35 protein-coding genes are annotated in these 46,132 nt (G+C 71.6%); 11 read left to right on the top strand and 24 right to left on the bottom strand.

The genetic code is table 11. From position 1 onward, the window contains the following. Both AOK08_RS18600 and AOK08_RS18595 read right to left on the bottom strand, forming a co-directional pair. The coding region (locus tag AOK08_RS18600) for a TerD family protein (protein WP_198539306.1) at positions 1-754 on the bottom strand (754 nt) is incomplete at its 3' end. A 133-nt stretch (positions 755-887) separates the two neighbouring features. Further along, on the bottom strand, positions 888-1,490 hold the full coding sequence (locus tag AOK08_RS18595; RefSeq protein ID WP_055527076.1) for a M48 metallopeptidase family protein: 603 nt from the start codon (positions 1,488-1,490) through the stop codon (positions 888-890). A 342-nt stretch (positions 1,491-1,832) separates the two neighbouring features. On the opposite strand from AOK08_RS18595, the gene AOK08_RS18590 reads away from it, so the two are divergent. Continuing rightward, entirely contained in the window at positions 1,833-3,044 is a 1,212-nt protein-coding gene (locus AOK08_RS18590) for a TOMM precursor leader peptide-binding protein (protein WP_055527073.1), read from the top strand. Beyond that, on the top strand, positions 3,037-4,401 hold the full coding sequence (locus AOK08_RS18585) for an ABC1 kinase family protein (RefSeq protein WP_055527070.1): 1,365 nt from the start codon (positions 3,037-3,039) through the stop codon (positions 4,399-4,401). Before AOK08_RS18590 ends, AOK08_RS18585 begins: the two co-directional genes overlap by 8 nt. Before the next feature lie 105 nt (positions 4,402-4,506). Here the strand turns inward: AOK08_RS18585 and AOK08_RS18580 are convergent, their stop codons facing one another. The 4 genes from AOK08_RS18580 to AOK08_RS18565 form a co-directional block, all read right to left on the bottom strand. Continuing rightward, a complete protein-coding gene (locus AOK08_RS18580) occupies positions 4,507-4,830 on the bottom strand; it encodes a hypothetical protein (protein ID WP_055527068.1) in 324 nt (107 codons plus the stop codon). Next, positions 4,827-5,195: a WhiB family transcriptional regulator gene (locus tag AOK08_RS18575; protein ID WP_020119791.1), complete on the bottom strand. Its 369-nt coding sequence runs from the start codon at positions 5,193-5,195 to the stop codon at positions 4,827-4,829. Before AOK08_RS18575 ends, AOK08_RS18580 begins: the two co-directional genes overlap by 4 nt. A gap of 173 nt (positions 5,196-5,368) precedes the next feature. Further along, positions 5,369-5,692: a hypothetical protein gene (locus tag AOK08_RS18570; RefSeq protein WP_055527066.1), complete on the bottom strand. Its 324-nt coding sequence runs from the start codon at positions 5,690-5,692 to the stop codon at positions 5,369-5,371. 171 nt (positions 5,693-5,863) lie between these two features. Further along, positions 5,864-8,059: an ATP-dependent DNA helicase UvrD2 gene (locus tag AOK08_RS18565; RefSeq protein ID WP_198539305.1), complete on the bottom strand. Its 2,196-nt coding sequence runs from the start codon at positions 8,057-8,059 to the stop codon at positions 5,864-5,866. A gap of 181 nt (positions 8,060-8,240) precedes the next feature. Here AOK08_RS18565 and AOK08_RS18560 point away from each other — a divergent pair, with 181 nt between their 5' ends. Then, positions 8,241-8,498, top strand: a complete 258-nt coding sequence (locus AOK08_RS18560) for a glutaredoxin domain-containing protein (protein WP_055527060.1) — start codon at positions 8,241-8,243, stop codon at positions 8,496-8,498. 102 nt (positions 8,499-8,600) lie between these two features. On the opposite strand, the gene nudC is transcribed toward AOK08_RS18560, so the two are convergent. The 5 genes from nudC to AOK08_RS18535 form a co-directional block, all read right to left on the bottom strand. Beyond that, positions 8,601-9,560, bottom strand: coding sequence for an NAD(+) diphosphatase (nudC, locus tag AOK08_RS18555; protein ID WP_079054116.1), 960 nt, complete (start codon positions 9,558-9,560; stop codon positions 8,601-8,603). Positions 9,561-9,714: 154 nt separating this feature from the next. After that, positions 9,715-11,118: a dipeptidase gene (locus AOK08_RS18550; protein WP_422125750.1), complete on the bottom strand. Its 1,404-nt coding sequence runs from the start codon at positions 11,116-11,118 to the stop codon at positions 9,715-9,717. A 10-nt stretch (positions 11,119-11,128) separates the two neighbouring features. Continuing rightward, positions 11,129-14,707 (bottom strand): ATP-dependent DNA helicase, encoded by a 3,579-nt coding sequence (locus tag AOK08_RS18545; RefSeq protein ID WP_055527081.1) that lies wholly within the window; start codon positions 14,705-14,707, stop codon positions 11,129-11,131. Positions 14,708-14,842: 135 nt separating this feature from the next. Next, on the bottom strand, positions 14,843-18,208 hold the full coding sequence (locus tag AOK08_RS18540; RefSeq protein WP_079054115.1) for an ATP-dependent helicase: 3,366 nt from the start codon (positions 18,206-18,208) through the stop codon (positions 14,843-14,845). 252 nt (positions 18,209-18,460) lie between these two features. Further along, positions 18,461-18,835: an MGMT family protein gene (locus AOK08_RS18535; protein WP_241826996.1), complete on the bottom strand. Its 375-nt coding sequence runs from the start codon at positions 18,833-18,835 to the stop codon at positions 18,461-18,463. Positions 18,836-19,011: 176 nt separating this feature from the next. On the opposite strand from AOK08_RS18535, the gene AOK08_RS18530 reads away from it, so the two are divergent. From AOK08_RS18530 to AOK08_RS18520, 3 genes are all read left to right on the top strand, one after another. Further along, entirely contained in the window at positions 19,012-21,744 is a 2,733-nt protein-coding gene (locus AOK08_RS18530; protein WP_055527046.1) for a lysylphosphatidylglycerol synthase transmembrane domain-containing protein, read from the top strand. Between the two features lie 96 nt (positions 21,745-21,840). Further along, complete coding sequence (locus AOK08_RS18525) at positions 21,841-23,394, top strand: alpha/beta hydrolase (protein WP_055527044.1); 1,554 nt, start codon at positions 21,841-21,843, stop codon at positions 23,392-23,394. Positions 23,395-23,512: 118 nt separating this feature from the next. Further along, entirely contained in the window at positions 23,513-25,060 is a 1,548-nt protein-coding gene (locus tag AOK08_RS18520; RefSeq protein ID WP_055527042.1) for an alpha/beta hydrolase, read from the top strand. Between the two features lie 80 nt (positions 25,061-25,140). Here the strand turns inward: AOK08_RS18520 and moeZ are convergent, their stop codons facing one another. The 12 genes from moeZ to AOK08_RS18465 form a co-directional block, all read right to left on the bottom strand. Beyond that, positions 25,141-26,319 carry an adenylyltransferase/sulfurtransferase MoeZ gene (gene moeZ / locus AOK08_RS18515; RefSeq protein ID WP_055527040.1) on the bottom strand — a complete coding sequence of 393 codons (1,179 nt, stop codon included), beginning with the start codon at positions 26,317-26,319 and terminating at the stop codon, positions 25,141-25,143. 63 nt (positions 26,320-26,382) lie between these two features. After that, positions 26,383-27,132, bottom strand: a complete 750-nt coding sequence (locus tag AOK08_RS18510) for a spherulation-specific family 4 protein (RefSeq protein ID WP_055527037.1) — start codon at positions 27,130-27,132, stop codon at positions 26,383-26,385. Further along, complete coding sequence (locus AOK08_RS18505) at positions 27,120-28,079, bottom strand: NAD-dependent epimerase/dehydratase family protein (RefSeq protein WP_055527035.1); 960 nt, start codon at positions 28,077-28,079, stop codon at positions 27,120-27,122. The genes AOK08_RS18510 and AOK08_RS18505 overlap by 13 nt, the downstream gene beginning before the upstream one ends. A gap of 142 nt (positions 28,080-28,221) precedes the next feature. After that, entirely contained in the window at positions 28,222-29,493 is a 1,272-nt protein-coding gene (locus AOK08_RS18500; protein ID WP_055527033.1) for a hypothetical protein, read from the bottom strand. Then, positions 29,490-31,214: a DUF3492 domain-containing protein gene (locus tag AOK08_RS18495; protein WP_055527079.1), complete on the bottom strand. Its 1,725-nt coding sequence runs from the start codon at positions 31,212-31,214 to the stop codon at positions 29,490-29,492. Before AOK08_RS18495 ends, AOK08_RS18500 begins: the two co-directional genes overlap by 4 nt. Positions 31,215-31,422: 208 nt before the next feature. Further along, positions 31,423-33,120 carry a dipeptide ABC transporter ATP-binding protein gene (locus AOK08_RS18490; RefSeq protein WP_055527031.1) on the bottom strand — a complete coding sequence of 566 codons (1,698 nt, stop codon included), beginning with the start codon at positions 33,118-33,120 and terminating at the stop codon, positions 31,423-31,425. Then, a complete protein-coding gene (locus tag AOK08_RS18485) occupies positions 33,117-34,121 on the bottom strand; it encodes an ABC transporter permease (protein ID WP_055527028.1) in 1,005 nt (334 codons plus the stop codon). The genes AOK08_RS18490 and AOK08_RS18485 overlap by 4 nt, the downstream gene beginning before the upstream one ends. Then, positions 34,118-35,173 (bottom strand): ABC transporter permease, encoded by a 1,056-nt coding sequence (locus tag AOK08_RS18480; protein ID WP_055527026.1) that lies wholly within the window; start codon positions 35,171-35,173, stop codon positions 34,118-34,120. The genes AOK08_RS18485 and AOK08_RS18480 overlap by 4 nt, the downstream gene beginning before the upstream one ends. Before the next feature lie 7 nt (positions 35,174-35,180). Further along, positions 35,181-36,905 carry an ABC transporter substrate-binding protein gene (locus AOK08_RS18475; protein WP_055527023.1) on the bottom strand — a complete coding sequence of 575 codons (1,725 nt, stop codon included), beginning with the start codon at positions 36,903-36,905 and terminating at the stop codon, positions 35,181-35,183. Between the two features lie 204 nt (positions 36,906-37,109). Continuing rightward, entirely contained in the window at positions 37,110-37,202 is a 93-nt protein-coding gene (locus AOK08_RS48715) for an Ms4533A family Cys-rich leader peptide (RefSeq protein WP_319210749.1), read from the bottom strand. A gap of 56 nt (positions 37,203-37,258) precedes the next feature. Continuing rightward, positions 37,259-38,512: a DUF3152 domain-containing protein gene (locus AOK08_RS18470; RefSeq protein ID WP_422125751.1), complete on the bottom strand. Its 1,254-nt coding sequence runs from the start codon at positions 38,510-38,512 to the stop codon at positions 37,259-37,261. A gap of 71 nt (positions 38,513-38,583) precedes the next feature. Then, positions 38,584-39,612 carry an alpha/beta fold hydrolase gene (locus tag AOK08_RS18465; RefSeq protein ID WP_055527021.1) on the bottom strand — a complete coding sequence of 343 codons (1,029 nt, stop codon included), beginning with the start codon at positions 39,610-39,612 and terminating at the stop codon, positions 38,584-38,586. Positions 39,613-39,764: 152 nt separating this feature from the next. Between AOK08_RS18465 and AOK08_RS18460 the strand changes: the two genes are divergently transcribed. The 4 genes from AOK08_RS18460 (at position 39,765) to AOK08_RS18445 (ending at position 41,686) form a co-directional block, all read left to right on the top strand. After that, positions 39,765-40,016: a hypothetical protein gene (locus AOK08_RS18460; RefSeq protein ID WP_055527020.1), complete on the top strand. Its 252-nt coding sequence runs from the start codon at positions 39,765-39,767 to the stop codon at positions 40,014-40,016. Positions 40,017-40,199: 183 nt separating this feature from the next. Next, a complete protein-coding gene (locus tag AOK08_RS18455) occupies positions 40,200-40,841 on the top strand; it encodes a TetR/AcrR family transcriptional regulator (RefSeq protein ID WP_055527018.1) in 642 nt (213 codons plus the stop codon). Between the two features lie 135 nt (positions 40,842-40,976). After that, positions 40,977-41,204, top strand: a complete 228-nt coding sequence (locus tag AOK08_RS18450) for a DUF3107 domain-containing protein (RefSeq protein WP_055527016.1) — start codon at positions 40,977-40,979, stop codon at positions 41,202-41,204. 212 nt (positions 41,205-41,416) lie between these two features. Next, positions 41,417-41,686: a hypothetical protein gene (locus AOK08_RS18445; RefSeq protein WP_055527013.1), complete on the top strand. Its 270-nt coding sequence runs from the start codon at positions 41,417-41,419 to the stop codon at positions 41,684-41,686. Positions 41,687-41,792: 106 nt separating this feature from the next. Here the strand turns inward: AOK08_RS18445 and AOK08_RS18440 are convergent, their stop codons facing one another. Continuing rightward, positions 41,793-42,572: a ferritin-like fold-containing protein gene (locus tag AOK08_RS18440; RefSeq protein WP_055527012.1), complete on the bottom strand. Its 780-nt coding sequence runs from the start codon at positions 42,570-42,572 to the stop codon at positions 41,793-41,795. A 471-nt stretch (positions 42,573-43,043) separates the two neighbouring features. On the opposite strand from AOK08_RS18440, the gene AOK08_RS18435 reads away from it, so the two are divergent. Further along, positions 43,044-45,872, top strand: coding sequence for a DEAD/DEAH box helicase (locus tag AOK08_RS18435; protein WP_055527009.1), 2,829 nt, complete (start codon positions 43,044-43,046; stop codon positions 45,870-45,872). Positions 45,873-46,132: the final 260 nt, after the last annotated feature.

Raw genomic sequence — 46,132 nt, 5'->3', positions numbered from 1 at the left:
GCACCTGGGCGCCGACGGGCGGTGTCAGGGGCGGGACGAGGTTGGGGGCCGCGTGCATCGACGGCGCGGGGGCCGGCGCCGGGGGTGCGACGGCTCCCGGAGGGGGCGCGAAACCCTGGGCGGCGGGCTGCGGAGCGGCCGGGGCGGGCGCCGGGGCGCCGAACGCGGGCGGCGCGAAGCCGGGCGCGGCAGCGGCCGGCGCCTGCTGCGGAGCGGGCGTCTCCTCCTCGGCGACCTCCCCGCCGAAGTTCTTCAGCAGCGCTTCCAGCCCGCCGTCGAAACCCTGTCCGACCGCGGCGAACCGCCACACGTCCTTCAGGTAGAAGTCGCCCAGCATCACGGCGCGCTCGGTGGTGAACTCCGAGCCGTTGAAGGAGTAGCGGGCCACCTCCTCGCCGCCGGCGACGACACGGATGTATCCGGGGCCGACCTGCGACATCTGCCCGGCGCCGTCGATCGTGGCCGTGAACGAGAGTTTCTGGATCTGCGGCGGGATCCGGTCGAGCGTGACCCGGAAGGACTCCGTGTCGCCCGCCTGGGCGCCCAGGATCTGGATGGACTCCTCGGGCGACTTCGGCTGGTTGAAGAAGACGAAGTACCGGTCGTCCGAGAGCCGCTCGTCGGCGTCGAGGCCGAAGCAACTGATGTCGAAGCTCAGTCCCGGTCCGGAGATCTGCACACCCACGTACAGATCCGTGCCCGCTGTGAGATCACTGATCCTGGCCTTGTGGCCGCGTTGGAATTCCCTGGCCATGCGTACCGCCCGTCCCCCATCCCGAATGCCGAATGCGTCGGGTCAGGCTAACGGCTAAATCCGGACGCGGCCGGAGCCGGTACAAACCCGGTACAGAACACCCGGGCACCACCGCGCGCGTGGGGCACGGAGATCACTCCCCGCGCGCGGAGGGCGGATGCGGCAACCGCTCGGCGGCGACCACTCCTTCGAGATAGCCACGGGCCCGTTCGGTCCGTGGATACGCGTCCAGCAGCCGCCAGAAACGGGGCCCGTGACCGGGCACCAGCAGGTGCGCCAGCTCATGCAGGAGCACGTAGTCGACGACGTACTCGGGCATGCCCTGGAGCCGGTGCGACAGGCGGATACTGCCCTCGGCCGGGGTGCAGGAGCCCCAGCGTGTGTTCTGGTTGGTGACCCAGCGCACCGAGGCCGGACGGGCGCGGCCGTCGAAGTACTGGGCCGACAACTGCTCCGCGCGCTCGGCCAGCTCGCTGTCTCCGGGCACCCGTTTGTTCTTGCTCTCCTGGGCGGCCAGTTTGTCGAGCATGACGGTCACCCAGCGCTGCTCCTCGGCCTCGGACATCCGGGCGGGGATGAGCACGACGGTGCGATCGCCCTCGCGGTACGCGGAGACCGTCCGGCGTCGCCGGGCGCTTCTGCGGACCTCGATCGCGCTCGCCCCCGAGCCGCTCGGCGGCTGGCTCGTCGTACTGCGCTGTGGGTTTCCGGCGCGGTGCAGTGGGTCGGCGGGCACGCCACGACGTTACCCGCTGTGCACGGGGGAAGTCTTGACTCCGGCACGGTTCGGCGGCGATCCCCACCATGCGCTTGATTAGTGCGACGAATACCCACCGCCTGTGGACAACTTTCGACGGCCGATGAGCGGACCGGGCATGCTGGCATTCGTCGGCGGACGAGCGATGACATCCACCGGCAAACAAGGACTTTCCACGGGGAATCACTCTGGCTACGGGGGCCTGCCATGCGATCGACCACCACACCTGCACCTGCACCTGCACCCGCGTCGGATCCGGCTGTCGCAGCGCCGCCGAAGGCAAGCCGTACAGAGCCGAACCGCCCGCGTGTCAGCCACCCGATGATGAAGAGCGCGCTGCGCAGCGGCTGGCGGGACCTGAACACCGTGCAGTTCGGGATGACCCCCGCCCACGCGATGACACTCGGCCCGATGGACACGGCAACAGGCAGCTTTCTGGGCCTGCTCGACGGGACGCGCGGACTGCCACGCCTTCACGAGGAGGCGCACCGCATGGACCTGCCGGCCGCCCATGTCGACGCACTGGTGGAGCGGCTGGGCGAGGCGGGCCTCCTCGACGACGCGACGGGCGGCGGCCCTGCCGTCGAAACGCTGCGCGGCAGGACGAGGGTTCTGGAGCGGCTGGCTCCCGATCTCGCGTCCCTCTCCGTGGTCGCCCGGGCGCCGGGCGAGGCGATGGCACGGCTGGCGGCACGCAGGTCGCTGCGCGTGCAGGTCCGGGGCGCGGGCCGGGTGGGCGCGGTGGTGGCTTCACTGCTGGCGGGTGCGGGGGTGGGTCACGTCGATGTGCGTGACGGAGGCGTGGTCGAGCCTTGGGACGTCGCGCCGGGTGGCCTGCCCGCCGAGTCCGTCGGCGAACGCCGGGACGAGTCCGCACGGCGCGCTGCCCGCCGGGCGGCCCCGGACCGCCCACCACGGCGTACGGCCGCCCAGTCGCCGCCCGGCGAACACTCCCCCGGGCTCTCCCTGGTGATCCTCGCCCCGCGCGACGACCTCGCCGTGCACGCCCCCGACCCGGCGGCAGCGGAACCACTCGTGACCTCTGGCACACCTCATCTGTACGCGGGCGTGGTGGAGGGAACCGGCGTCGTGGGCCCGCTGGTCCTGCCGGGCGAGACGGCCTGCGCCGGCTGTCTGGACCGGTGGCGCGTCGAGCGGGACCCCGCCTGGCCGCGTCTGGTGGCGCAGTGGCGTTGCGCACGTCCGCGCCAGGTCAGGGCCTGTGACCTGGCCCTGGCGACGACGGTCGCGGGCCTGACCGCGAGCCATGCGCTCGCCTTCCTGGACGGCGGGACGCCGTCCAGCGCGGGAGCGCGCTGGGAGGTCTCCGTGCCCGGGCTCGACTGGCACGCCCGCCCGGTCTGGGCTCATCCCGCATGCCCGTGCGGCGCAGAGGAGAAGAGTAAGAACGTGGCACACACCTCGGAGGACGGGGAGTCGCGCGAGACAATGGCGGAGCAACGGCCGTCGACGGGGTTACGCCGTAAGGCACACGCGGCGCGGCTGTCCGGAACTTGGAGGGCTCATGTCTGATCTTCCCCGGAAGGCGGTCACCCGTACCGCCAAGCTCGCCGCGCTCCCGCTCGGCATGGCCGGGCGGGCGACCTGGGGACTCGGCAAACGGATCGTCGGCGAGTCGGCGGACATCGTCGGCCGCGAACTGCAACAGCGCACGGCGGAACAGTTGTTCAAGGTGCTCGGCGAGCTCAAGGGCGGCGCGATGAAGTTCGGGCAGGCCCTGTCCGTCTTCGAGTCGGCCCTGCCCGAGGAGGTCGCGGGCCCCTACCGCGCGGCGCTGACGAAGCTCCAGGAAGCGGCCCCGCCGATGCCGACCCGCACGGTGCACTCGGTACTCGCGGCGCGGCTCGGCGCGGACTGGCAGGACCTGTTCCTGGAGTTCGAGGACCAGCCGTCCGCCGCGGCCTCGATCGGCCAGGTGCACCGGGGACGGTGGCACGACGGACGCGAGGTCGCGGTCAAGGTGCAGTATCCGGGCGCCGGCGAGGCGCTGCTCTCCGACCTGACCCAGCTCAGCCGCTTCGCCCGTCTGTTGGGGCCGCTCATCCCCGGGATGGACATCAAGCCACTCATCACCGAACTGCGGGACCGCGTCTCGGAGGAACTCGACTACGGCTTGGAGGCGCAGGCCCAGCAGGCCCACGCGGAGGAGTTCACGGACGATCCGGATGTCGTGGTTCCGGCCGTCGTCCGCCAGTGCGAGCAGGTCTTGGTGACGGAGTGGATCGACGGCATACCGATGTCGGAGGTGATCACCAGCGGCACGAAGGAGCAGCGCGACCGCGCGGGCCAGTTGCTGGCCCGGTTCCTCTTCTCGGGCCCCGCGCGCACCGGTCTCCTGCACGCCGACCCGCACCCGGGCAACTTCCGCCTGCTGCCCGGCGGTCCGGCCGGCAAGGGCGACTGGCGACTGGGTGTGCTGGACTTCGGCACGGTCGACCGTCTCCCGGGCGGGCTGCCCGCGACGATCGGCGACTCGCTGCGGCTGACCCTGGACGGTCAGGCCGAGGCGGTCTACGAGGCCCTGTGCGCGGAGGGTTTCGTCAAGGACTCGATCGACCTGGACCCCGACGCGGTGCTCGACTACCTCCTGCCGATCATCGAACCGGCCCAGGCGGAGGAGTTCACCTTCACCCGGGGCTGGATGCGCGGTCAGGCGGCCCGCATAGCCGACCCGCGTTCCCCCGCCCATCAGTTGGGCAAGCGCCTCAATCTGCCCCCGTCGTATCTGCTGATACACCGGGTGACCTTGAGCACCATCGGTGTCCTGTGCCAACTGGGGGCGACGGTCCGTATGCGTGCGGAACTGGAGGAGTGGCTGCCGGGGTTCCTGCCGGAGGCCGAGGAGGAGGCCGCGGCTGCCGAGGCGTGAGCCGCATTCTCCACCGGGGCACAACGCCCCTCGGGGGCCGGTCCGTTCGGACGGACCGGCCCCCGAGGGGATGAGGCTGCTGTTGCTGCCGAGTTGTCGGGCTCGTTACTGCATGACCGCCAGGGCGAGCGCACGGCGGGCACGCTGCGAGGCGCGCTCGGCTCGGCGCTGGAGGCGACGGGCGGCCACCACGCGGTACGCGCGGCGGTCCTGCTCGGCCTCCTGGAGGCGGTCGTGCATATGCGCACGAGCCAGGGCTTCTGGGATGAGTTGCATCTCTCGGGTCCTGTTCTGGCGCGAGTCGTTCGCACCGGTGGTGGTGAAGTCCGGGGTCGCGGAGCCGACGGGCTCGCTGGTGGTCGGCGTCATCGGGGCCTGCTTCTTGGGGTCGTGCGTGACGGGGCGGTCGATCGTTCCTGTGATGTTCATGCTGTGACCGGGTTCTTGCGCGGACGGCCACGGGGCCGCTTGCGGGCCACGACGACACCCTGGACGAACAGTTCGCCGCCCCAGACGCCCCACGGCTCGCGCCGCTCCTTGGCGCCGGCGAGGCAGGCTTCCATCAGCGGGCAGGTACGGCAGAGGGACTTGGCGTACTCGACGTCGGCCGGCGACTCGGCGAAGAAGACCTCCGGGTCGTAGGAGCGGCAGGGGACGGGTACGCCGAGGTTCTCGATGGCGTCGTCGAGCGCGGTGAGCGCGGTGAGGGGGATCAAGGTGGAGTCCTCCGTGAGGCCGGGCGGGGGGATCGTTTCGGAAGGCGGTACTGACGGGGCGTGCGCTTCGAGTTGCACGGGTCGTTTTCCTCGTCTGGTCGTTCCGGCCCTGTTGGGCCGGGTGCGGCTGGTACCGGCGGGTTTTCTCTTGTCCCGAGGCCCCTTCGCTCCGTTGTCCCCGTTCGGGGAAAACAGAAGGGCCGCGGATCCCGGATGGGGTTCCGCGGCCCTGAAGGCGCCGGCCTGATCGATCAGGCTGGATCACTCCAGGGTTCTGGCCCACGGAAGGCCCACATCGTGTGGTGCTGCGTCGTCTGCTTCAGGGATCCGGCACCGGCCGCAAAGGCATAGGCCGGGGCCTTCGCCTCTACTGCTCCTGCTTCCAGTGCCTTGCTCGGTCGCTCATTGCGCTCACGGACAGGGAGACCCGCGAGAGGCAGCGAGGACGCCGGCCGGACGGCAGGAATGCCGGACAGACCGGTGCCCAGGTTCGAGACGCCGAGCATGCACAGGGAGACGGTCGAGAGATCGGTCATGTCGACCGTGCGGACTGAGCTGGTGTTGATGCTGATCACTGGACTCGCCTCCTCTCGGCGTCTTGGGGGACTGGGGTGAACCAGTCCAACGGATATACGACTATGAAGTACAGCACAGGGCCAGGTCTTCTGAGAAGACTCTGTTCCCTTGACCAAGAACCTATGGGGATTCCCGGGGCATGCGCAAACTATTTTTCCGACGAGTTTGAATCAGTCGTCGCCGCCCTCCCTCTCCACCTCCTGACCTGCGCAGATGGCCAGAACATCGGATCCGTACCGGTTGAGCTTGCGGACTCCCACGCCGGGGATGCGAGCGAGCTCCCCGGCCTCGTCGGGGACGGTCTCCGCGATCGCCATCAGGGTCCTGTCGGTGAAGACGCAGAAGGCCGGCTGCCCGCTGCGCGACGCCTGGACCGCCCGCCACTCGCGCAACCGCTCGTAGAGGCCCTCGTCCATGTCCGAGGGGCACTCGTCGCAGCGCATCAGTTTCATCTCGCCCGCGTCGGTGAGTGTGCGCCCGCAGACCCGGCAGCGGGCCGGGGTTCTCTGGGTGCGGCGCGGGGCGGCCCCGGGGCCGCCTCCGAAGCCGCGCACGATACCGCCGGAGCCCGCCGCGCCCGTCCGGACGGCCGTGGCGGCGGAGCCGGGGCGCACGCCATCGAGGAAGCGGCTTGGGCGGCGGCTCGGGCGGCCCCCGGGCGCGCGGGAGAGGGACCAGGAGACATGGAGGCGTTCTCGCGCGCGGGTCACTCCGACGTACAGGAGGCGGCGTTCCTCCTCGATCTGTTCGTCGGTCTTCGCGTAGGAGATCGGCATCATGCCCTCGGCGACCCCGACCAGGAAGACGGCATCCCATTCCAGGCCCTTGGCCGAGTGGAGGGAGGCGAGGGTGACGCCCTGCACGGTCGGGGCGTGCTGGGCGTTCGCCCGCTCGTCGAGTTCGGCGACGAGGTCGGCGAGCGTGGCGCCGGCTTTCGCAGTGGTGAAGTCCTGGGCGAGGTTCACCAGTGCGGCCAGCGACTCCCAGCGCTCTCTGGCGGCCCCGGAGCCCGCCGGCGGCTGACTGGTCCAGCCCTCCCCCGACAGCACGGCACGGACCTGGGAAGGCAGGTCGACGACGTCGTCCAGCAGGGAGTCGTTGGCTCCGAAGCGGGCGGCGGCGCGCAGCGCGCTGATGGCCTTGCGCACCTCGGGCCGGTCGAAGAACCGTTCGGCGCCGCGCAGTTGGTAAGGGACTCCGGCGTCGGCGAGTGCCTGTTCGTAGGTCTCGGACTGGGCATTTGTCCTGAACAGGATGGCGATCTCACCGGCCGGAACGCCACCGGCGACGAGGTCCCGGATGCGGCGGGCGGCACCCTCGGCCTCGGCGGGTTCGTCGGCGTATTCGGTGTAGGCAGGTTCGGGTCCGGGGTCGCGCTGCGAGATCAGTTCCAGGCGATGGTCCGCGGCGCGGCCCCGCGCCTGGGCGAGCAGGCCGTTGGCGAGGTGGACGACCTGGGGGGTGGAGCGGTAGTCGCGGACCAGTTTGACGACGGTCGCACCGGGGTGGCGGATCCGGAAGTCGAGCAGATGGTCAGGCGTTGCTCCTGTGAACGAGTAGATCGTCTGGCTGGCGTCGCCGACCACGCACAGGTTGTCCCTCTCCCCGAGCCACAGTTCCAGCAGCCGCTGCTGGAGCGGGCTGACGTCCTGGTACTCGTCGACCACGAAGTGCTGGTACTGGGCGCGGACCTGTTCGGCGATGTCGTGCCGGTCCTGGAGGACGGCGACGGTGAGCAGCAGCACGTCCTCGAAGTCGATGACGGAGCGGTCCCGCTTGAGGTCCTCGTAGGCGGCGTAGACCTGGGCGATCTCGGCCGGGTCGCGGGGGGCGACGCGGCCGGACTTGGCGACGGCGGGCAGGTAGTCGGCGGGGACGGTCTGGGTGACCTTGGACCATTCGATCTCGGCGGTGACGTCCCGCAGTTCGCCCCGGTCGAGGCGGATGCGGCAGGCGGCGGCTGCGTCGGCGACCAGCTGGATCTTGCGGTCGACGAGGCGGGGCATGGAGCCGCCGACGGCTTTCGGCCAGAAGTACTGGAGCTGGCGCAGCGCGGCCGAGTGGAAAGTGCGCGCCTGGACTCCGCCGGCCCCGAGCTGGCGCAGTCGTCCGCGCATCTCGCCGGCGGCGCGGTTGGTGAAGGTGACGGCGAGCACGCTGGAGGGCTGGAGCACGCCGGCGCGTACGCCGTAGGCGATGCGGTGGGTGATCGCCCGGGTCTTTCCGGTGCCGGCCCCGGCCAGCACGCACACCGGACCGTGCAGGGCGGTGGCCACCTCGCGCTGCTCGGGATCGAGTCCGTCGAGCACCGCGTCGGCCGAGTCCGGAACCTGCGGGAAGAGGGTGGAGTGCGTTGCTGCTGTCACACGGCCATGCTGCCAGGTCGCCGGAGACGGGTGAGCCGGTTGTCCACAGGCGCCCCCTCGCAGTCGTACTAATGCGGCAGGCGTTCGGCCTCGGATACCCCGGGCGGGAATGGTGGGCGGGTCCCGTGCGTTCCAACTCAGCGAGCACCCGTCCCCCGAACTGCTGAGGAGCGCGAGAGACATGCCGGGCACTGTGACGATGTACAGCACCACTTGGTGCGGATACTGCCGTCGGCTGAAGAGCCAGATGGACCGCGAGGGCATCGCGTACAACGAGATCAACATCGAGCAGGACCCGGACTCCGCGGCGTTCGTGGAGAAGGCGAACGGCGGCAACCAGACGGTTCCGACGGTGCTGGTCGTTCCCTCCAACGACGGCCCGCAGGTCGTCATGACGAACCCGAGCCTCGCCCAGGTGAAGCAGGCTCTCGGCGCCTGAGCCGCGTGTCACAGACCCCCGACCGGCCCGGCGGCCGTGCGGGGGTCTTCGCGTGCCCGGCGGCATGTCGGCCGGGACCGGCTCAGGGGCCGGCCTCGTGGGTCAGAGCGCGCTGCCCGGCTTCGGCAGCGGCTTGCCGTACCAGAGTTCGATCAGGCGGGCCGCGATCGAGATGCCGTACGGCGGCAGGACCTCGCCGGATTCGAAGCCCGCGCGCAGGTCCTCGCGGGAGAACCAGCGGGCCTCGTGGATCTCGTCGCCGTCGACCTCGATGTCGGTGGACAGGGCGCGCGCCATGAAGCCGAGCATGAGACTGGACGGGAACGGCCAGGGCTGGCTGGCGACGTACTCGACCTGGCCGACGAGGACGCCTGCCTCCTCGAACACCTCGCGGCGCACCGACTGCTCGATGGACTCGCCGGGCTCGACGAAACCGGCGAGCGTCGAGAAGCGGCCCTCGGGCCAGTGGACCTGGCGTCCGAGGAGCAGGCGGTCCTCCTCGTCGGTGACGGCCATGATCACGGCCGGGTCCGTGCGCGGGTAGTGCTCGGCGCCACAGGCCTGGCAGCGGCGGATGTGGCCGGCGGCGGCGATGAGGGTGCGCTCGCCGCAGCGGGAGCAGAAGCGGTGCAGGCGCTGCCAGTTCTCCAGGGCGACGGCGTGCACCATCAGGCCCGCGTCGCGGGGCGAGAGGAGCAGGCCGGCCTCGCGCAGGCCCGCGGGGCGCGCGGACTGGTCGATGCGGCCGGGCAGGGCGTCCTTCTGGAGGGCGAAGTAGCTGGTGCCGTCGTCGTCGTTGCCGAGGAAGTAGCGGTGTGCCTCGGTGAGAGGGGCTTCGAAGGAGGGGGTCATGACGAGTTCGGTACGCCCGTCGGACGTCTCGTCGATGAGGGCCTGGCCGCCGGAGACCACGAAGCAGCGGGTGCTGGGGTGGCTCCACGCCGCGGCGAGCCAGGCCTCGTCGAGCCTGTGGTGCGCGGCCCGGTCGATGCCGCTGGGGGCGGTGAGCGAGATGGGACGGTCGGCGGTGTGGTCGGTCCAGGTGGTCACAGGTGCTTCCAACTCCCCCGGTGGAACGGATATTTCGGCGGGCGGTTCAGCGGGACGCGGGTGGGTGCGCATGGGGGGCAGCGGCTTTCGGGCGGATTCGCGTGGGTGTGGGGCGACGCTCCCAGTGTCTCCTGGAGCGTCGCCCGCTCCGGACCGGGCCGGGGTGTCAGGACTCATGGCGCCAGTTCTGGGCCAGGTCGCCCCACAGGTAGGCGGTGGTCTCGACGCCCTTGAGCAGCAGGTCGATCTCCACCTTCTCGTTGGGGGCGTGCCAGCCGTCGGAGGGGACGGAGATGCCCAGGAAGAGCACGGGGGCACCGAGGACGTCCTGGAGGTCGGCGGCCGGGCCGCTGCCGCCCTCGCGTGTGTAGCGGACCGGTTTGTCGAAGGCGCGGCCCATGGCGCGTACGACGGACCGCAGGGCGGGGTGGTCCAGCGGGGTCAGGCACGGGCGCGTGGCCGCCGCGAACGTGATCTCGTACCGGATCCCGGCGGGAACGCGGGTCGCGGTCCAGGCGCGGACGATCTTCTCGATGTGGTCGGGGTCCTGGCCGGCGACCAGCCGGAAGGAGAGTTTCACCATGGCGGAGGCCGGGACGATCGTCTTGCTGCCGGGGCCCTGGTAGCCGCCGCCGATGCCGTTGACCTCGGCGGTGGGACGCGTCCAGACCCGTTCCAGGGTGGTGTGTCCGGCCTCGCCGTGCGCGGCGTAGGACTTGGCGGTCCGCAGCCACTGCTCCTCGTCGAAGGGGAGTTCGGCGAGGAGTTCGCGCTCTCGGTCGGTGAGGTCGGCGACGCCGTCGTAGAAACCGGGGATCGTCACGCGCGCGTGCTCGTCGTGGAGCGCGGCGACGAGACGGGCGACGGCGGTCGCCGGGTTGGGCACGGCACCGCCGAAGGAGCCGGAGTGGATGTCCTGGTCGGGGCCGTGGAGCTGGATCTCGCACTCGGCGAGGCCGCGCATGCCGGTGCACACCGTGGGGGTGTCCTCGGCCCACATACCGGTGTCGGAGACGATCACGGCGTCTGCGGCGAGCCGGTCGGCGTGCTCCTCGACGAGGGAACGGAAGTGGACGGAGCCCGACTCCTCCTCACCCTCGACAAGCATCTTGAGGTGGACGGCGGGCGCGGTGCGGCCGGTGGTGGCGAGGTGGGCGCGGACGCCGAGTGTGTGGAAGAACACCTGTCCCTTGTCGTCGGCGGCCCCCCGCGCGTGGAGGCGGTTGCCCCGGACGGCCGGTTCGAAGGGGTCGCTGTCCCAGCCGTCCTCTCGGGCGGCGGGCTGCACGTCGTGGTGGCCGTAGACGAGGACCGTGGGGGCGGCGGGGTCGTCGGCGGGCCACTCGGCGAAGACCGCCGGGGCGCCCGGCGTGGCCCAGACCTCGACGGTGGGGAAGCCGGTTTCCCGGAGTTTGGCGGCGAGCCAGTCGGCGCTGCGGCGTACATCGGCGGCGTGATCGGGCTGGGCCGAGACGGACGGGATGCGCAGCCACTCGGCGAGGTCGTCGAGGAAGGTGGTGCGGTGCTGCTCGATGTACGTGCGGACTGCGCTGTCCGGGGCCTGGCTCATGGTCATGAGCTTATCGGCCCGCGCTGACATCGTCGTCAGGTGATGCGAACGCGGACGGCTCGTCCAGGAGCAGCCGCTCCAGCGCGGCCCGGTCCGGGAGGTTCTCCGGCCGGACGGTCTCGCCGCTGCGCACGTAGAGGAAGCCGGCCGTGACGGCCTCCAGGGGCACGCCCTGCTGCTCGGCCCAGGCCAGGCGGTAGACGGCGAGCTGGAGCGGGTCCGCGGTGTGGGCGCGGTGGGTCTTCCAGTCGATGATCTCGTACGTCGATTCCGCGCCGTCGCCTTCCTTGTAGACGGCGTCGATCCGGCCCCGTACGACACGTCCGGCGATGTCGAGCTGGAAGGGGGCCTCGACCCGGTAGGGCGTGCGGTGTGCGTACACCGTGTGCTCGAAGGCGTCCTTGAGGGTCTGCAGGTCGCGTTCGTCGGCGATCTCGGCGTCGCCGCCGGGCAGTTCCTCGGGCTCCAGCATGGGGAGCCGCAGTTCCTCGAAGCGGGCCTCGACCCAGGCGTGGAAGCGGGTGCCCCGGCGGGCGGCGGGCTGCGGTGGGCGTGGCATGGGGCGGGCCAGCTCCTGCGCGAGGGCGTCCGGGTCGGCGGCCAGGAGCATCAGTTGGGTGGTGGTCAGCGTGGGGGGCAGGGGGACGTCGGTGACGCTCTCCCGGGCGCGCAGCAGCTCCCCGGTGAGCGCGTCGAGGTCACGGTCCCAGGAGGCGACGGTGCGGGCCTCCTCGGGTGTGAGATTCGCCTCGGCGAGGTGTCTGCGGGCGTGGGGCACGGTGGGCGGGCGGTCGTGGCCGGTGTGCGTCACGCGCGCGTGGGGTTGGGGTTGCGGTTGGGATGAGGTCTGTGCGGGCGGTTCGGGGCGGTCCGTGCTCCAGGCGTCCCAGTCGGCGTCGTCCTCGGTGAGGGACGCGGCGGCTTCTTCGAGGGGGCCGTCGTCCAGGAGTTCTTCGCCCTCGTGGAGCGGCTCGTCGTGGAGCGGCTCGTCGTCCTCGTACGGAGGCTCGTCGTCCGGCGGCGGGGGCCAGTCCGGGTCGTCGTAGGTGTCGGGGTCGGGGGCCGTGGAGTGGCTGTCCTCGTGGGCGGTGAGGGTCTCCAGGTGAGTGAGGACCGTCTCGGCGGCGGCCCGGCGGCGGCGGAACGCGGTGTCGTCCAGGGGCAGGGGCCAGAGCTGGTCGGCGGTCGTCGCGCGCAGGGCGGGATTGTCCTCGTCCTGCTCCGGTTCGTCCGCCCAGAGCTCGATCTCGCCGTGTCCGGCCGCGCAGTGGTCGTGCAGGGCCCACAGGAAGCCGGAGGGGCCGCGCGGCTTCTTCTGGGAGGGCCCCCACCAGTGGCCGGAGCCGAGCAGGAGGGAGCGGGGGCGGGTGAAGGTGACGTAGCCGAGGCGGAGTTCCTCGGTGTGCTGGTGGTCCTTCATCGCCTCCTGGAAGGCCTTCATGCCCCGGGGGTCCCAGGCCTCGACGTCGGGCAGCGTGTCGGTGTCGCCCCGCAGCTCGTGGGGCAGGACCTTGGCCTGGGAGGTCCATTTCTCGCGGCCCCGGTCGCTGGGGAAGGCGCCGGTGACCAGGCCGGGGACGGCTACGACGTCCCACTCCAGCCCCTTGGACTTGTGGGCGGTGAGCACCTTGACGGTGTTCTCGCCGCCGGGCAGGGCGTTGTCGAGGCCCTTCTCGTACTGCGCGGCCGTGCGCAGGAAGCCGAGGAAGGCCAGCAGGCTCGCCTCTTTCTCCTGGGCGGCGAACGACGCGGCGATGTCCAGGAAGTTGGACAGGGTCTCGCGGCGACGGGCGGCCAGGGCGTGCGGGGACGCCGACAGTTCCACCTCCAGGCCGGTGACGGCCAGGACGCGGTGCAGTACGTCCATCAGCGGGTCGGCGAGAGAGCGGCGCAGGTCGCGCAGTTCGGTGGCGAGCCTGGCGAAGCGCACGCGCGCGTCCGTCGAGAAGGGCAGCCCGTCGTCGTCGCCCTGGCCTCTGAGAGGTGTCTCCAGGAAGGTGTCGAGGGCGTCCGCGAGCGATATCACCTCGGCGGGATCGACCCCCTCGACGGCTTGGGCGAGCCGGCGGTCCGGGTCGTCGGCGTCGCCCACGCGCGCGTGGGACACGAGGCGGCGGGCCCGGCGGCCGAGGAGGGCGAGGTCCCGGGGACCGATGCGCCAGCGCGGACCGGTCAGCAGCCGGACCAGGGAGGCGTTGGCCCCCGGGTCCTGGAGCACCTCGCAGACGGACACCAGGTCGGCGACCTCGGGCAGGTGCAGCAGCCCGGAGAGCCCGACGACCTCGACAGGGACGTCCCGGGCGACCAGCGCTCCCTGGATCTCGGCGAAGTCGGTGGCGGTGCGGCACAGGACGGCGATCTCGCCGGGTGCCGTGCCGGTGCGTACGAGGTGGGCGATGGAGTCGGCAAGCCAGTCGATCTCCTCGGCGTGGGTGGGCAGCAGCGCGCAGCGCACCTGGCCGTCGCGTTCGGCGCCGGGTGCGGGGCGGAGGGCCTCCACGCCCGCGTGCATGGCGCGCAGGGGCTCGGCGAGGCCGTTGGCGAGGTCGAGGAGACGGCCTCCGCTGCGGCGGTTCTCACTGAGCGACTGGCGGGCCGCCGAGCCGCCGTCGGCGTGGGCGAAGTGCTCGGGGAAGTCGTCGAGGTTGGCGACGGAGGCGCCGCGCCAGCCGTAGATCGCCTGACAGGGGTCGCCGACGGCGGTCACGGGATGGCCGGTGCCGGCGCCGAACAGGCCTGCCAGGAGGACCCGCTGGGCCACGGACGTGTCCTGGTACTCGTCGAGGAGCACCACCCGGAACTCCTCGCGCATGACGCGGCCCACTTCGGGGACGTGGGCGAGTTCGGCGGACAGGGCGATCTGGTCGCCGAAGTCGAGGAGGTCGCGCTCGCGTTTGGCGGCCCGGTAGCGGGTCACCAGTCCGGCGAGTTCACGGCGGGCCGTGGCTGTCTCGGGGACCTTGCGGAGGTCCGGGTTGGTGAGTCTGGCCCCCTCCAGGTCGCGCAGCAGTCCGGCGTCGTAGGCGCGCAGTTCCTCGGGGCGGACGAGGTGTTCGGCGAGTTCGGAGTCGAGGGTCAGGAGGTCGCTGACGAGGTCCGGGAAGGAACGCGTGAGCGCCGGGTAGGGGCCGGGCGCTTCGCGCAGTACGCGCGCGGCGAGCTGGTAGCGGGTCGCGTCGGCGAGGAGCCGGGTGGTCGGTTCGAGGCCGATGCGCAGCCCGTGGTCCTTCAGGAGGCGGCCGGCGAAGGCGTGATAGGTCGAGATGACCGGTTCGCCGGGCGGGTTGTCGGGGTCGATGGCGTCCGGGTCGGTGACACCCGCGCGGACGAGGGCCTTGCGGACGCGTTCGGCGAGTTCACCGGCGGCCTTGTTGGTGAAGGTGAGGCCGAGCACCTGTTCGGGGGCGACCTGGCCGGTGCCGACGAGCCACACCACGCGTGCCGCCATCACCGTGGTCTTGCCCGACCCGGCTCCGGCCACGATCACCTGCGGGGCGGGCGGCGCGATGATGCAAGCCGTCTGCTCCGGGGTGAAGGGGATGCCGAGGAGCTCTTTGAGCTGCTCGGGGTCGCTGATCGTGGCCGGCACATCGGAGAGGCTATCGGCGGCCACTGACAGTGGCCGCCAGTCCGGCCCTCCGGCTCGGAGAAAGCGCAGGCCGGCACGGGTGGTGCCGTACATCACTCCTGTACGGGCGGCACCCTCGCGCGGACCCGGACGGTGTCACTCGACGACGTGCCGGCCCTCCGGGCGGGCGCTGCACGACGCCCGGAAGGAGCAGTGCGCGCAGTGCTGGCCGGCGGTCGGGGTGAACCGTTCGTCGAGCACTTTTCCGGCGGCGGTTGCCAGCAGGTCGCCGACCCACTCGCCCTCCGCCCCCGTCCCGCCCGCGAGAGGGGCCTGCGCCTGCACCTTGGGCCGCGTCTCGCCGCCGTCCCGCTTCGCGGCGCCCTGCCGCAACTGGACGAGTTCGGCGCCGCCCGGTTCGGGGCGCACGCCGTCGAAGGCGTCGTCGACGGCGCCTTCACGGACGGCGAGCTGGTAGACGGCGAGCTGGGGGTGGCGGGCCACCTCGGCGGCGGTGGGCGCCTGTTTGCCGGTCTTGAAGTCGACGACGTAGGCCCGGCCCTCGCCGTCGGCCTCGACGCGGTCCATGGAACCGCGGATGCGCACTTCGTACTCGCCGGCTCCGAGGGTCACGTCGAAGTCGTGCTCGCTGGCCACGGGGGTGCGGCCGGTGCGACTGGAATCGACGTGCCAGGTCAGGAAGCGTTCGAGCGCCACGCGCGCGTGCTCCTTCTCCTGCGCCGACTTCCAGGGCGCGTCGAAGGCGAGCGCGTTCCACACGGAGTCGAGGCGCTCCATGAGGACGGCGAGATCGGCGGGCGTGTGACCGGAGGCGACCTCGTCGGCGAGGACGTGCACCACGTTCCCGAAGCCCTGGGCGGCCGTGGCGGGGGCGTCGGCCTTCACCTCCCGGCCCAGGAACCACTGCAGGGCGCAGGTGTTGGCGAGTTGGTCGAGGGCGCTGCCGGAGAGCACGACGGGCTGGTCGCGGTCGCGCAGCGGGACCTTGCTCTCGGTCGGCTCGTACATGCCCCACCAGCGGTAGGGGTGGGCGGACGGCACGAGCGGGCGGTCCTCCTCGTCGGTGAGCGCGGCGAGCCGGGCCAGGCGGCGGGCTGCGGCCTCTCTGAGGGGGGCGGACACGCGCGGGTCGACCGTTGTGGCGCGCAGTTCGGCGACGAGGGCGGCGACGGAGAGGGGGCGGCGGGGGCGGCCCGTCACGTCCTTGGGTTCGACGCCGAGTTCGGTGACGAAGCGGGAGGGCTGGTCGCCGTCGTCGGCGGGAGCCTTCACCGCGGTGACGACGAGACGTTCACGCGCGCGCGTGGCGGCCACGTAGAACAGCCGCCGCTCCTCGGCGAGCAGCGCTCCGGGGGTGAGGGGTTCGGCGAGGCCGTCCCGCCCGATGCGGTCGGCCTCCAGGAGGGAGCCGCGGCGGCGCAGATCGGGCCACAGGCCCTCCTGGACACCGGCGACGACCACGAGGCGCCACTGGAGGCCCTTGGAGCGGTGCGCGGTCATCAGGCGTACGGCGTCGGGGCGCACGGCGCGGCGGCTGAGGGTGTCGGCGGCGATGTCCTCGGCGTCGATCTCCTCCAGGAAGTTGAGGGCGCCCCGGCCGCCGGTGCGTTCCTCGGCGCGCGCGGCGGTCGCGAACAGCGCGCACACGGCGTCGAGGTCACGGTCGGCGTTGCGTCCGGCAGCGCCGCCGCGCCGGGCGGCCCGCTCCAGCCGTCCCGGCCAGGGTGTGCCGTTCCACAGGTCCCAGAGGGCCTCCTCGGCGGTGCCGCCGCCCGCGAGGCGCTCACGTGCCTTGCCGAGCAGCCCGCCGAGGCGCTGGGCACCGCGCGCGTACGCCGGGTCGTGGGCGACCAGGCGCTCGGGTTCGGCCAGGGCGCGGGCCAGGAGTTCGTCCGAGGGCGGCGGTACGGGGTTGCCCGCGGCCCGCTCCTCCTCGCGCAGGGCGCGGCCGAGGCGGCGCAGATCCGCGGCGTCCATACCGGCGAGGGGGGAGGTGAGGAGGGTCAGGGCGGTCTCGGTGCCGAGCCAGGCGGTGGCTTCCGGCAGGGCGTCGCCGGGGTCCCCCGCCCCTTGGAGGCCCGTCTCCGTGTCCTCGACAGCGCCGGACGTCGCCGCGGTCGCCACCGCCCTCAGGGCCGTCAGGAGCGGTGCCACCGCCGGTTCGTGGCGCAGGGGCAGGTCGTCGCCGTCGATGTCCAGGGGGACCCCGGCGGACGTGAGGGCGCGCCGGACCGTGGGGATCGTACGGCCGCCGGCGCGCACCAGGACGGCCATCTCGCCCCAGGGGACACCGTCCTCCAGGTGTGCGCGACGGAGGATGTCGGCGATGTTCTCCAGTTCCGTGCCGGACGTCGGGTAGGTGCGGACGTCGACCCGGCCGCCGTCGCGGACCGGGGCGAGTCCGCGGTGGGCGCGGACCTTCTCGGCCGGGAGACGGGTCAGGGGCATGCGCTGGGTGAGGAGGCGGGTGGCGGTCAGCGGGACGGCGGCGGAGCGGCGGGACGTCCCCAGGACCTCCACCGGGGCGGGACGCCCGTCCGCGCGCGGGAAGGCTTCCGGGAAGTCCAGGATGCCGTTGACGTCCGCGCCGCGGAACGCGTAGATCGACTGGTCGGGGTCACCGAGCGCGACGAGTGTCCGGCCGCCTCCGGCGAGCGCGTGCAGCAGCCGTACCTGGGCGGGGTCGGTGTCCTGGTACTCGTCCACGTAGACGGCGTCGTAGCGGGCGGCGAGCCGGTCGGCGGTGTCGGGGCGGTCCGCGAGGAGTACCGCGCGGTGCACGAGTTCCGCGTAGTCGAGCACTCCTTGCATGTCGAGTACGTCGAGGTACTCGGCGAGGAAGGCGGCGGCGGCGCGCCAGTCGGGGCGGCCGATGCGCCGGGCGAAGGCGTCCAGGGCGTCCGGGCCGAGACCGAGTTCGCGGCTGCGGGCGAGGACCGCGCGGACCTCGTCGGCGAAGCCCCGGGTGGTGAGGCAGGCGCGCAGTTCGTCCGGCCAGCGCACATGGGCGAGGCCGAGCCGCTCCAGGTCGGGCTGGCCGGCGAGCAGTTCACGTACGGCCACGTCCTGTTCGGGGCCGGAGAGCAGTCGCAGGGGTTCCGCGAACAGGTCGCTGTCCTGGTGGGCGCGGACCAGGGCGTAGCAGAAGGAGTGGAAGGTGGTCGCGCGGGGAGCGCGGGCGGCTCCGACGCGCAGTGCCAGGCGGTCGCGCAGTTCGACGGCCGCCTTGCGGCTGAACGTCAGCACGAGGATCCGCTCGGGGTCCCCGCCCCGGGCGATCCTGGCGGCCACGGACTCGACGAGGGTGGTGGTCTTCCCGGTGCCCGGACCCGCGAGGACGAGCAGTGGTCCGCGCTCATGGTCAACCACGGCGCGCTGCGCGGCGTCCAGACGAGGGGGATCCTGCCGCGTGGGCGGGGTGCGCACCAGTCGGTAAGCGCCACGGTTCCCCTGTCGCCCCTGTGGGTACGACAGGCGTCTGGTGGAGGAAGAGGAGCTCACGTGGTTCGCCGGTCCTGGTGGTTGTGCTGGTTGGCTGACCGCGCGGAGGACGGTGGCCGGAAGGTACGAGGTGCAGGTTCGGTCGACCGTACGCCGACGGGCGGTTCGGAAGCAGGTCTTCCGCTTGTTCCCTCCGGCCTCGGGCGTCCCCAGGGCCCCTCGCCCCACGAACGTACGCCATGGCACGGACGTGCCCGGTTTACCCCGTACGGGCCACAGGTCCCCCTGGCACCCGCCCGATGGCGGAAGCTGTCAGTTGTGACCCTCCGCCCGCTCGCCGCCGTCCCAGCGCGCACGTTTCAGGTCGATGCGCGGCAGATGCCCCGCGGCGGCCCTGCTCGCCCCCTTCAGGGGTGTGCCCTCCGCGCGGTAGTGGTCGAGGGCCTCCAGTTCGTGTCCCGGGAGCAGTACCCCGTCCGCGCGGACGACCCGCCACCACGGAACAGCCCCGCCGTAGAGGGCCATCACCCGCCCGACCTGGCGCGGTCCGCCCTCCTCAAGCCACTCGGCCACATCGCCGTACGTCATGACACGCCCGGGCGGGATCAGTTCCGCGGCCTCCAGGGCCCGCTCGGCATACTCCGGGAGGGCGTCCGCCGGACGGCTCTCATCGCTCATCCGCCCCATCCTGCCCCACCCCACCGACAATGGGACGAGAGGGCGGCCCTGGGCGATCCTCGCCCCGAAGCAGCGCTTGCGGCAGAATGTGCGCCCCCGCAATGCACCCTGATGCCCCTGTGTGTCAGTGGGGCATGCCACCATCGTGCGGGCGGTGACCGGTGATACGAGACCAAGAAGAGACCATGAACCAGCAGGGCGTGCACCCCGAAGGCACGGAGGACACCTCTGAGGTCTCGTCGCGTCCTGATGCGGACGGCACCGGCCACGACCACGGGCGGACACCGGCCGGACCGGCCGCCGACTGCGACGACGAGGCGCACGCCGAGGAGGTCGAGGGCGACGAACCGCTGCTTCCCGCGCGCGTGCACCGTCCCTCCGATCTCATGCGGCTCCTGGCCGGCGTCGTCGCGATCGTCGTCCTGCTCGCGATCGCCGCGTTCGCGCACGGCACCACCTCCGGTCTCGAACAGGACATCAACAAGGGCACCGGCCAGGCACCCGACCTGCTGATCAAGATCGCGGGCCTGGCGTCGAGCATCGCGATCCTCCTGGTGCCGGTCGCCTTCGCGATCGAACGGCTGATCAAGCGTGACGGGCTGCGCATCGCCGACGGTGTGCTCGCGGCGGTCCTCGCGCACGGGGTGACCCTCGCCACCGACCTGTGGGTCGCCAAGGCCACCCCGCACTCCATCCAGGAGGCGCTGACTCAGCCCTCCCCCGGCGACATCCACGCGCTCACCGACCCGGTGCACGGCTATCTCGCCCCGGTCATCGCGTACATGACGGCCGTCGGCATGTCCCGTCGGCCGCGCTGGCGCGCCGTGCTGTGGGTGGTACTGCTGCTCGACGCCTTCTCCATGCTGGTCACCGGCTACACGACACCGTTCTCGATCATCCTGACGGTGCTGATCGGCTGGTCGGTGGCGTACGGCACGCTGTACGCGGTCGGCTCACCGAACGTGCGTCCCACCGGGCGCACCCTGATGGCGGGCCTGCGGCACGTCGGTTTCCACCCGGTGAGCGCGGCCCGTGAGGAAGTGCCGGAGGCCGCGGACAGCGGTGACCGCGGCCGACGCTATTTCGTCACCCTGGAGGACGGTCCACCGCTGGACGTTACGGTGGTCGACCGTGAGCAGCAGGCGCAGGGGTTCTTCTACCGCATGTGGCGCAACATCACGCTGCGCGGTCTGGCCACCCGAAGCAGTCTCCAGTCGCTGCGCCAGGCCCTTGAGCAGGAGGCTCTCCTCGCGTACGCGGCGATCGCCGCCGGTGCCAACGCGCCCAAGCTGATCGCGACCTCCGAGCTCGGCCCTGATGCCGTGATGCTCGTCTACGAGCACACCGGAGGCCGCACGCTCGACTCGCTGGCGGACGAGGAGATCACCGACGACCTGCTGCGCAGCACCTGGAACCAGGTGCGGGCCCTGCAGTCGCGGCGCATCGCGCATCGCAGGCTCGTCGGCGAGGCGATTCTGGTGGATCGTTCCGGCAAGGTGATCCTCACCGACCTCCGGGTCGGCGAGATCGCGGCCGGGGACCTGCTGCTGCGCATGGACATCGCCCAGTTGGTGACGACCCTGGGCCTGCGCGTGGGCGCCGAACGCGCGGTGACGTCCGCGGTCGGAGTGCTCGGCCCGGACACGGTGGCGGACTGTCTGCCGATGCTCCAGCCCATCGCCCTGTCCCGCTCCACGCGCGCGACGCTGCGCAAACTCGCCCGCGAGCGGGCCCAGCGTCAGCGTGAGGCGGTCCTGGAGGCGTCCCAGCTGGCCAAGCAGGCCCGGCTGGAGGCGGCCCACCCCGACCCGGGGCCCGCCGCACTGGAGAAGTCCGGCAAGAAGGCGGTGCGGGCCGAGCAACGGGCCGAGAAGCGGGCCATCGACGAGGCTCTGGAGGGAGCCCGCGAGGAGGACCTCCTCGCCCAGATCCGCCACCAGGTGCTGCTGATCAGACCGCAGGCCCCGGTCGAACCGGCCCGGCTGGAACGGGTCCGACCGCGCACCCTGATCAGTTTCATCGCGGGCGCGTTCGGCGCGTACTTCCTGCTCTCCCAGCTCACCCACATCGAGTTCGCCACCCTGTTCAACGAAGCCGAGTGGGGCTGGGTCGCCGCGGCCGTGCTGTTCTCGGCGCTGAGTTACTTCGCCGCCGCGATGAGTCTGCTCGGTTTCGTCCCGGAGAGGGTGCCGTTCATACGGACCGTGGCCGCGCAGGTCGCCGGGTCGTTCGTGAAGATCGTGGCGCCCGCGGCGGTCGGCGGCGTGGCCCTCAACACCCGTTTCCTTCAGCGCGCGGGGGTGCGGCCGGGGCTCGCGGTGGCCAGTGTCGGCGCGTCGCAGTTGTTCGGGCTCGGCTGCCACATCCTGATGCTGCTGTCCTTCGGCTATCTGACGGGCACCGAGAAGACACCGTCGCTGTCACCGTCCCGGACGGTCATCGCGGGCCTGCTGACCGTCGCGGTGCTCGTCCTCGTGGTGACCTCGGTGCCGTTCCTGCGGAAATTCGTCGTCACGCGCGTGAGGTCGCTGTTCGCCGGTGTCGTACCGCGCATGCTGGACGTTCTCCAGCGACCGCAGAAGCTGGTCACCGGCATCGGCGGCATGCTGCTGCTGACCGCCTGCTTCGTGATGTGCCTGGACGCCTCGATCCGGGCGTTCGGCAACGAGTCGACCTCGCTCAGCCTCGCCAGTGTCGCCGTCGTCTTCCTCGCCGGCAACGCGCTGGGCTCGGCGGCACCGACCCCGGGTGGTGTGGGCGCGGTCGAGGCGACCCTCACGGTCGGTCTGATCGCCGTGGGCCTGCCCAAGGAGGTCGCCGCCCCCGCCGTGCTGCTGTACCGGCTGCTGACCCTGTGGATCCCGGTGCTGCCGGGCTGGCTGTTCTTCAACCACCTGACGCGGAAGGGAGCCCTCTAGGGAGGGCGGTTCCATGGCGGTACTCCCCGGGGCGTGCGGTACCTCGTACGGCTCGCGCCCCGAGCGCCCCACCGGGTACGCCCGCAGGATGGGGGCATGCCCAACCCCTTCCGGCCGCGTGCCGCTGCCCTGACAGCCATCGCCCTGCTGCTGGCGTCCCTGATCGCGGGGTGCGGCGACAACGGCTCCGGGGCCACGGCGGAGGATCCGGCGGCCCAGAAGCTCAGTTGGAAGGACTGTCCCGCGCCGTCCGAGTCGGAGGGCGGCGGCAGTGCCCCCTCCCCGCTCCCCGGCGGCGGCGCCTGGCAGTGCGCCACCATGAAGGCACCGCTGGACTGGGCCGAGCCGAAGGGCAGGACCATCCCACTCGCGCTGATCCGCGCGAAGGCCAGCGGTGCCCCGGGCAGGCGCATCGGGTCCCTGATCTTCAACTTCGGCGGGCCGGGCGGCTCGGGAGTCGCCACGCTTCCCGCGTTCGGCACGGACTACGCGACCCTGCGCACCCGCTACGACCTGGTGAGCTTCGACCCGCGCGGGGTCGGCCGCAGCGCCGGCGTGCGGTGCGAGGACGACCAACAGCTCGACGCGTACTTCCAGCAGGACGCGACGCCCGACAACGCCGCCGAGCGCTCCGAACTGCTCGCCAACACCAGGAAGTTCAACGCGGCCTGCGAGAAGAACTCCAAGAAGGTGCTCCCGCATGTGCGCACCACCGACGCGGCCCGGGACATGGATCTGATGCGCCAGGTCCTCGGCGACGACAAGCTGTACTACTTCGGCATCTCGTACGGCACCGAACTCGGCGGCGTCTACGCACACCTGTTCCCCAAGAAGGTGGGCCGGGCCGTCTTCGACGCGGTCGTCGACCCCACCCAGACACCTGAACAGGGCTCGCTCGGGCAGGCCAGGGGTTTCCAGCTCGCGCTCCGCAACTTCGCCGAGGACTGCGTCTCCAAGGCCGAGGGCTGCCCGGTCGGCGACACCGCACAGAACGTCGAGGACCGGATCGCCGAGCTCCTCAAGAAGCTCGACGCCAAGCCCATCCCGGGCGTCTTCCCACGCGAGCTCACCGAGAGCGCGGCGTCCAACGGCATCGCGCAGGCGCTGTACTCCAAGGACTTCTGGCCGTACCTCACCGAAGGCCTCGTTCAGGCGTACGCCGGTGACGGCAGGGTCCTGATGCTGCTCTCCGACTCGATGAACGGCCGCGACGAGACCGGCGGGTACAGCAACATCACCCCGGCGAACATCTCCATCAACTGCGCCGACCAGAAACCGCGTTACACCGTCGCGGACATCGAGGCGAGGCTGCCCGAGTTCCGCGCCGCCTCACCCCTGTTCGGCGACTTCCTGGCCTGGTCCATGGCCGGCTGCACCGACTGGGCCGTGCCGGGCGCCGCCGACCACCCCGACGTCCACGCGACCGGATCGGCACCGATCCTCGTCATCGGCAACACCGGCGACCCGGCCACACCGTACGAGGGCGCGCGGAAGATGGTGGACGCCCTGGGCAAGGGTGTGGGCGTCGAGCTGACGTACAAGGGGCAGGGGCACGGCGCGTACGACAGCGGGAACCGCTGCGTGCGCACGGCGGTGAACGGCTATCTGCTGACCGGGAAGGTGCCTGCGGCAGCGACCGTCTGTTCCTAGAAAAGCGCAGGCCAGAGAGTTATCCACAGGCCGATACGGCCTCGGCGTGATCTGCCTACCATGGCCTGACCGCCATCCGCAGATCCGAGCGGGCGGCTCACAGGGGGGAGAAGCGCTCATGTCTCGTTTCGTACGCTGGACGGCCGCCACCGCCGCCGTGCTGCTGTTGGCCGGCTGTAGCGGCAGCGCGTCGCGCAGCGGTGACGGCAAGGGGTCCGGCGCCGACCCGCCCGCGTCGGCGGCGTCCTCGTCCCGGGCCTCGCCGGAGCTGCCCGCCTCGCTGACCTCGCAGAAGCTCGGGTGGGGCCGCTGCGAGGGCACGTCGGACTCCCCCACGCCGGGCAGCGACTGGCAGTGCGCGACGCTCAAGGTGCCGCTGGACTACGCGGAGCCCGGCGGCGAGACCATCGGCCTGGCGCTGATCCGGGCCAGGGCCACCGGAGGCAGCCGCATCGGGTCCCTCCTGTTCAACTTCGGCGGACCGGGCCAGTCGGGCGTATCCGTGATGCCCGCCTACGCCGGTACGGTCTCCGCGCTCCGGGAGCACTACGACCTGGTGAGCTGGGACCCGCGCGGGGTCGGGGCCAGCGAGGGCGTGCGCTGCCGGAGCGACAAGGCGATCCAGGCCGCCGAGTCGGTGGACCCGACGCCGGACGACGCGGCCGAGGAGAAGGCGTACTTCCAGGACGCGGCCGACTTCGGGAAGGGCTGCCAAAAGGCCGCCGGAAACCTCCTCGCGCATGTCTCGACGACCGACTCGGCCCGCGACATGGACCTGATGCGCCAGGTTCTGGGCGACACGAAGACGCACTACTTCGGCATCTCGTACGGCACCGAACTCGGCGGTGTCTACGCCCACCTGTTCCCGGAGAACGTGGGGCGGCTGGTCCTGGACGCCGTCGTCGACCCGAGCACCGACATGGTGGGACACGCGAAGAACCAGGCCCGGGGTTTCCAGCGCGCCCTCGACGACTACCTGAAGTCGACGGGTCAGGACCCGGACCGGGGTTCGGGGAGGATCGCGGCCCTGCTGAAGCGGATCGACACCGAGCCGTTGCCCACGTCCTCCGGGCGGAAACTGACCCAGGGCCTGGCCGTCACCGGCATCATCGTGCCGCTGTACAGCGAGCAGAGCTGGCCGGCGCTGACCGGCGCCCTGGCGGCGGCCGAGCGGGGCGACGGATCTGATCTGCTGGCGCTCTCCGACAGCTACAACGACCGCGACGCCTCGGGGCACTACGGCACGACGACACATGCCCAACGGGTCATATCGTGCTTGGACGACAAGCAGCGGCCCACAGCGGCGCAGACCAGAAAGCTGCTGCCCGAGTTCCGGAAGATCTCGCCCGTGTTCGGGGAGTTCATGGGCTGGGACGCGGCCGGCTGGTGCCACGACTGGCCGGTCGCCGGTCAGTACGACACACCGGAGGTCGGCGCGCCGGGCGCTCCGCCCGTCCTGGTGGTCGGCAACACCGGGGACCCCGCGACGCCGTACGAGGGCGCGCGCAGGATGGCGGACGAGCTGGGCAAGGGCGTCGGCGCGGTGCTGACGTGGAAGGGCGAGGGGCACGGGGCGTACGGCAGTGGGAGCGGCTGTGTCGACTCCACGGTGAACGCGTATCTGCTGGCCGGGAGGGTGCCACGGGACGGCAAGGTCTGTTCATGACGGCGGCGGGGGCCCCGGGCACCCGTGGTGCGCGAGACCCCCGCCGGCCGGACAGGACGAACGAAAGGATGAACCGCGGGTCAGTAAACCGGCTTGTGCGGCTCGATCTGGTTGACCCATCCGATCACACCGCCGCCGACGTGGACGGCGTCGGCGAAACCGGCGGACTTCAGGACCGCGAGGACTTCCGCACTGCGGACACCCGTCTTGCAGTGCAGGACGATCTTCTTGTCCTGCGGGAGGGTCGACAGGGCGGTGCCCATGAGGAACTCGTTCTTCGGGATCAGCTTGGCGCCGGGGATCGAGACGATCTCGTACTCGTTGATCTCGCGGACGTCGATGATCTCGATGTTCTCGCCGTCGTCGATCCACTCCTTGAGCTGCTTGGGAGTGATCGTCGAGCCGGCCGCCGCCTCCTGGGCCTCCTCGGACACGACACCGCAGAAGGCCTCGTAGTCGATGAGTTCGGTGACGGTCGGGTTCTCGCCGCAGACCGCGCAGTTCGGGTCCTTGCGGACCTTGACCTGGCGGTACTGCATCTCCAGTGCGTCGTAGATCATCAGGCGGCCGACGAGGGGCTCGCCGATGCCCGCGAGGAGCTTGATGGCCTCGTTGACCTGGATGGAACCGATGGACGCGCACAGCACGCCCAGGACGCCGCCCTCGGCGCAGGAGGGAACCATGCCCGGCGGCGGGGGCTCCGGGTAGAGGCAGCGGTAGCAGGGGCCGTGCTCGGACCAGAAGACGGAGGCCTGTCCGTCGAAGCGGTAGATCGAGCCCCAGACGTACGGCTTGTTCAGCAGGACGGCCGCGTCGTTGACCAGGTAGCGGGTCGCGAAGTTGTCCGTGCCGTCGACGATCAGGTCGTACTGGCTGAAGATCTCCTTCACGTTCTCGGCTTCGAGCCGCTCCTCGTGAAGGACGACGTTGACGTACGGGTTGATGCCCAGCACCGAGTCACGGGCGGACTGGGCCTTGGAGCGGCCGATGTCCGCCTGGCTGTGGATGATCTGGCGCTGCAGGTTCGACTCGTCGACCTCGTCGAACTCCACGATGCCGAGCGTGCCCACGCCCGCCGCGGCCAGGTACATCAGCGCCGGCGAGCCCAGGCCGCCGGCGCCCACACAGAGCACCTTGGCGTTCTTCAGCCGCTTCTGCCCGTCCATCCCCACATCGGGGATGATCAGGTGGCGGGAGTACCTGCGGACCTCGTCTACGGTGAGCTCGCCAGCGGGCTCGACCAGGGGTGGCAGCGACACGGGGACTCCGTTGGTCGGTCAATCACTACAGTTGTTCTCCCCGTAACACTGCCACGCCCTTCTTCATTCCGAGACACCCGTTCCGAGGCGCGAGACGAGGTCGTCCCAGTAGCCGGGCATCGTCTCCCAGGGGTCGGCACGGCCGCCGCGGTCCGTGCTGTCGGTGAAGTAGATCGTGGCGGCGCCCTGCCAGCGGGCGACGCGCAGCGCCTCGTCGAGATGGCCGAGCGGCAGCCCGTGCACGAAGTGGCAGAAGCGTTCGGGCGGATGGTCTGCGGTCCACTCGGCCACCTGCGACCAGCGGTAGTCGCTCCAGTGGCCGGAGAACGTGACGAGCTGGTCGCCGTGCTCGGCGTAGTCCGGGTGCGGATGGGTGCCGTGGCCCAGGACGATGTGGGCGTCGCCGTCCGCCGCCCGGAGCGCGCCGACCGTACGGCGGATCTCCGGGAGCGCGGCGCGGTCGGCCGGGCAGCGGTCCAGGAGGAAGCCGTCGGCCTTGTACCAGTCGCGGTACCGCTGTGCCTCGGTGCTCAGTTCACCGTGCGTGCGGGCCCCGTGGGCCGTGTCGAGGTGGCCGAGCACCCGCACACCCGCGTTGCGCAGCCGGCCGACGGCCTCCAGGCAGTGCGGGTCCGGGCGGCTGCCGGGACCGTCGGCGACGTTGAGGACGACCCAGTGCAGGGGCGTGCCCGGGCGGGTGAGTTCGCCCCACTCGGTCGGCGCGACAAGGGGGTGTGCGAAACCCGGGATGCCGAAACCGGTGCGCACGCCGGTGCTCGCGGTGCCCTGCCTGGCGCTGGTCAGATGCGGCATGCCGCCTCCATCCAGATGTCGGCGAGGGACTCCTCCAGATTGATCCGGGGCCGCCAGCCGAGCCGGTCGCGCGCGGTGCGGACATCGGCCTGCTGCCAACTGCCGCAGCCGTCGGGGTACGGATACGCGACCGGGGCCGCGTGGTCCGGGTCGGTGCGGGGATGGCCGATGGACGTCCGCAGGGGGCCGGGCGGAGCGTCGAGCTCGTGCAGCGCGCCGCCGTACCCGGCCACGCGGGCGAGGACAGAGGCGGCGTCGCGCAGCCGCACGGCCCGCCCGGAGCCGATGTTGATGACGCCCTGCGCTGCCGACAGCGAGGCGGCGTGCACGGCCCGGGCCACGTCCCGTACGTCGATGAAGTCGCGCTGCGCGCCCAGGCCGCCGAGTTTGAGCTCGCCGTCGCCGGACTGCATCGCGCGGCGCATCGCCTCGGCGAGCCGGCCGAGCGGGGAGCCGGCGGGCGTGCCGGGCCCGGCCGGTGAGAAGACGCGCAGGACGACCGCGTCGAGACCGGAGCCGAGGACCAGTTCGGTGGCGGCGAGCTTGCTGACGCCGTACGGGCCGCCGGGGCGGGGGACGGCGTCCTCGGCCGTGGAGGAACCGGGCTGGCTGGGGCCGTACTCGGCGCCGCAGCCGAGCTGGACCAGCCGGGCGCCGCAGCCGCTGCGCCGCAGGGCCTCGCAGACGGTGGCGACGGCGACCGTGTTGTGGCGGGTGAGTTCGCGGGCCCCGCCGCGGGTGGCGCCCGCGCAGTTGACGACGACTCCGGGGTGGACGGCGTCGAAGAAGCGGGTGAGCGCGCCGGGGCTGCCGGACGCGAGGTCGAACCGGACGTCGGCGTCGTCGCCGCGGCCGAGAGCGGTGAGTTGCACGGCCGGGTCGGCGAGCAGTCGGTCGGCGACGAAGCGGCCGAGATAGCCGTTGGCTCCGATCAGCAGAACCCTCATCGGACGGCTCCCTCGGCGGATTCTCCGGCTCCGGGTCGGGAGGTGTTCATCGGTGTACTCCTTTGGGTGGTGCGGGTTCGTTCGTGATGGAGGGCCGGGCGCTGCGGAATCGATCGCCTGCCGTGGTCGTGGGTCCTGGACGTCATCCGGGCTCACCCGCGATGGCGTGCGCCGACGCCCTGGTCAGGGTGCGGGTGGCGTGGAGCAGGAGGATCAGTGCGGCCACCGAGCAGGCCGCGGCCGGGATGGCTGCGGGGCCCCAGGCGGCCACGACCGTGTCCACCGGGGTGGCGAGGAAGGAGCAGCCGGGGAGGCGGGACGCGAAGGCGGTGGCCGGCGCGGTCGCCTCCGTCGCCGATGCCGCGCCGAGGACCACCGCCGGGGCGTGGGTGAAGCCGTGTGCCGTGAGGAGGCGGGCCAGGAGGAGCAGGGCACCCAGGGTGACGGTGGTGGTCCAGGCCGCCGGTTCGCGCAGGATCGTCGCGGAGATCGCCACGAGCGCCGCCGACGCGCAGAGGAACAGGGCGAAAGCGCCCAGGAGGAGGGGTTTCACGGCTGCCGTGAAGTCCGCCAGGCCACGGCTGGCGGTCAGCTTGCGGCGGGCTCCGGCCGCGAAGAGGTGGGCGCACCAGGCGGCCGGCGCACAGGCCAGGGTGAGGGCCAGGACAGGGGCGGTGGACAGGTCCCGGACGGCTGCCGGGAGGCCGCCGGGGCCGACACCCGTCAGCGCGGCGGTGAGCAGGTCGTCGCCCAGGAGCGCGTACGCGAGGAGCCAGCAGGTCCACACGCGCGTGGAGCCCGGGGTGCCGCTCGGGCGGGTGCCGGGGGACGCCGGGTGGGACCTGGGGCCCAGCGGCCCCCGGCCCAGTGCCGCGCGTACGGCCAGCGCGACGGCCAGGGCGCCCAGGATCGCCACGGCCGGCCGGACCCGGCCCCCGGTGAGGCGCAGCCCGGCCACGGTGGCCGCGCACAGGGCGCCCGGGAGCAGGGAGAGCAGGACCCAGTCGGCCCGTACGCGGGGTGCGGGCGACGGGGTGGGCCTCGGTGCCGTGTCCGCTTCCCGGGAGACCCGGGCGTACATCTCCTCGGCCAGGGAGAACACGTCCCGGTGGCGGAAGCGGGCGGCCGTACGGTCCGTCACGCCATGGGCCTCCAGGCCGGCGGCGATCTCCAGCGGGTCCACCGCCCGCTCGCACAGCTCACGGTGCCGCTGCATGAGTGCCTTCACGGGGTCCGCGGTCCCTCGGCGCGCGGCCGGGGTGGAGGGTGCGGCCGGCCGCGTCCGCGTCGGGTCCGCGTCCGTGTCCCGTACGTGCGTCTCCGGGGCGCCCATGAGCAACTCGTCCACATGTTCGTCCCAGGTTCCGGGGCTGTCCGGTGCCCCCGGGCGGTCCAGTTCTCCCAGCTCCCTCATCGCGCGCCCTCCCCGGCGGGTACGGGGGTCGCCTGTACCGGTGCGGAGGCGTGTCCTGTCGTCCACCCGGGCCCGCCCCGGGCCACCACTCGCATGCCGGCGTGCGTCCAGCGGCCGGGGACGTGTGCCTCCGCCGGGACGGCGAACGGAAGCGGTTCACCGGCGCCGTCGAGGACCACTTCGCTGACGGGGCAGCGCGAGACGACCTCCAGGTAAATGCCGCGAAATGCCTCGACGTTCTGCTCGACGGTGAACAGTTCGAGGGCGCGGGCGCGGGCGGCGGCGCCCAGGCGTTCGCGGCGCGCCGGGTCGCGCAGCAGGGCCACGCACGCCTCCGCGAGCGCCCGCGGGTTGCGCGGGGGCACCACGAGCCCCGTACCGCCGATGATCTCGACCACCGCGCCCACGTCCGTCGACACCGTCGCCCGGCCGCAGAACATGGCCTCGACCAGGCTGATCGGGAAGCCCTCGACCACGCTCGACAGGACGACGACCGCGCCCGCCGCGTACGCCTCCGCGAGCGTGGGTGCCTCCGGGCCGCCGATCTCCTCGAACGACACGGGGTTGTCGCCGACCGCGTGAATGTCCTCGGCCTCGTCGGGGAAGAGCTGCGCGGCCAGTGCCCGGCAGTGGCCGAGGTATGCCTCGCTCTCGGCTCCCGTGGCCGCGCCGACGATGCGCAGGCGGGCCTGCGGTTCCTCCTTGCGGACCTCCGCGAAGGCGTGCAGGAGGGAGACCAGGTCCTTGGCGGGCTCGATACGGCCGACCCAGATCAGCGTGTCGGGGTCCGCCGCCTCCGGCGACTCGCCCACTTCGGCGAAGTGGGACGCGTCCATGCCGGGGTACACGGTCCGCAGCTTCTCCCGGTCGGCCCCGCATCTCTCCTGCCAGCGGCGGGTGTGCGTGTTGCCGGGGGTGACGAGCACGGCCCGCCGGTAGATCTCCGAGGCCAGTCCGCCGTGGAAGGCGGCGAGCAGGGACCGTACGGCCGGGGCGCCGTCGTCGGCGCCGGAGGCCAGGTAGTGCGCCCGCAGCGGGACCCCGTACTCGGTGACCAGCAGGGGTACGCCGGAGAAGTGGCGGGCGACCAGTCCGGGGAGCGCGGCCGGGCCGCCCGCGGCAGCGTGGCACAGGTCGACCGAGCCGAGCCCGTCGCCCTCGTACCAGTCGAGCGAGAGGGGGCGCAGGGCTCGCTCCAGATGCGCGGCGACGGAGAGGAGATCCGAGACGCGCGCCTCGCGCGCCGCTGCGAGCGCGCCGGGCGCACGACAGGCGCGCTCCAGTGCGCGGACGGCGGCTTCGGAGCGGAGCGCTCCGACCAGGCCGCCCTCGTCCCGGGCCAGTTCGGCGAGCCCGTACAGCGCGCTGCCGAAACGGTCCGCCTCAATGGTGGACGGGTCTGCTCCGTCCGACGTGTTCCCCGTGTCGGGCCCGCCGCACAGGGCGGCGGCCAACTCGCCGTAGGCCTCGGCGAATCGCCTTCGCGCACGGCGGCCGTAGACCACTCCGTCGTCCTCGGCCGTCCACAGCGGGGCGGTCCGGACCCGGTTGACCTGCGGCGGCAGTTCGATCCAGCCCTCGTCCTCCTGCCGCTGGCTGCGGCTGAGCGCGTAGATGTCGAACTCGTGCCCGCCGAGTCCGCGCACGAGCCGGTCGCACCAGAGTCTGGCGTCACCGCTCACATACGGATAGCCACCCTCCGTCAGCAGTCCGATGCGCACGAGCACACCCCCGATCTCCCGTATGGGGAGCCGCCGTTGACCCGGCGGCTCGCAGCGGGACGAACGTATGCGGACATGACGGTGGTGCGATGGACGGTTGTCCGTCGCACCACCAAAAGGGGTGAACGGTCGTAACTTTCCCGTGCGGCTCGCGTTCTGTCGCGCTAAGAGATCAGTTATGCGCGCATGGTCACGGACAAACGTATGATCACGCCGGGGCCAACTCCCGTCGGACGGCACGGCGCCGGGCCGCGACCGCGGGATCGAGAGCGGGTACGGCGGCCAGCAACTGTCGGGTGTACGGGTCTCGGGGGTTCTCGTACACCTCGTCGGCGGAGCCCGACTCGACGACTCGTCCCCGCCGCATCACCGCGACGCGATCGCTGACCTGCCGTACGACGGCGAGGTCATGGGCGACGAACACCAGCGCGAGGCCGAGTTCGCGCTGCAACTCGCCGAGAAGGGCCACCACCTGGGCCTGGGTCGTGACGTCGAGGGCCGACACGGGCTCGTCGCAGACGATGACGCGCGGTTCGGCGGCCAGCGCCCGTCCGATGCCCACGCGCTGACGCTGGCCTCCGCTGAATTCGTGCGGGTAGCGGTCGAAGTGCGCCGGGTCGAGCCCCACGCGTTCCAGCAGCTCCCCCACCCGCTCCCGGACACGGGCCTCGTCCCTCTCGCCGCGCGCCCGCAGCGGGTCGGCGATCGACTCGCCCACGCTGCGGCGGGGGTTGAGGGAGGAGACCGGGTCCTGGAAGACCATCTGGACGGCCGGACCGGCCCCGGAGCGCACCCGCCCCTCGTACCGCACCTCGCCCGCCGTCGGCTCCAGCAGCCCGACCAGCATGCGCCCGAGCGTCGTCTTGCCGCTGCCGCTCTCACCGACGATCCCGAGCGTCTCGCCCCGGCGCACCGCCAGCGACACGTCGTCCACGGCCGCGAACGCCCGCTTCCCGCGCCCGAACTCGCGCCGCAGGCCCACGGCCTCCAGGACGATCTCGCCGGATCCTGAGCCGGATCCTGAGCCGGATCCTGAGGCGTCCCCGGACTCCCGCCTCGCGTCCACGCGCGGTACCGCCGCGAGCAGTTGACGTGTGTACTCCTGGGCGGGCGCCCCCAGTACGGCCGCGACCGGACCGTGCTCGACGGCCCGCCCGTGGCGCATCACCAGCACGTCCTCGACGCTCTCCGCCGCGACACCCACGTCGTGCGTGACGAGGAGCAGTCCCATGCCGGTCTCCGCGCGCAGGGTGTGCAGCAGGTCGAGGATCTGGGCCTGGACGGTCACGTCGAGCGCGGTCGTCGGCTCGTCGGCGATCAGCAGGTCCGGCTCGCAGGCGAGCGCCATGGCTATCAGCGCGCGCTGCCGCATCCCGCCGCTGAACTCGTGGGGCCGGGACCTGGACCGCCGTACGGCGTCCGGAATTCCGACCCTGTCCAGTACGTCGACGGCACGCGCGCGTGCGGCCCGCCTGGACGCCTTCGTGTGCACCCGGTAGACCTCGGCGATCTGGTCGCCGACCGCGTAGTACGGGTCGAGGGAGGACAGCGGGTCCTGGAAGACCATCGCCGCCCGCGCCCCGCGCAGCCGCCGCAACTCGGTCTCGGACGCCCGCTGTACATCGGTGCCGGCGACCCGGATCGTGCCGCCGACCTCCGCTCCCGTACCGCGATGCAGCCCCAGCAGGGCGGACGCGACCGTGGACTTGCCGGAGCCGGACTCGCCGACCAGGCCCAGCGCGGCGCCCTTCTCCAGGCGGAACGACAGCCCGTCCACGGCCCGCAGGGAGCCGAAGGCGACGGTCAGGTCTTCGACCTCGACCAGCGCCTCGCCCTCCGCGTCCGTCACAGCGTCCTTCACGGCGTCCTTCACCGGGGCCTCAACCGAGGCCTTGTCCAGGCTCATACGAGCACCACCCGTCGATCGGCCACCGCGTACAGCACATCCGCGACGGCGTTGGCGATGACCACGAAGAAACCGGTCACCAGGACCATGCCGACGACCACCGGCAGGTCGACGACCTTGACCGCCTCGACGAGTTCGTGTCCGAGGCCGGGCAGCCCGAAGAGCGTCTCGGTGAGGACCGCGCCACCGAACATCGACCCGAAGTCCGTGGCACTCAGGGCGATCAGGGGCCCGACCGCACCGCGCAGCGCGTGCCGCCCGATGATCGACCGCTCCCCGACGCCGTACGCGCGGAAGGTGCGTACGTGGTCCTCGGCGAGTGTCTCCAGCATCGACGCCCTGGTCAGGCGGGCGTACTTGGCGGACTCGATGAGAGCCAGCGACAGCCAGGGCAGCAGCAGGTTCCAGGCCCACTGCTCGGGGTCGTCGGCGAAGGGCACGTACTGCGGGAACGGCAGGAGTTCCAGCTGGCCGCAGACGACGATCATCAGGATCAGCCCGATGACGAAGACCGGCGTGGCCGTGCCGGCCAGGGTGAGACCGGTCAGCAGGCGCTCGGTGGGCCGGCCGCGCCGCCACGCCGAGAGGACACCGGTGCCGACGCCGATGAGCAGCCACAGCACCATCGCGCCGAGCGCGAGCGAGCCGGTGACCGGCAGCTTCGCCAGGATCAGCTCCGTGACCTGCTGGTCGCTCTGGTAGGAGAGCCCGAGGCAGGGTGCCGGGCAGTGCTCGACGGACGTACCGGTCGAGTAGTCGTGGCCGACAAAGACGCCCTGGAGGAAGTGCCAGTAGCGCAGGTAGAGCGGGTCGTCGAGGCGCAGTTGCTCGGCGACCTGGTGCACCTGGGCGGGGGAACAGCGCGGGCCGCAGGTGATCTGGGCGACGTTGCCGGGGGCGACGTAGAAGACGACGTAGATGACCACCGAGATGGCGAAGAGGGTGATGATCGCGCCGATGACACGGCGGGCCACGAACCCGCCGAAGCCGGAGAGGTTCATGCGCCGGCCCCTGTCTTCGCCGCCGTTGCCGTCGTTGCAGTCTCCCCCGTGGCGTCCTTGACCCTGGCCTCGCGCCTGCGGCCCGTGCCGACGCGCAGGCGTGAGGCCGCGCGCGGGTCGAGGGCGGTGCGTATGCCGTCGCCGAGGACGGTGAGGGCGAGGACGGTCAGGAAGAGGGCGCCCGCGGGCAGCAGCAGGTACTGCGGTGCCGCCTGGTACCAGACGTCGGCGGCGGTGATCATCTGCCCCCAGGAGGGTGTCGGCGGCTTCACACCGACGCCGAGGAAGGACAGGGCGGCCTCGACCGTGATGTTCGACGGGACGAGGAGCGCGGCGTACGTGATGACGGGCGCGGCGAGGCCGGGCAGCAGCTCGCGACGGGCGATCCGCCAGGAACCCCAGCCGCTGAGGCGGGCCGCGGCCACATGGTCGAGCTGTTTGAGGGTGAGCGTCTGGGCGCGCACGATCTTCGCGATCCCGCCCCAGGCGATCAGCCCGATGACGAGGGCGACGAGAACGGGCCGCGGGAAGTTGCCGGGCACGATCGCCAGCAGGGCCAGCGACATGATCATCAGTGGCAGGGCGATGATGACGTCGGTGAGACGGCTCAACAGTTGATCAACCCATTGACCACCAAGGGCGGACGCGATGCCGACCACGACGCCGATCAACACCTGGACGAGGGTCGCCGCGAGCGCGACACCCAGCGAGACCCGGGCCCCGTAGACGAGCCGGGCGAACAGGTCGCGCCCCGTCTGCGGTTCGACGCCCAGCCAATGGTCACCGCTGATGCCTCCGAAGGAACCGACAGGCACTCCCCCGCGCGCGGAGTCGACGAGGGCCGGGTGGTAGGTGGTGGGGTCCTGGCCCTCGACGGCGGTGAACAGCGGTGCGGCCACCGCGACCAGGACGAGCAGCGCGACGACGGCCGCCGCGACGAGGGCGGCGCGCCGCGTACGCAGCCGCCGCCAGAACTGACGGGCCCCCGAGGCCGCCGGGACGGGTGTCGCACCCGTTCCGGCGGCCGGGGAGGCGAGAAGAACCTCGCTCACGGCGTCGTCACTTCACCGAGACCTGGGAGATGTCCAGGACACCCGTCCAGTCGCTGATCACGATGTTCTTGACGTCCTTGCCGTACAGGCGCTTGTAGACGGGGTGGAACAGCGGCACGGTCAGGGCCTGCTCGCCGATCCTGCTGTCCAGCGCGCCCCACCGCTTGGCGGCAGCGTCAAGATCGGTCAACTTGTTGATCGCGTCAATCTCGGCATTGACCGACTTGTCGTCGAGGAAGCCGTTGTTGAAGTTCGCGCCGTCCTTGACGATCTGTCGGCCGTCGAAGATCGGGGCGAGGAAGGGACCGCCGGAGGGCCAGTCGGCACCCCAGTGGGCGAGGAAGAACCCGGGCTCCTTCTTCGCGTCGTGGATCGTGTCGCGGTAGTCGTTGTCCTCGAGACCGTCCAGCTTCACCGTGATGCCGGCCTTCTTGAGGGCGTCCTGGACGGCGGTCGCGATCTCCGGGCTGGTCTCGAAGTCCTTGGAGTTGGAGTGGGTCAGGGTGACGGTCAGCCCGTTCGGGTAACCGGCCTCCTTCAGCACCTCCTTGGCCTTCGCCGGGTTCCCGGAGGCACCTGCCGGGAAGTGGTCGTACGGGGTGTATCCGAAGGACTTCTGGTCCGGCAGGTAGGTGGTGGCGGGCTCGGCGAGCGACGATCCGCCGGCCGCGTTGACGACGCTCGTGCGGTCAATGGCGTACGAGATCGCCTCACGCACCTTGATGTTGTCGAACGGCTTGACCTTCGGGTTGAACGCTATGTAGTTGATGTAGCCGAAGTGCCCGGTGCCCACGCGCGCGGCCAGTTCCTTGTCGCCGGAGACCTTGGCGAGCTCGGCGGGGCCAAGGTTGGTGTCCGTGGTGACGGACGCGGCGTCCGCCCCTTGGGACGCCGACAGCCGCTGGTTGATCACCGACGAGTCGAGCCCGGACCGTACGTCGATCCTGTCCGGGTACGCCTTGCGCTCCTCGTCCGTGGCGGCCGACCAGTAGGTGTTGCGCTCCAGGATCAGCCGCTCACCGTCGCCCTCGTTGCTGACGACCTTGTACGGCCCCGACGAGACCGGGTGCTCCTCGTACTTCGTCCCGGTGTCCTTGGCCTTGGGTACGGGCGTGAACTGGGTCTGCGTGGCCAGGTAGGGGAACTCGCCCTCGGGCTTGTTCAGATGGAAGACGATCGTGCGCGCGTCCGGCGTCCCGATCGCGTCGAGTCCCTTGCCCTTGTCCTTGTAGGGGCCCTGGTAGTCGGCGGCGCCGATCAGCCAGTCCCTCAGATAGGGGGCGCCACCGGAGAGTTCGGGGGCGAAGGAGCGCTCGATGCCGTACTTGATGTCGGCGCTGGTGATCGGCGAGCCGTCCTCGAACTTCAGCCCTTCCTTCAGGGTGTACGTCCACACGGTCGCGTTCTCGCTCGGGCGCCCGGTGTCGGTGGCCAGGTCGGGGACGACCTTCGCGCCCGCCGCCCCGCTCTCGCGGTTGCGCGTGGTGAGCGTACGGAAGACGAGCGAGGGGACGTTGCCGCCGCCGGAGGTGTACAGCCGGGCGGGGTCGAAGTCCTCCTGCGGGTTGGAGTTCAGGACGGTGAGCGTGCCGCCCTTTTGCGGCTTGGAGTCGCCGCCGCCCGCGCCCTTGGCATCGTTGTCCTTCGGGCCGCACGCGGCTGCGCCCGCGGCCAGGAACAGGCTGACGGACACCGCAGCGACGCGGCGCGCTCTGACGGACGGTTGGCGCATCGGAAAACGACCTCTCGAATGATGAGACGGAATGACGAGGAGTGAGACGGGAGTGAACACACGTCTGCCCGGGCGTCAGGTGGGTCGCATCAGGTCGTCGAGAACCGCGGCCGATGACGAATGACGGACATCAAATATCAGATGTCAGACGTCAGTCGGTGACGGCAGAGGAGGACGTCGCGACACACACGCCGGGGGCAGGTGTCAGCGACAGAGAATGTCGGCCACGCAGAGCGGGGTCACGCCGATCAGCGCCAGCTCGATGGCGGCGCGACGGACAGCATGACTAGACCACATGCGCAAAAATATGAACGAACTTTCCACCCATGTCAACGTGGCCCCTGAGCCGCGCGTCAACTCCCGGGATACGGCCAGGGGTTGGCCCGGCAGTGGATCCCGTCGTGGTCGAGGAACTTGGTCTGCTGCTGCATGACCGGGGCGAGGTCCCCGTCCTTGTCGCAGGTCACATGCCCGTAGCCGAGGCGGTGGCCGACCTCGTGGTTGATCAGCATCTGCCGGTACGCGTGGATCTTGTCACCGTAGGTCACGGACCCCTGCGCCCATCGATAGGCGTTGATCATCACGCGGTCGGTGGCGGCGGAGTCGCAGGACACGTTGTCCTCGGTGGTGTCGAGACCGGACTTGGCGCACCAGAAGGCGGTGGTGCCCGGGCTCGCCAGCGTGATCACGAAGTCGGGCGTGCCGGAGGAGATCCGCTCGAACGTACGGCCACCGCCGTGGGCCCAGCTCCGTTCGTCGTTGAGCGTCTTCTGAACGGCCTGCGCGAACAGCTCCCCGTCGAGTCCGAGCCCCTGCTCGACGTCGACCCGGTAGGTGTACTTCCGCCCCGCCCCCGGCGCCTTGGCGAACCCACGGACCGCGTCGAACGTCCCCGAGCCCTTGAGGTCCGCTCGGAGCGTGTACGTCCTGGCCATCTTCTGGTCGTACGTCAGTGTCGCCAGCGTGGCCGGCGCGTCGGGCGCGGCGGGGAGACCATCGGCGCCCACCGCGGAGTCCCCGGAGCCCTGGACGCCGTGGTCCGAGCCGATCGCGGTCTGTGGCCGCACACCGCCGCCGTCGTCCTCGCCGCCGGTGACCTGTCCGGCCACTACGACCGCCAGCACGGTGGTGACGGCGGCAGCCGCGATCCCGGTGACCGCCCGCCCCTTGATGCCGCCCCTGCCCTTGACCGCCACCTCGGCGGGCGGAACGTACAGGCCGGCGGGGTGCGGTGTCCGCGCGCGGGGCGGCGCGAAGCGGTCGACGTCCTCGGCGGCGGGGCCGGGCAGGCCGATTCCGTCGAAGGCGTCGACGTACGCCTGCCGGGGACCGGGAGGCTTCGGGGGCGCGGGACGCTGACGCGGTATGGCGGGCCCCACTCCGGGCCCTGTTCCGAGCCCTGCCCCGGGCCGTCCGCCGAACTCGCCCCAGCCACCGCCGGTTTCCCGCTGCTCGGGGTGCCCGCCTCCCCTGACATGGGGATGGCCGTGGGTGGGTGGGCCCTCCGGAAGACGCGGGAACCCATGGGCGGGCGTTCCGTCAGGAACGGTGAAACGGGGTGCGCCATGCCCCTGTTGAGGCTGCTGTCCCTGTGGGGCCACAGGGATGTTCGGCTTGTCGCCCGTACTGGCGCTGCCACCGGTTCGCCCGCGGCGGCTGTGACGTCCCACCTCGCGTCTCAGCTCCCAGCGTTCGCGGCGTCGGCCCGGCTGCCGACCTTCCTTGCTGCCACACTACCGGCATCCGCTTTCAACTCACTTGTTTCCTCCAGCAGTTCACGGAAGGCCGCGGCGACCGTCTCCGGGTACTCCATCATCGCCACATGCCCGGCGTCGGGCAGCGAGAGCAGCCGTGAGTCACGGAAGGCACGGGCCGCGCGCTGGGCCATACGGTAGGAGACGAGCTGGTCACGGCCGCCGTAGACGAGGAGCGTCGGCGCGAGCACGCGCTCGGCCTGGCGCCACAGCCCGTGCTGCCCGCCGAGCGTGTACGCGTTCACGATCCCGCGCGCGGAACGTGCCATCGCGTCCCAGAAGTAGGGCAGTTGAAGCCGTCTTTCCATCTCCTCGACCGCTTCGCGGAATCCCTCGGGCGTCACCTGCTCAGGATCCCCGTAACAGAGCGCCGTGACGCTGCGGACGCGCTGTTCGGCGGTCCACTCCTCGGTCAACCGGGTGAACAGACGGGCCACCCCGGGCAGGGCGAGCAGCGCGGTCGGCACCGCGTTGCGCTGCACGCGGATCTCCGGCAGCGCGGGCGAGATGAGCGTGACCGTCCTGACGAGGTCGGGCCGGACCGCCGCGACACGGGTCGACACCGCGCCGCCCAGCGAGTTGCCGAGGAGATGCACGGGTCCGCGCGCGGAGGCGTCGAGGTAGCGGATGACGGCACGCGCGTGCCCGGTGACCGAGTAGTCGCCGTCGTCCGGCGGCGGGGAGTCGCCGAAGCCCGGCAGATCGAGGGCCTCGCCGTCGACGAGCTCCTCGTTCAGCGCCATGAGCGCCGACCAGTTCTGCGAGGAACCGCCCAGACCGTGGACGTACAGCGCGGGCGGCAGCCCCTCGCGCGCGGGAGGCCGCGAGCGCACGGTCAGGGTGATCCCCGGCAGCCCGACCGAGCGCAGCCGCTCGCCCTCGGCGACCCTGACGGGCGTCACCTTCGGAAGCACATTGGTGGCCGAAACGTACGGCAGCTCGGACGAAGACATGCGGCAATGTTACGAGACGATCACGCAGTGGCTCGTGTGTTCGGCATCACAGGTCAGACCCGGCGCTCTGATCACCTGGCGTACCCATCCCGTGTCTCCTACGCTCTTAACAGGGCACCCGCACCAAACTCACCCCGGGAAGGGGGCCCAGCATGGCCGCCGACCCCACCGACCCCGACATCTTCGGGGAAATCGGGGAAATCAAGGACCGTGAGGATTACGAGGGCGAGGACAGCGCCGGATCCGACGTCGAAGCCTCCGAGGCCGACGCCGCCGAGCAGCGCACGGACCTCACCCCGGGTCACGACGTCCCACTGACCGGCGAGAACACCGATCGCGCGAACGAGGCCGACCTCGCGGAACAGGCCCGCGCCGTGAAACTGGACGAGGACGACTACCGATAACCGCCACCGCGCACTTCGCGCTCCGCGGCAAGCAAGGGATTTGTCGCCATTCGAGCGGATAGCCCGGAAGACGCAGTCGCTCGGTCGAGGAAATTTCTGGTCTCGCACCGCGCACAGCGGGGTTACCGAAAAGTACGATGGCGGCGCGGCGCACACCGCATGTGGACGAAATTGGGAGGCGCCGTGACAGCCATCGAGCAGACTGAGGCGACACGCCCGCGGGGCACGCGGTTGCCGCGTCGCGCCCGGCGGAACCAGCTACTGGGGGCCGCCCAGGAAGTGTTCGTGGCGCAGGGTTACCACTCCGCCGCGATGGACGACATCGCCGAACGGGCCGGGGTCAGCAAGCCGGTGCTCTACCAGCACTTCCCGGGCAAGCTCGACCTCTACCTCGCCCTGCTGGACCAGCACTGCGAGGCACTGATCGAGTCGGTCCGCGTGGCCCTGGCCTCTACCTCGGACAACAAGCAGCGCGTCCGGGCGACGATGGACGCCTACTTCGCGTACGTGGAGGACGACGGCGGCGCCTTCCGCCTGGTCTTCGAGTCCGACCTGACGAACGAGCCCGCCGTGCGCGCGCGCGTCGACAAGGTGACGAACGAGTGCGCTGAGGCGATCTGCGAGGTCATCGCGGAGGACACCGGCCTCTCCCGCCCGGAGTCGATGCTGCTGGCCTCCGGTCTTGGCGGCCTCTCCCAGGTGGTGGCGCGGTCCTGGCTGCACAGCGACCGCAGTGTCCCGCGCGATCAGGCGGTCCAGTTGCTGGCCTCGCTGGCCTGGCGCGGCATCGCCGGTTTCCCGCTGCACGGCACCGATCAACACTGACCGCCCGTTTGTTCCCGTCGGCTGTTCGCTCCTGGCGTTCCCGGGCGGAACATGTAGATCCCCTCACCGGGCTAATGTGTGCTGGGTACGGCGCGGAAGCCCGCGCACTTCACTGACCGTCGGAGGGACATAGCCGTGGAGGTCAAGATCGGCGTGCAGCACGCGCCCCGCGAGATCGTTCTGGAGAGCGGTCAGAGCGCCGAGGAGGTCGAGCGCGCGGTGTCCGACGCGCTGGCCGGCAAGTCGGCGCTGCTGAGCCTCGTGGACGAACACGGCCGAAAGGTCCTGGTCCCGGCAGACCGACTCGCGTACGTCGAGCTGGGTGAGCCGACGGTCCGCAAGGTGGGCTTCAGCGCGCTGTAGGTCGCGCAGGAGCAGGTATACGGGTGGGGCCCGGCGGTTTCGAACCGCCGGGCCCCACCCGTGTCGCCACCCCCGCCCGCACACATGGCCGTATTCACGGACTGACCACACGTCACCCTTACAAGTGGGTTGCTCTGCCCAGGTCACGGGTATGACGGGCTGAGAACGTCACGCGCGAAGACGCGCAGGCAGGCTGTGGGAGGGACCCCGACATGTTCTTTGAAGCACTCGGCTCCGCGATCCTCGGCCTCGCCCTGGCATGGGCGGCGGCCCACCGGCTGCCGGACCGCCTCCCCGCACGCCCGCTGGTCCTCTCGACGGGCGTGGCCGGAGCAATGTTCGGCGCCTTCCTCACACACAGCGCGCTGAGTTCCGGCCACTTCGTACTGATCCTGCTGGGCGCGGCAGCGGTATCGGCGGCCTCCGTCTCCCTGCTGCTGCGCCCTAAGGCGAGACTCCGCCGATCATCGGCGCCGGCGTAGCCGTAGCGCCCCGAAGGGGCGCGGGGCTCTGACATTTGCGGCTCCGCCGCGTGGGCGCGACCAGCCACAGCGGACCCGCAGCCGACTCCCCGACCCGCGGAGCAAATTAGGCGGCCAGCCCAAGCGCAGCCATCCGCTTGGTGTGCGCCTCGGTGATCCGGGAAAACATCCGCCCGACCTCCGCGAGGTCGAACCCGTCCGCGACACCACCGACAAGCATCGTGGACAGCGCGTCCCGGTCCGCCACAACCCGCTGCGACTGCGACAGCGCCTCCCCCATCAGCCGCCGCGCCCACAGCGCGAGCCGTCCGCCCAACCGAGGATCCGCGTCGATCGCCGCGCGCACCTTCTCCACGGCGAAGCTCGCGTGCCCGGTGTCGTCGAGGACCGCGAGCACCAACTGCCGGGTGTCCGCGTCGAGGCGGGCAGCGACCTCACGGTAGAAGTCGCTGGCGATCGAGTCACCGACGTACGCCTTGACGAGTCCCTCCAGCCAGTCGGAGGGCGCCGTCTGCTTGTGGAAGCCGTCGAGCGCGGCGACGAACGGCTCCATCGCCTGTGTGGCGTCGGCGCCGATCTCCGTGAGGCGGTTCGTGATCCGTTCGAAGTGGTGGAACTCCGCCGACGCCATCTTGGCCAGTTCCGACTTGTCGACGAGGGTCGGCGCCAGCTTGGCGTCGTCGGCGAGCCGCTCGAACGCGGCCAGTTCGCCGTACGCGAGCGCGCCGAGCAAATCCACGACCGCGGCCCGGTACTGCGGGTCGGTGGCCGCCTGATCCCAGTCCTGGGCTGCGACTCCGGTGGGTGCGGGAGCGGCGTCCGCCGCGCTTTCGTCGGGGGTCTCGGGCGTACCGGAAGCGTTGTCAGACGTCGTCATGAAGCGCACAATAGCCCGCCCACCACAAGGCGGAAGTCGCTGTTCAATCACTGTGACGACCATGACGTGACCGAATCGGCCATCGCATGTGCGCGATTCCGGGGTATGGTGGTATTGCGCTCGCTGAGGTGAAAGACGTATCTCGACGGGCCACACGAATGAGGATGCCCGGTCGGTGGCCCGATCGGCTCCGACCCGACAGCTCTCCTCATCCGTACGGCACCATGCGTACGGCATTCGGAGGGACCCTCAGCGGTACGAGCGCTCAGAGCGTCGGCAGTGGTCCCGTGCCACTCGGCCCGCCCATGAGGCGGCCGAAGTTCCCGGCCCGGTCCCGACACGACCCCCGCGCTCGCCTCGCACCGCGCACACAGAAGAGGCACTGCCCTGACCAGGACTTTCCGGGATCTCGGAATTCTTCCCGAGACCGCCGAGGCGCTCGAAGCCGTCGGCATCATCACCCCCTTCCCCATCCAGGAGATGACCCTCCCCGTCGCCCTCACCGGCACGGACGTCATCGGCCAGGCCAAGACCGGCACCGGCAAGACGCTCGGCTTCGGACTCCCGCTCCTGGAGCGCGTGACCGTCCCCGCCGACGTCGAGGCCGGCCGCGCCAAGCCCGAGCAGCTCACCGAGGCGCCGCAGGCGCTCGTCGTCGTCCCGACGCGCGAGCTGTGCCAGCAGGTGACCAACGACCTGCTGACCGCCGGCAAGGTCCGTAACGTGCGCGTTCTCGCCATCTACGGCGGCCGGGCGTACGAGCCGCAGGTCGAGGCCCTCAAGAAGGGCGTCGACGTCGTCGTCGGCACCCCGGGGCGCCTGCTCGACCTCGCGGGCCAGAAGAAGCTGAACCTGAGCCACGTCCGCGCGCTCGTCCTCGACGAGGCCGACGAGATGCTCGACCTGGGCTTCCTGCCCGACGTCGAGAAGATCATGAACATGCTGCCGGCCCGCCGTCAGACGATGCTGTTCTCGGCGACCATGCCGGGCGCGGTCATCGGACTGGCCCGCCGGTACATGTCGCAGCCCACGCACATCCGCGCCGCCGCGCCGGACGACGAGGGCAAGACGGTCGCGAACACCGCGCAGTTCGTCTACCGCGCGCACAACATGGACAAGCCCGAGATGGTCGCGCGCATACTGCAGGCCGACGGCCGGGGACTGGCCATGGTCTTCTGCCGTACGAAGCGCACGGCGGCCGATCTCGCCGACCAGCTCGCGCAGCGCGGCTTCGCCTCCGGCGCCGTCCACGGCGACCTCGGCCAGGGCGCCCGTGAGCAGGCGCTGCGCGCCTTCCGCAACGGCAAGGTCGACGTCCTCGTCTGCACGGACGTGGCCGCGCGCGGTATCGATGTCGAGGGCGTCACGCACGTCATCAACTACCAGTCTCCCGAAGAGGAGAAGACGTACCTGCACCGCATCGGCCGTACGGGCCGCGCGGGCGCCAAGGGCATCGCGATCACGCTGGTCGACTGGGACGACATCCCGCGCTGGCAGTTGATCAACAAGGCGCTGGAGCTGGACTTCAACGACCCGCCGGAGACGTACTCCACGTCCCCGCACCTGTTCGAGGAACTGAACATCCCGGTCGGCACCAAGGGTGTGCTGCCGCGCTCGGCGCGCACGCGTGCCGGCCTGGGCGCCGAGGAGGTCGAAGACCTCGGCGAGACGGGCGGACGCGGTGGTCCGCGCGGTCGCGGTGGCCGCTCCGGTCACTCCTCCGGCCCGGCGGTCGCCTCGGCTCCGCAGGCCGAGCGCGAGCGTCCTGCGCGTACGCCGCGCAGTCGCCGCCGTACCCGTGGCGGTGCCGCCGCGGAAGCGCCGACGACTCCGGTCACGTCGGCCGCGCCGACCACCTCGGCCAACGAGGCGCTCGCCTCGTCCGAGCAGCCGACCGAGCGCCGTACCCCGCGCCGCCGGCGCCGTACGCGCGGTGCCGCCCCGGAGCAAATGGTGGCCCCCGCGACGGCGTTCGTCGAGCCGTCGGCCGAGGCCGCCGTCGTCCCGGCGGAGAGCCCGGCCCCCGAGGCATCGGACAGGCCGCGCCGCCGCCGCACCCGCAGGCCGGCGGAGGCCGCGCCGGTCACCCCGGTCACTCCGGTCACTCCGGTGGAGGTCGTTCCGGTGGAGGCTGTCGCGGTCGGGACGCCGGAGGAGCAGCCGCGTCGTCGCCGTACCCGCAGGGCGGCGGAGCCGGTCGTCGACGTCGTCGAGACGCCGGTCACCCCGGAGCCGGAGGTCGCGGAAACGAAGCCGCGCCGTACGGCCCGCAAGGCGACGGAGACGGCCGCCGAGGCCGCTCTCGACACGGCTGAGGCCAAGCCGACGCGCCGGACGGCCACCCGCAAGGCGACCGCGACCGCACCGGCCGCACCGGCTGCGGAAGCCGCCGTCGACACCGCCGAGGCGACCGAGGCCAAGCCCCGCCGCCGCACGGCACGCAAGACCGCCGAGCCCGCCGTGGCCGTGGTCGAGACGGTCCCGGAGACTCCGGAGGCCGAGGTGACCAAGCCCCGCCGGACCCGCAAGGCCGCCGTGGCCGCCGTGGAGACGGCAGAGGTCACCGAGGTGGCCGAGGCGACCGAGACCAAGCCGCGTCGTGCGCCCCGCAAGGCCACGGCAGCGACCGCGCCGGCCGCCGAGGCAGCCCTCGACACCGCCGAGGCGGTCGAGGCGAAGCCGCGTCGCCGCGCGACCCGCAAGGCCGCCGAACCGGTGGTCGTGGCGGAGACGGCCGACATCCCGGCCCAGCCGACCTCGGCCGAGGCACCTGCGCCGAAGCGCCGTACGACGCGCAAGGCGACGGCTCCGGCCGCGGAGGCCACCGTGGAATCCGCCGAGGCGACCGAGGCCAAGCCGCGCCGCCGCACGACGCGCAAGGCCGCCGAGGCCCCGGTCGTCCCGGAGCCGGAGGCCACGGAGGCGAAGCCGCGCCGTACGGCCCGCAAGGCGACGGAGACGGCCGCCGAGGCCGCTCTCGACACGGCCGAGGCCAAGCCGACGCGCCGGACGGCCACCCGCAAGGCGACCGCGACCGCACCGGCCGCACCGGCTGCGGAAGCCGCCGTCGACACCGCCGAGGCGACCGAGGCCAAGCCCCGCCGCCGCACGGCACGCAAGGCGGTCGAGGTCGTCGCTGACATCCCCGCCCAGGCGGCGGACGAAGCGGAGGTCAAGCCGCGCCGTCGTACGGCACGCAAGACCGCCGAACCGGCGGTCGTCGTGGAGCAGGCACCGGAGGCCACCGAGGCGAAGCCCAGGCGCCGTGCCACCCGCAAGGCCACGGTCACGGACTCCGTGGAGGCCTGACCACCCCCGACGGCCCGGCCCACCCCACCAGGTGGCCGGGCCGTCGGCCATTCCGGCCCGGACGGTGCTTCCCACCCACCCGTCCGTTCGCTGTCTCCTTCCAGCGCACGCCAGTCACACCCAGCCCGCCCGGCATTCGAGGACAAGGCCCGTCCAGCCCAAGCGGTGTTTCCCACCCACCCATCCACCCGTTTGCCGTCCCTTTCCAGCGCGGGCCCAGGCACACTCAGCCTGTTGGGGGTCCCCCCTCTGGGGGAGTT

This window comes from Streptomyces graminilatus (assembly GCF_001418565.1).
GTDB lineage: Bacteria > Actinomycetota > Actinomycetes > Streptomycetales > Streptomycetaceae > Streptomyces > Streptomyces graminilatus.
This window is presented reverse-complemented; position numbering and strand designations above follow the sequence as displayed.

What these genes read in the sequence shown, in the direction of transcription:
- AOK08_RS18590 (WP_055527073.1), top strand. Translation starts at nt 1,833, where the DNA reads ATGATGAAGAGCGCGCTGCGCAGCGGCTGGCGGGACCTGAACACCGTG.
- AOK08_RS18585 (WP_055527070.1), top strand. Translation starts at nt 3,037, where the DNA reads ATGTCTGATCTTCCCCGGAAGGCGGTCACCCGTACCGCCAAGCTCGCC.
- AOK08_RS18580 (WP_055527068.1), bottom strand. Translation starts at nt 4,830, where the DNA reads ATGAACATCACAGGAACGATCGACCGCCCCGTCACGCACGACCCCAAG.
- AOK08_RS18560 (WP_055527060.1), top strand. Translation starts at nt 8,241, where the DNA reads ATGCCGGGCACTGTGACGATGTACAGCACCACTTGGTGCGGATACTGC.
- AOK08_RS18550 (WP_422125750.1), bottom strand. Translation starts at nt 11,118, where the DNA reads ATGAGCCAGGCCCCGGACAGCGCAGTCCGCACGTACATCGAGCAGCAC.
- AOK08_RS18535 (WP_241826996.1), bottom strand. Translation starts at nt 18,835, where the DNA reads ATGGGGCGGATGAGCGATGAGAGCCGTCCGGCGGACGCCCTCCCGGAG.
- AOK08_RS18530 (WP_055527046.1), top strand. Translation starts at nt 19,012, where the DNA reads ATGAACCAGCAGGGCGTGCACCCCGAAGGCACGGAGGACACCTCTGAG.
- AOK08_RS18525 (WP_055527044.1), top strand. Translation starts at nt 21,841, where the DNA reads ATGCCCAACCCCTTCCGGCCGCGTGCCGCTGCCCTGACAGCCATCGCC.
- AOK08_RS18520 (WP_055527042.1), top strand. Translation starts at nt 23,513, where the DNA reads ATGTCTCGTTTCGTACGCTGGACGGCCGCCACCGCCGCCGTGCTGCTG.
- AOK08_RS18510 (WP_055527037.1), bottom strand. Translation starts at nt 27,132, where the DNA reads ATGCCGCATCTGACCAGCGCCAGGCAGGGCACCGCGAGCACCGGCGTG.
- AOK08_RS18505 (WP_055527035.1), bottom strand. Translation starts at nt 28,079, where the DNA reads ATGAGGGTTCTGCTGATCGGAGCCAACGGCTATCTCGGCCGCTTCGTC.
- AOK08_RS18500 (WP_055527033.1), bottom strand. Translation starts at nt 29,493, where the DNA reads ATGAGGGAGCTGGGAGAACTGGACCGCCCGGGGGCACCGGACAGCCCC.
- AOK08_RS18490 (WP_055527031.1), bottom strand. Translation starts at nt 33,120, where the DNA reads ATGAGCCTGGACAAGGCCTCGGTTGAGGCCCCGGTGAAGGACGCCGTG.
- AOK08_RS18485 (WP_055527028.1), bottom strand. Translation starts at nt 34,121, where the DNA reads ATGAACCTCTCCGGCTTCGGCGGGTTCGTGGCCCGCCGTGTCATCGGC.
- AOK08_RS18475 (WP_055527023.1), bottom strand. Translation starts at nt 36,905, where the DNA reads ATGCGCCAACCGTCCGTCAGAGCGCGCCGCGTCGCTGCGGTGTCCGTC.
- AOK08_RS48715 (WP_319210749.1), bottom strand. Translation starts at nt 37,202, where the DNA reads ATGTGGTCTAGTCATGCTGTCCGTCGCGCCGCCATCGAGCTGGCGCTG.
- AOK08_RS18465 (WP_055527021.1), bottom strand. Translation starts at nt 39,612, where the DNA reads ATGTCTTCGTCCGAGCTGCCGTACGTTTCGGCCACCAATGTGCTTCCG.
- AOK08_RS18460 (WP_055527020.1), top strand. Translation starts at nt 39,765, where the DNA reads ATGGCCGCCGACCCCACCGACCCCGACATCTTCGGGGAAATCGGGGAA.
- AOK08_RS18445 (WP_055527013.1), top strand. Translation starts at nt 41,417, where the DNA reads ATGTTCTTTGAAGCACTCGGCTCCGCGATCCTCGGCCTCGCCCTGGCA.
- AOK08_RS18435 (WP_055527009.1), top strand. Translation starts at nt 43,044, where the DNA reads ATGACCCTCCCCGTCGCCCTCACCGGCACGGACGTCATCGGCCAGGCC.